Source organism: Anaerovibrio sp. RM50, from assembly GCF_000622005.1.
Classification (GTDB): domain Bacteria; phylum Bacillota; class Negativicutes; order Selenomonadales; family Selenomonadaceae; genus Anaerovibrio.
In genome coordinates this window covers 1-57,671 of the sequence record NZ_JHWV01000014.1, presented here as the reverse complement: position 1 = coordinate 57,671, position 57,671 = coordinate 1, and the positions used below count along the sequence as shown (strand labels likewise).

The 57,671-nt window shown below is 43.9% G+C and carries 52 protein-coding genes and 1 tRNA gene; 15 read left to right on the top strand and 38 right to left on the bottom strand.

Features of this window, described 5'->3' with window-relative positions:
• Nucleotides 1-190 precede the first annotated feature (190 nt).
• Both T525_RS16535 and T525_RS0108455 read right to left on the bottom strand, forming a co-directional pair.
• Nucleotides 191-1,189, bottom strand: coding sequence for a YgcG family protein (locus T525_RS16535; protein ID WP_051533510.1), 999 nt, complete (start codon nt 1,187-1,189; stop codon nt 191-193).
• Nucleotides 1,189-1,746: a LemA family protein gene (locus T525_RS0108455; protein ID WP_232219206.1), complete on the bottom strand. Its 558-nt coding sequence runs from the start codon at nt 1,744-1,746 to the stop codon at nt 1,189-1,191. The genes T525_RS16535 and T525_RS0108455 overlap by 1 nt, the downstream gene beginning before the upstream one ends.
• Before the next feature lie 214 nt (nt 1,747-1,960).
• Between T525_RS0108455 and T525_RS0108450 the strand changes: the two genes are divergently transcribed.
• On the top strand, nt 1,961-2,746 hold the full coding sequence (locus T525_RS0108450) for a hypothetical protein (RefSeq protein ID WP_027406845.1): 786 nt from the start codon (nt 1,961-1,963) through the stop codon (nt 2,744-2,746).
• Nucleotides 2,747-2,887: 141 nt separating this feature from the next.
• On the opposite strand, the gene T525_RS0108445 is transcribed toward T525_RS0108450, so the two are convergent.
• Nucleotides 2,888-2,964, bottom strand: a tRNA-Pro gene (locus T525_RS0108445).
• An 86-nt stretch (nt 2,965-3,050) separates the two neighbouring features.
• A complete protein-coding gene (locus T525_RS0108440; protein ID WP_027406844.1) occupies nt 3,051-4,394 on the bottom strand; it encodes a GGDEF domain-containing protein in 1,344 nt (447 codons plus the stop codon).
• A gap of 242 nt (nt 4,395-4,636) precedes the next feature.
• Between T525_RS0108440 and T525_RS0108435 the strand changes: the two genes are divergently transcribed.
• Nucleotides 4,637-5,950, top strand: coding sequence for a Na+/H+ antiporter NhaC family protein (locus T525_RS0108435; RefSeq protein ID WP_232219205.1), 1,314 nt, complete (start codon nt 4,637-4,639; stop codon nt 5,948-5,950).
• 123 nt (nt 5,951-6,073) lie between these two features.
• Here T525_RS0108435 and T525_RS0108430 read toward each other — a convergent pair whose 3' ends face one another.
• From T525_RS0108430 to mqnE (T525_RS0108410), 5 genes are read right to left on the bottom strand one after another with little or no spacing between them, the layout of a single operon-like run.
• Entirely contained in the window at nt 6,074-8,197 is a 2,124-nt protein-coding gene (locus T525_RS0108430) for a M13 family metallopeptidase (RefSeq protein WP_027406842.1), read from the bottom strand.
• A 29-nt stretch (nt 8,198-8,226) separates the two neighbouring features.
• Complete coding sequence (locus tag T525_RS0108425; protein WP_027406841.1) at nt 8,227-9,075, bottom strand: MTAP family purine nucleoside phosphorylase; 849 nt, start codon at nt 9,073-9,075, stop codon at nt 8,227-8,229.
• A 1-nt stretch (nt 9,076) separates the two neighbouring features.
• Nucleotides 9,077-10,099: a cyclic dehypoxanthinyl futalosine synthase gene (mqnC, locus tag T525_RS0108420; RefSeq protein ID WP_027406840.1), complete on the bottom strand. Its 1,023-nt coding sequence runs from the start codon at nt 10,097-10,099 to the stop codon at nt 9,077-9,079.
• The gene (mqnE, locus tag T525_RS0108415; RefSeq protein WP_027406839.1) at nt 10,100-11,188 is read right to left on the bottom strand and encodes an aminofutalosine synthase MqnE; all 1,089 of its coding nucleotides are present in this window, start codon (nt 11,186-11,188) and stop codon (nt 10,100-10,102) included.
• A 33-nt stretch (nt 11,189-11,221) separates the two neighbouring features.
• Nucleotides 11,222-12,316, bottom strand: coding sequence for an aminofutalosine synthase MqnE (mqnE, locus tag T525_RS0108410; RefSeq protein ID WP_027406838.1), 1,095 nt, complete (start codon nt 12,314-12,316; stop codon nt 11,222-11,224).
• A gap of 297 nt (nt 12,317-12,613) precedes the next feature.
• Between mqnE (T525_RS0108410) and dcuC the strand changes: the two genes are divergently transcribed.
• Both dcuC and T525_RS0108395 read left to right on the top strand, forming a co-directional pair.
• Nucleotides 12,614-13,888, top strand: a complete 1,275-nt coding sequence (gene dcuC / locus T525_RS0108400) for a C4-dicarboxylate transporter DcuC (RefSeq protein ID WP_027406837.1) — start codon at nt 12,614-12,616, stop codon at nt 13,886-13,888.
• A gap of 29 nt (nt 13,889-13,917) precedes the next feature.
• The gene (locus T525_RS0108395) at nt 13,918-15,036 is read left to right on the top strand and encodes a M20/M25/M40 family metallo-hydrolase (RefSeq protein ID WP_027406836.1); all 1,119 of its coding nucleotides are present in this window, start codon (nt 13,918-13,920) and stop codon (nt 15,034-15,036) included.
• A 73-nt stretch (nt 15,037-15,109) separates the two neighbouring features.
• Here the strand turns inward: T525_RS0108395 and T525_RS0108390 are convergent, their stop codons facing one another.
• From T525_RS0108390 to thiT, 9 genes are all read right to left on the bottom strand, one after another.
• A complete protein-coding gene (locus tag T525_RS0108390) occupies nt 15,110-15,751 on the bottom strand; it encodes a Flp family type IVb pilin (protein WP_027406835.1) in 642 nt (213 codons plus the stop codon).
• Nucleotides 15,752-16,082: 331 nt separating this feature from the next.
• Nucleotides 16,083-16,799 (bottom strand): Flp family type IVb pilin, encoded by a 717-nt coding sequence (locus T525_RS0108385; protein ID WP_027406834.1) that lies wholly within the window; start codon nt 16,797-16,799, stop codon nt 16,083-16,085.
• Between the two features lie 192 nt (nt 16,800-16,991).
• Nucleotides 16,992-17,312 carry a type II toxin-antitoxin system RelE/ParE family toxin gene (locus T525_RS0108380; protein ID WP_027406833.1) on the bottom strand — a complete coding sequence of 107 codons (321 nt, stop codon included), beginning with the start codon at nt 17,310-17,312 and terminating at the stop codon, nt 16,992-16,994.
• Entirely contained in the window at nt 17,302-17,568 is a 267-nt protein-coding gene (locus T525_RS0108375; RefSeq protein ID WP_027406832.1) for a type II toxin-antitoxin system Phd/YefM family antitoxin, read from the bottom strand. Before T525_RS0108375 ends, T525_RS0108380 begins: the two co-directional genes overlap by 11 nt.
• A 133-nt stretch (nt 17,569-17,701) precedes the next feature.
• Nucleotides 17,702-19,210: a methyl-accepting chemotaxis protein gene (locus T525_RS14790; RefSeq protein WP_037325531.1), complete on the bottom strand. Its 1,509-nt coding sequence runs from the start codon at nt 19,208-19,210 to the stop codon at nt 17,702-17,704.
• A 622-nt stretch (nt 19,211-19,832) separates the two neighbouring features.
• A complete protein-coding gene (rd, locus tag T525_RS15900; protein ID WP_072031645.1) occupies nt 19,833-19,991 on the bottom strand; it encodes a rubredoxin in 159 nt (52 codons plus the stop codon).
• 89 nt (nt 19,992-20,080) lie between these two features.
• The gene (locus T525_RS15660) at nt 20,081-21,202 is read right to left on the bottom strand and encodes a GTP pyrophosphokinase family protein (protein ID WP_051533509.1); all 1,122 of its coding nucleotides are present in this window, start codon (nt 21,200-21,202) and stop codon (nt 20,081-20,083) included.
• Between the two features lie 161 nt (nt 21,203-21,363).
• Nucleotides 21,364-23,079: a carbon starvation protein A gene (locus T525_RS14780; protein WP_051533508.1), complete on the bottom strand. Its 1,716-nt coding sequence runs from the start codon at nt 23,077-23,079 to the stop codon at nt 21,364-21,366.
• Nucleotides 23,080-23,621: 542 nt separating this feature from the next.
• Nucleotides 23,622-24,161, bottom strand: coding sequence for an energy-coupled thiamine transporter ThiT (thiT, locus tag T525_RS14775; protein WP_051533507.1), 540 nt, complete (start codon nt 24,159-24,161; stop codon nt 23,622-23,624).
• Between the two features lie 225 nt (nt 24,162-24,386).
• Between thiT and T525_RS0108340 the strand changes: the two genes are divergently transcribed.
• Both T525_RS0108340 and T525_RS0108335 read left to right on the top strand, forming a co-directional pair.
• On the top strand, nt 24,387-26,495 hold the full coding sequence (locus T525_RS0108340; RefSeq protein WP_027406831.1) for a Crp/Fnr family transcriptional regulator: 2,109 nt from the start codon (nt 24,387-24,389) through the stop codon (nt 26,493-26,495).
• Between the two features lie 238 nt (nt 26,496-26,733).
• Nucleotides 26,734-29,727 (top strand): transporter substrate-binding domain-containing protein, encoded by a 2,994-nt coding sequence (locus T525_RS0108335; RefSeq protein WP_156945671.1) that lies wholly within the window; start codon nt 26,734-26,736, stop codon nt 29,725-29,727.
• Nucleotides 29,728-29,819: 92 nt separating this feature from the next.
• Here T525_RS0108335 and cdd read toward each other — a convergent pair whose 3' ends face one another.
• Nucleotides 29,820-30,254: a cytidine deaminase gene (cdd, locus tag T525_RS0108330; RefSeq protein ID WP_027406829.1), complete on the bottom strand. Its 435-nt coding sequence runs from the start codon at nt 30,252-30,254 to the stop codon at nt 29,820-29,822.
• A 166-nt stretch (nt 30,255-30,420) separates the two neighbouring features.
• Here cdd and T525_RS0108325 point away from each other — a divergent pair, with 166 nt between their 5' ends.
• Together T525_RS0108325 and T525_RS0108320 are read left to right on the top strand one after the other, a co-directional pair.
• Nucleotides 30,421-30,774, top strand: a complete 354-nt coding sequence (locus tag T525_RS0108325; protein ID WP_037325520.1) for a hypothetical protein — start codon at nt 30,421-30,423, stop codon at nt 30,772-30,774.
• Between the two features lie 2 nt (nt 30,775-30,776).
• The gene (locus T525_RS0108320; protein WP_027406827.1) at nt 30,777-31,088 is read left to right on the top strand and encodes a DNA-binding transcriptional regulator; all 312 of its coding nucleotides are present in this window, start codon (nt 30,777-30,779) and stop codon (nt 31,086-31,088) included.
• A gap of 644 nt (nt 31,089-31,732) precedes the next feature.
• On the opposite strand, the gene T525_RS0108315 is transcribed toward T525_RS0108320, so the two are convergent.
• From T525_RS0108315 to T525_RS0108305, 3 genes are all read right to left on the bottom strand, one after another.
• Nucleotides 31,733-32,320, bottom strand: coding sequence for a helix-turn-helix domain-containing protein (locus tag T525_RS0108315; protein WP_027406826.1), 588 nt, complete (start codon nt 32,318-32,320; stop codon nt 31,733-31,735).
• 416 nt (nt 32,321-32,736) lie between these two features.
• Complete coding sequence (locus T525_RS0108310) at nt 32,737-33,696, bottom strand: gamma-glutamyl-gamma-aminobutyrate hydrolase family protein (RefSeq protein WP_027406825.1); 960 nt, start codon at nt 33,694-33,696, stop codon at nt 32,737-32,739.
• Nucleotides 33,697-33,815: 119 nt separating this feature from the next.
• Entirely contained in the window at nt 33,816-34,340 is a 525-nt protein-coding gene (locus tag T525_RS0108305; protein WP_037325518.1) for a cysteine hydrolase family protein, read from the bottom strand.
• Nucleotides 34,341-34,517: 177 nt separating this feature from the next.
• Here T525_RS0108305 and T525_RS0108300 point away from each other — a divergent pair, with 177 nt between their 5' ends.
• The 4 genes from T525_RS0108300 (at nt 34,518) to T525_RS0108285 (ending at nt 38,497) form a co-directional block, all read left to right on the top strand.
• Nucleotides 34,518-35,081 carry a hypothetical protein gene (locus tag T525_RS0108300; protein WP_027406823.1) on the top strand — a complete coding sequence of 188 codons (564 nt, stop codon included), beginning with the start codon at nt 34,518-34,520 and terminating at the stop codon, nt 35,079-35,081.
• Nucleotides 35,082-35,162: 81 nt separating this feature from the next.
• Nucleotides 35,163-35,591, top strand: a complete 429-nt coding sequence (locus tag T525_RS0108295; RefSeq protein WP_027406822.1) for a MarR family winged helix-turn-helix transcriptional regulator — start codon at nt 35,163-35,165, stop codon at nt 35,589-35,591.
• Nucleotides 35,592-35,713: 122 nt separating this feature from the next.
• The gene (locus tag T525_RS0108290) at nt 35,714-36,892 is read left to right on the top strand and encodes an acyltransferase family protein (protein ID WP_027406821.1); all 1,179 of its coding nucleotides are present in this window, start codon (nt 35,714-35,716) and stop codon (nt 36,890-36,892) included.
• Nucleotides 36,893-37,114: 222 nt separating this feature from the next.
• Nucleotides 37,115-38,497: a diguanylate cyclase domain-containing protein gene (locus T525_RS0108285; protein WP_027406820.1), complete on the top strand. Its 1,383-nt coding sequence runs from the start codon at nt 37,115-37,117 to the stop codon at nt 38,495-38,497.
• A 102-nt stretch (nt 38,498-38,599) separates the two neighbouring features.
• Here T525_RS0108285 and T525_RS0108280 read toward each other — a convergent pair whose 3' ends face one another.
• The 10 genes from T525_RS0108280 to T525_RS14770 form a co-directional block, all read right to left on the bottom strand.
• Nucleotides 38,600-40,156, bottom strand: a complete 1,557-nt coding sequence (locus T525_RS0108280; protein ID WP_027406819.1) for a nitrite/sulfite reductase — start codon at nt 40,154-40,156, stop codon at nt 38,600-38,602.
• Nucleotides 40,157-40,169: 13 nt separating this feature from the next.
• Nucleotides 40,170-41,195 (bottom strand): aliphatic sulfonate ABC transporter substrate-binding protein, encoded by a 1,026-nt coding sequence (locus tag T525_RS0108275; protein WP_051533506.1) that lies wholly within the window; start codon nt 41,193-41,195, stop codon nt 40,170-40,172.
• Between the two features lie 266 nt (nt 41,196-41,461).
• A complete protein-coding gene (locus T525_RS0108270) occupies nt 41,462-42,265 on the bottom strand; it encodes an ABC transporter ATP-binding protein (RefSeq protein ID WP_051533505.1) in 804 nt (267 codons plus the stop codon).
• Between the two features lie 72 nt (nt 42,266-42,337).
• Entirely contained in the window at nt 42,338-43,102 is a 765-nt protein-coding gene (locus T525_RS0108265) for an ABC transporter permease (RefSeq protein WP_027406816.1), read from the bottom strand.
• A 43-nt stretch (nt 43,103-43,145) separates the two neighbouring features.
• Complete coding sequence (locus T525_RS0108260; protein ID WP_051533504.1) at nt 43,146-44,063, bottom strand: glycyl-radical enzyme activating protein; 918 nt, start codon at nt 44,061-44,063, stop codon at nt 43,146-43,148.
• Between the two features lie 34 nt (nt 44,064-44,097).
• Nucleotides 44,098-46,575 carry a pyruvate formate lyase family protein gene (locus T525_RS0108255; protein WP_027406814.1) on the bottom strand — a complete coding sequence of 826 codons (2,478 nt, stop codon included), beginning with the start codon at nt 46,573-46,575 and terminating at the stop codon, nt 44,098-44,100.
• 211 nt (nt 46,576-46,786) lie between these two features.
• Entirely contained in the window at nt 46,787-47,410 is a 624-nt protein-coding gene (locus tag T525_RS0108250) for an esterase (protein WP_027406813.1), read from the bottom strand.
• Between the two features lie 42 nt (nt 47,411-47,452).
• Entirely contained in the window at nt 47,453-48,127 is a 675-nt protein-coding gene (gene sfsA / locus T525_RS0108245; protein ID WP_027406812.1) for a DNA/RNA nuclease SfsA, read from the bottom strand.
• Between the two features lie 103 nt (nt 48,128-48,230).
• Complete coding sequence (locus T525_RS0108240; protein WP_027406811.1) at nt 48,231-49,136, bottom strand: DMT family transporter; 906 nt, start codon at nt 49,134-49,136, stop codon at nt 48,231-48,233.
• 143 nt (nt 49,137-49,279) lie between these two features.
• Nucleotides 49,280-49,924 (bottom strand): hypothetical protein, encoded by a 645-nt coding sequence (locus T525_RS14770; RefSeq protein ID WP_156945668.1) that lies wholly within the window; start codon nt 49,922-49,924, stop codon nt 49,280-49,282.
• Between the two features lie 193 nt (nt 49,925-50,117).
• Here T525_RS14770 and T525_RS0108230 point away from each other — a divergent pair, with 193 nt between their 5' ends.
• Nucleotides 50,118-50,852: a phosphatase gene (locus tag T525_RS0108230; protein ID WP_027406810.1), complete on the top strand. Its 735-nt coding sequence runs from the start codon at nt 50,118-50,120 to the stop codon at nt 50,850-50,852.
• Between the two features lie 143 nt (nt 50,853-50,995).
• On the opposite strand, the gene T525_RS14765 is transcribed toward T525_RS0108230, so the two are convergent.
• Nucleotides 50,996-51,865, bottom strand: coding sequence for a hypothetical protein (locus T525_RS14765; RefSeq protein ID WP_037325517.1), 870 nt, complete (start codon nt 51,863-51,865; stop codon nt 50,996-50,998).
• Nucleotides 51,866-52,182: 317 nt separating this feature from the next.
• Between T525_RS14765 and T525_RS0108220 the strand changes: the two genes are divergently transcribed.
• Nucleotides 52,183-52,989: a hypothetical protein gene (locus tag T525_RS0108220; RefSeq protein WP_027406809.1), complete on the top strand. Its 807-nt coding sequence runs from the start codon at nt 52,183-52,185 to the stop codon at nt 52,987-52,989.
• A 112-nt stretch (nt 52,990-53,101) separates the two neighbouring features.
• Here T525_RS0108220 and T525_RS0108215 read toward each other — a convergent pair whose 3' ends face one another.
• The 5 genes from T525_RS0108215 to T525_RS14760 form a co-directional block, all read right to left on the bottom strand.
• Nucleotides 53,102-53,332 carry a hypothetical protein gene (locus T525_RS0108215; protein WP_037325516.1) on the bottom strand — a complete coding sequence of 77 codons (231 nt, stop codon included), beginning with the start codon at nt 53,330-53,332 and terminating at the stop codon, nt 53,102-53,104.
• 12 nt (nt 53,333-53,344) lie between these two features.
• A complete protein-coding gene (locus tag T525_RS16315; protein WP_156945663.1) occupies nt 53,345-53,506 on the bottom strand; it encodes a hypothetical protein in 162 nt (53 codons plus the stop codon).
• A 1-nt stretch (nt 53,507) separates the two neighbouring features.
• Nucleotides 53,508-54,110: a GIY-YIG nuclease family protein gene (locus T525_RS0108205; protein WP_037325515.1), complete on the bottom strand. Its 603-nt coding sequence runs from the start codon at nt 54,108-54,110 to the stop codon at nt 53,508-53,510.
• A gap of 36 nt (nt 54,111-54,146) precedes the next feature.
• Nucleotides 54,147-54,659 carry an O-acetyl-ADP-ribose deacetylase gene (locus T525_RS0108200; RefSeq protein WP_027406806.1) on the bottom strand — a complete coding sequence of 171 codons (513 nt, stop codon included), beginning with the start codon at nt 54,657-54,659 and terminating at the stop codon, nt 54,147-54,149.
• Nucleotides 54,660-54,992: 333 nt separating this feature from the next.
• Nucleotides 54,993-55,763: an Rpn family recombination-promoting nuclease/putative transposase gene (locus tag T525_RS14760; RefSeq protein WP_037325514.1), complete on the bottom strand. Its 771-nt coding sequence runs from the start codon at nt 55,761-55,763 to the stop codon at nt 54,993-54,995.
• A 447-nt stretch (nt 55,764-56,210) separates the two neighbouring features.
• Here T525_RS14760 and T525_RS16045 point away from each other — a divergent pair.
• A protein-coding gene (locus tag T525_RS16045) for an IS3 family transposase (protein ID WP_156945588.1) occupies nt 56,211-57,610 on the top strand; the annotation gives its coding sequence in 2 pieces (ribosomal slippage) (nt 56,211-56,757 and nt 56,757-57,610; 1,401 coding nt in all).
• Nucleotides 57,611-57,671: the final 61 nt, after the last annotated feature.

Below are 57,671 nucleotides of genomic sequence, written 5' to 3'. Positions count from 1 at the left end.
ACTATTGGTCATTCAGGAACGTTTTCACTTGTATCGTAGTAAAAAAATTTCTGTTTTTTATATTATACCCTATTCGATTTCTTTTTGCTACTTTATTTGCTACTTTATTTGCTACTCTTTTTGCTACTAACCATAATTTTTTCCTACAAGTAAAAAAGCTGCCCTCAGTGAGAGCAGCCAATCATTTGATTTACCAGCCGCCGGATGAACCGCCGCCACCGGAGGAACCACCACCGAAGCCTCCCCCAGATGAACTGCCTCCGCCAAAGCCGCCACCAGAGGAACCGCCGCCGAAGCCTCCGCCTCCGCCGCCTCTGCCACCCCAATGTCCAAATATACCTTTGAACTCAAGGGTTCCCAAATGGCCAAAGGACACTATATACAAAAGGGCCAGAAATGCGAAAATTATTAAATTCAGCATTGGTAAAAAACAATAGAACACCAATAAATACAGAAGTCCCAGACCAATAACAAGGCCCAATGCACCTAAAATAATATCTTCCCACCATGCATCTTCTTCATTATCCTGTGTGGCACCTGTATCTGTTTTATCTACTGCAGCTGCATTATCCTTTCCTGTCGGGGCAGATCCCGTTGCCGAGGAATTTACCGTGCCCAATGTATAATTCACCTCAGCAGTTGCGGCACTCTCCAGGGCAAAGCCCTCGGGAGGGGCCGCTCCATATTCCTCGTAGGTTTTTCCCGCCAGCTTGAAATAGGCATCGACTATACCCTCGGAATATTCGCCCTTTTTAAAGAATGGCACCATGCCGTCCAGAACCTCGCCAGTGTAGCCGTCCGTCAAGGCCCCCTCCAGGCCGTAGCCCACTTCCACGCGAAATCTCCTGTCGTCCTTGGAAATAAGCAGCAGAACGCCATTATTCTTTTTTCTGTCCCCAATACCCCATTTGCGAAACAGCTCATTTGCGTAATCCTCAATAGCCTCGCCCTTTAATGAGACAATGGTTACCACCACCAGCTGGGCCCCGAAACGGTTGTCCAGATCCTGGCCGATGGTCAATATTTGCTTTTTATCCTCTGACATTACCATGCCGGCAAAATCAGCCACATAAATTTCCTGCTTTGGGGGAGCGGGAATTTCAGCCGCCATGGCCCTTCCCCATATCCCCTGCGTCACCAAAAAAGCAAGTGCCAGCACAATATGCCAAAGAATTTGTTTCCCCCACATCAGAATGCCACCTGAGGCACAGCATGGGCCGATTCCTCAGCCGCAAATGGTGTCAGAGGAGAATACCCCATCATGCCGGCAAACATATTGCCAGGGAAGGTGCTGACAATAACGTTATAGTCCTTTATGGCATTATTGTAGTCCTTGCGGGCTACAGCAATACGATTTTCAGAGCCGGAGATTTCCCGCATAAGCTCCGTAAAATGAGCATCAGCCTTTAACTCCGGATAGTTTTCCACCACCGCAAAAAGGTGTCCCAGTGCTCCTGACAGGGCAGCATCAGCAGCTGCCATTTCCTCAGGGGTGCTGGCCCCGGCCACCTGGGCTCTGGCGGCAGTTACTTCCGTAAGAACCTTTTCCTCATACTTCATATACCCCTTCACGGTGTTCACCAGATTTGGGATCAAATCAGCCCGGCGCTGAATCTGATTTTCCACCTGACCATATTGGGCATCAACATTGATCCGTGCTTCCTTTATCCCGTTGTAGGTACCGATACCCCAAAAAATCATAACTCCCAGCAATACAATTGAAAGAATACCACTGACCCTTAGCAAAATAATCCCCCCTGAAAATTATTCAACATTGATAAAATAAAGTCTTTCTTACAATGAACTGTACCATCTGGTAAAGGGAACTGTCAATGTCATAAGCAAAGCAAATCCCTCAAAAAACAGCGAAAAATAAATGCCTCCCAAATTGAAGGATAACCCCATACATGTGTCGAATTTCCCTTAGAGATGGAATTATGTTTTAAGGAGGTTTGAAAAAATGGCGAAAATTGCAGGAAAGACATTAGCCATTTCCATTTTAGCATCATTGGCTGCCACGGTGGCCCTGGCGTCCCCTATGCAGCAGGCACATCAAATCGATATTTTGTCCCAGACGGGACTTGGCACCAGGGGGTGGTTTGTAACCCCCGCCAAGGACAAGGATTGGGAAAAATGGCACTATGCCATAACGGATCTTGACCATGATGGCAATGTGGAAATATTCAAGGCCAAGGAGGCGGGCCTGGACGGTGCACCACAGCTTCAATGTGAAGAAATTGACAATAAGACAATGGAGCGCCGCTGGGGTGTGTATCTCACCGGGGGCTCAGATTATCCTGATATATTCAGTGCCCCGGAAACTGCCGCCAAGCCTCATCTGTATGAAAATCCTGGAGATGGGATTTATTATTACATATTTGACAGCGTTAAGTGGAATACTGAATTTGCCAACACCACCAAAACATACGCCATACGTCTTGTTGGTGATCTGCTCATCGACGAATTTGCCATCAGGGAATGGCAATTATCAGGCTACGATGGCTCGGAAACAAATCACTACTACCTTCCAGGCTGGCTTGACATAGATGCAGAAAGCGATACCCCTAATCCACCGCCTAAGGAAATTGATAAAGCCAAATATGACAATCTCATACGTGAGCACTTAGGCGCAGGCCAGATTCAGCAAGGCTCCATCGGCTGGATGGATACCAAGGAATTGCTGACCCAGCTTCAGGAGAAGAAATCCTTTAATATGTTATGGGATTCCTACAGAACCTTTAAGTGATCCGCAAACCAAAAAATAATCTGCTGAAACAGCAAATCCCCCGCAAGCATCAATTGCTTACGGGGGATTACTATTTCTGATATCACTTTTTTGATATCACTATTTTTGATATTACTATTTTTCTGCTGACAAGCATAAAAATGGTCGGGATGACAGGATTCGAACCTGCGACACCTTCGTCCCGAACGAAGTGCGCTACCAAACTGCGCTACATCCCGACACTATGTGTGGCAAAAACCAACAATATTATTATACATGCCTTGAGGAAAATAAACAACAGCAGACCAAAAATATGGACTGCTGCTTATTTGTGTTTTTTCACAAACAAAAACACTGTCTGGTTATCCTTTGAATAATCGTCGGCCCGCACCATTTCAGTGGTCACAGGAAGGTATTTTTCCCCCACCAGTCGCCGGTAGGAAAAGGAATAATAAGCCTTTTTCCCGGCAAAATAATCCTTCAAAAATTCAGTATCCATAGACTTAAAAAATTTCTCATGGTCATCGTCATGAATGTAGCCGGACTCAGCATAACGCTTAATATCCACAGACAAGGTATAACGGGTGCAGTTAAATTTTTTAAATTCTTCCTCATCAATATGGATAATCTGATAGCTGTTGGTGGTAAGATTCAGCTTCAGCACCTTTTCATACATACAGCTAAGGGCATTGTGGGCACTCTGTCTGCCGGTGCGATCCACACCCTTGAGAGCATAATACTGCTCCTTGTCCCTGTACATGCGCTGGTCGGCAATCTTGGCCATTTCATAGATATTCCTGTCGCTGCACTCAGCCCTGGTCACATACCCCATGGATATGGACAGGCTTTCCACCAGCTTCCCATGCCAGCTTTCAACTACGCCGTTAAACTGACCAATAAGCCGCGGGAGATTGGCAGGTGAAATATAAATTACTGCCGCAAACTCATCGCCACCCAGTCTGTACACCCGGCCATATTGGGCAAAGCATTTTTTGAGGCAATCCGCAACCCCCATAATAAGCTCGTCACCAGCATCATGTCCCAATGAATCATTGACGATTTTAAGGCCGTTAACATCAACGGAGAGAAATACCATATTATTATTGGCGGATTTATCGTACTCCAATATATTTTCATTGTACATTTTACGGTTATACAGTTGGGTCAGATCATCCACATAGGAATTATAAAGGAGCTGTGATTCTTTGTTCTTTTCGTAATTAATATCACGCACCGCAAAAATGGCCTTTGTAAGAACGCCGTTCTCGTCCACAGCCCCGGGAAAAAGAATGGCCTCAAGCCACCCCGTGTTAATCCCCTCATATTGGTAAGTAATATATTTTTTCCCATTAAGCCTGTTCCCCATGGTACTGATATCGGTAAAATCCACCATTCCCGAAATATATTCAGGCTTAAGGAGCATACGGCACATATCCTTGATGGATATACTTATATTACCGGTCTCACCCATAATAGTACGGACATGGGCCCCGTCCACATATATCTCCCTATACATTTCTGTCACCAGATCAAAGGAATATATGTAAATATAAAACTGGGACATGGAATTAATAATCGCCAATTGTTCCTTAAATTCTTCATCCCTGTCCTGGGGCATATTTAAATCAAAGCCTATAAAATTGTCCATTAATCCATGGGAAGCGCTCATTGTAAATACCCCTTGAAATCAGCCAAAAAATTATTCCATAACCTGCTCTCTATTTAACACACACCCTATTTCATACGCTTAATCTATTTCTCCATTCCACCCCATTTTTCCTGCCAAAACAAAGAAAAAGGGACCATTTTATCATCAAAATCTATCCTAATAATTTTACCCATTTAAACACTTTGAACTTTTCGCCCAATAACTGTATAATATTCAAGGACTTTTATTTAGGAGGAACGATTGTGGAAGATAAAAAAAGCTTTGGAGCATTGCTGCCAATTGCAGTGTTTGTGCTCCTTTATCTGGGACTGGGTATTACCCTGGAGTACGTAATGAAGGTGCCTATGGGCTTTTACAACGTCTCAGTTGTTGTAGTATTTATGATTGCCCTGCTGGTGGCCTGCCTTCAGGCCAAGGGCATTGACATGAACGAAAAATTAAAAATCATGGCCAACAGTATGGCAGACCCCAATATTATAACCATGATTATAATATTCCTTATGGCAGGAGTTTTTGTTGGAGTATTGGGAAGAAGCAGTGCGGAAAGCGTGGCGTATTTTCTTCTTTCCCTGATACCGGCGGATTACGCCATTCCTGTGCTCTTTCTTATCAGTGCCTTTGTATCACTGGCCATGGGTACCTCTGTGGGGACCATTACCCTTATTACCCCAATAGCCATCGCCATCGGCGGATGCACCGGCTACCCAATGCCCCTTTGTGTGGGTACTGTAATGGGAGGCGCCATGTTCGGTGACAACCTTTCCTTTATTTCCGACACAACCATTGCGGCCTGCAATGGCCAGGGCTGTAAGATGCAGGATAAATTCAAGGCGAACTTCAAAATCGCCGTCCCAGCTGCACTTCTTACCATTGTGGTTCTGTACTTCCTCACCCTGGAGCAGCCAACGGGGGGACTTAATATAAAGGAATACAATCTTTTGCAGATTATTCCTTATCTTCTTGTTCTCATCGGCGGCATCATGGGCTTCAACGTATTTATGGTGCTTCTGGTGGGCATTGTCAGCGGCTCACTCCTCATGCTGGGCACAGGGGAAGTGATTTTCCTTGATTATCTGGCCAACATCGGCAAAGGAACTGCGGGAATGTTTGAGACCTCTATGGTGGCCATTCTTGTTTCCTGTATTGGCGGCCTCATTGCCTACAATGGCGGCTTTAATGCCCTGCTTTCCACCGTGCACAAGATTTTCAGCACCAAAAAGGGTGGTATGCTGGGTATCGGAATGCTGGTGGGCTTTATGGATATCGCCACTGCAAATAACACCGTGGCTATCGTAATGACCAACCCAATTGCCAAGAAAATTTCCGAGAGCTTCAATATTTCCCCGAAGGAATCCGCTTCCCTTTTGGATACCTTCTCCTGTATTTTCCAGGGCATCCTTCCATACGGTGCCCAGATGCTGGTGGCCCTTTCCATTGCCGCAAGCCTTGGCTGGGAGCTTTCCGCATTCCATGTACTGCCTTATCTTCTTTATCCATATCTGCTTTTGGTAAGCTCCATACTCTTTGTATTCCTGCCAAGCATTGAAGAAGATTAATTATTAAAATTGTTTAATTTTTTAGCATGTTAACTTACTAAAAAAATAACTCTGCTGTTAATCATTTCTGACTGACAGCAGAGTTTTCTTTTGCACTTTTTTGCTCCATCAGAGGGCCATTAGTTACCACACCAGAATCCGCTTTTCCGGCGCCAGATACATCTTATCCCCCGGCACCACGCCGTAGGTATCATTAAATTCATCAAATTGCTGCAAAATTACATTTACCCTGAGATATGGCAACGGGTGAGGATCAGTATTCACCTGCAGCTCGCCAAACTCCTTGGTATATACGCTTTGCCACAGCTTGCCATACTGGTTGAAGAATTGCTTGTAATTAAAATTCGGCACATTTTTGGCAATGGACAAAATGCACTGCATTCCGCCAATATCCGCAATGGTCTCTCCCTTGCCCAGCTCCCCGTTGCAATGGAGGCCCTCATAGATGGTAATACTGTTGAGATAATCAACCACTTTCTTGGCCCTCTCATTGTAGGCCGCCTTATCCTCCGGGGACCACCACTCCTGCAAATTGCCATTTTCGTCAAACTGGGAACCGTTGGTATCAAAGCCGTGGGAAATCTCATGGGCAATAATCATGCCTATGCCCCCCAACTTTTCCTCGTAGGTGTAGTCGCTGTAATAAAATACCCCGTTGAGAATACCCGCAGGAATATTAATGGAGTTATCCGCCATATTATACATGGCATTGACGGTATAAGTTGGAACCCAGTTGATTTCCACTTCCCCGTTCATCTTTTTAATATATTCACCGATTTCCCATTTTAAAAGGGCCTTCTGAACATCAATAAGATTCTTGCATTTATTAAGCTTAATATCGTTCCATTTCTTAGGCTTGTCCGGCATAACGGCACGAATCTTCAGATTATTAAGCTTTGTAATTGCCTTTTGACGTACCTCAGGGGACAAAAAGGCTTCATTTTGAAGCATTGCCTTGTAATAGCCTGTTACGTCGGCAATAATCCCCTCAATATCCCGTTTGGTTTCCTTGCTGCAATATGCCTGGGCGTAAAGATTGGACAATGGCCCCGGCAATACAGCTTTTACGTATTCCACACCACGCACCCAGTCCGGGACACTTCCCTTGTAGCCGCGGACCGCCAGATTGTGCTCCATGGCAATATCATTGGCTGCGGAATTAAGTATTTCCATATTTTCCAGCATGCGGTAAACAATAAGGGTATCCTTCATGTCCTGAAGGTTCTCCTCCTTGTAATAGGCCGCCAAAGCCTTTATATATGCAGGATTTGGCACATTAAAGCGCTCAGCCTGGTCAAGACCGTATTTATTAAGGTAAGCAATAATAGGATAACGGCCTGCCATTTCCTTCAGCTCATCAAGGGTAACAGGATTGTTGGTTCTCTGGAGATAATCCGTCTTTGAAGCATCCTCACGGGTGTACATGGACCCCGCCAAAGCGTATTCCAGACGGTACATGGCCTCAATTTTCGTCTTGGCAGTTTCCTCATCGAACTTGGCCAGCATCATCATCTTTTTGGCCGCCACATCATTGGCATTTTTGATGCGCCTGCCCAGCACTGTGAGCTTTGAATATTCCGCCGCATCCCCAAGTGTTAGCCCCATAGGGACAATGGCCATGGCATAACGCTTGGTATCGTTGAGATCCGGCTGCAAATCCGGCTCACAGAAGGCACTGTTTGGCACCTCATCACCGAGAATATAATTATCCATATCCTCCAGGGTCTCAATGGCCTCAATCTTATGCACGTCATCCATCATGGGCTGGAGGCCGATTTTATCCCGCTTTTTCCAGTTCTTCACCATCTTATATACCTTCTGGCAAATGGATCCGTCATGGGAAAACTGCATAGGAGTTTCCAGCAAAGTGGCAATATTGTAATCCACCTTGCTGTTCACTTCGTTGAAAACATCGTAGGACGAGCTGATGCCGTACTCTCCCATCTGCTCTATCCAGTAATCATTGTTGTAGGAATAGAAATTATCCCTGGCGGAAAAGCTGGGAACCTCATGCTTTTTGTCAATAACGCTTACGTCAATCCATGGGTCGCCCCCATCGGCAATGGGCTTATTGGCGCTGACGTATTTTTGCTCCTCATCCTTACTCTGGGGCTCTTCCTTTTCCAGAATAACCGTGGTCTGCTGGGCATCATTAATCTTTGATGCCTCAGAGGCATTTGGCAAAAAGATAAAACCGCATGCCAGCACCAGAGCCAGCAGCTTTGATTTAAATCTCATAATGGCCATAGATTATCACCTGCAATTCATACAGAATATCAGCCCTTGGCTGACTCCTGATTATATACATCCTTCAACAAGGTCTCCTTGCGAAGCTCAAGGCACTCACACTTTCTGTCCTCAGCCTCCACATTTCTGATGGTTTCCAAAATAATCTCCCCGATCATTGGAGCATCATCATAAAAAATATCCGTCATATCCTGATGGGACCACTTCTTGATGCCCTCACCGTAATTAACGGTAAAATACAGCCCTGCATAGCAGGCTCCGATTTCACGGGCAAGATAAACCTCAGGGCACATGCTCTGGCCCACAATATCCGCATGACCGTTAAGCATAGCCACCTCAGCAGGACTTTCAAAATGGCGGCCATCAGTTACAGCGTATGTTCCTCTGGTGAAAATACGTCCATTAAACCGCTTTTTGGTGGCCTTAATAAGGGCCTCACGCAGCTCCGGGCAAAGGGCATCACGCATAATCAGCAGATATCTGCCATCCAGCATAACGTCCTTTCGCATGGACATATCAAGGTAATCATCGGGAACCATGAAATCACGGATATCCAGAAGCTTGTTCACGGTGCCCACGCCACCCTCGGAAATAATACGCTTTACTCCCGCTTCACGGAATACCCAGAACACCTGGCGGGAGGCATCTGCTCTGGTAACACCGCTGCGCCAGCCGTGCATTCTTACGGTGAGAACGTGCTTTTCACCCACAGTAAAATGGCGAAAAGCCGGGCTTTTTCCATAAGGGGTGTCAAAATAAAGGTTCTCTGCCACTATTTTAACATCTTCATCCTTCACATTGACAGGAAAATTTGACGAAAGGGTTCCGGAGCCCCCCACCACAGCATAATCAGCCTTGGGAATCATGTTATCAGCCATATCAGAACCTCCGTAAAATCTCGTACTTGGTATTTCTCTGGGCCGGCTTCCTGCCTGCCCCCTTAATCATTTCCACCATCTTATTGATGGACATATCGTAGGCCGTTCCCGCAGCCCTTACCACATTTTCCTCCAGCATAATGCTGCCCAGATCGTCGGCGCCAAAGCCAAGGGTAAGCTGACCAATGCGCTCCCCCTGGGTGACCCATGACCCCTGAATGTGCTTGATATTGTCCATATAGAGACGGCTCATGGCCAGATTGCGCATATAATCCCAGCCGGAAACCTTTTCCCCGCCCATTTCTGTATTATGGGGCTGGAAGGTCCAGGAGATAAATGCTCTGAAGCCCCCGGTTTTATCCTGAAGCTGACGGATTCTCTCCATGTGTTCAATGCGCTGGGCCATGGTCTCACCAAGACCAATTACCATGGTGGCCGTGGATTCCATGCCAATGGAATGGGCACACTCCATAACGTGGAGCCAGTCATCAGTCATAATCTTCTTGGGGCTTACACGCTTGCGCACCTCGTCCACAAGAATTTCCGCACCGCCTCCCGGAAGGCTGTCAAGTCCTGCGGCCTGCAATCTCTTGAGGCACTCCAATATGGAAATGCCCTCCTGATAGGCAAAATGCTGAATTTCCGTGGCCGTAAAGGAGTGAATGGTTATATCAAATTTACTTTTAATGGCCCGCAGCATATCCTCATAATATTTAAGGCCCAAATCAGGGTACAGTCCCCCCTGAATCATGAGCTGGGTGCCCCCCGCATCCACAGTCTCCTGCACCTTGGCCAATATTTCCTCATTGGTGAGAAGATAGGCATCCTTGTGATCCTTGCGGCGGAAAAAGGCACAAAAACGGCACTCATTTTTGCACACATTTGTATAATTTATATTTCTGTCCACAATAAAGGTAACGGTATCATCAAACCGTTTGCGGCGTTCTGCATCAGCCGCACGGCCCATCTCAATTGGGTCCCCGTTGGTAAGAAGCTCAACGGCCTCCTTGGATTCCATGCGCATTTATTCCGCCTCCTTTATTGGATTATAGAAGGTATCCCGTTCCACTGGAATCATTCCCGCCTCGGTAATAAGCTTTCTCAGCCGCTCCCTGGTGGTGCCCGTCCCGGTCTTGGCACCGGCCTCATGGATAATCTTCTCCTCGCCGATGGTGCCGTCCAGATCGTCAGCCCCAAAGCCAAGAGCCAGCTGGGCCAAAGGAGTGGTCAGCATAATCCAGAAGGCCTTTACGTGGTCAATATTATCCAAAATCAATCGGGACATGGCAATCATCTTCATATCCTCCCATGAACCAACCCGCTTCAGGTGACTGAGCTGTGTATTGGCAGGATGGAAAGGAAAGGCTATAAAGGCCTGGAAGCCCCCGGTTTCGTCCTGAATGTCACGAAGGGTAAAGAGATGCTGCAGCCGCTCCTCAATTGTCTCAATATGGCCGTACATAATGGAGCAGTTGGTGCGAATCCCCAGCTCATGGGCCGCCTTGATGGTCTCAATCCACTGGGCTGTGGTAGCCTTCTTTGGACAGATTTCCTTGCGAACACGGTCGTTAAGAATTTCTGCACCGCCACCTGGCAAGGAGGACAATCCCGCCTCCTTCAATATCTTCAGTACTTCCTTGACGGATTTGCCCGTCATCTGGCTGAAATGCACAACCTCAACGGGAGTAAAGGCCTTTATATCCACATCTGGCAGGGCCGCCTTCACCTGGCGCACCACATTCAGATAATAATCAAAATCCTTGGTAGGGTGTAAGGCGCTGACAATATGGATTTCCCCAAGATTTCTAACCTTTTTGGCATCCTCCAGAACCCTGGCAACATCCTCAGTTTCCATAACATAGCCCCGCTTGTCCCCCTCCTCACACTGAAAGGCGCAAAGAGGGCAGCCGGAGGTACATATATTTGTCAGATTTATATGTCTGTTTACATTATAAAAAACGTTTTTCCCGCTTTTCTTTTCCTTCATCTTACGGGCACAGGAGGCCAGAAAGAGAAGGTCATTATCCTCATAAAGGGCAAGGGCATCCTGAAGGGAGAGCCGCTCCCCCTGTTCGGCCTTGGCCCGTGCTTTTTTTATTTCTTCTTCAGTCATTATTGGTGAATCTCCTTAAAAATAAACCAATCCTCAATCAAAACGGCGCAATATATTGAAATTGCAGTCACAGGCAGCGGGAATACGGCCCGCATCACGGATAATCTTAATAATATAATCCTCACTGAGGGCTGTTGGGCTGGTTGCTCCCGCATCGTGAAGAATAGTCTCCTTGTGAACGGTACCGTCAATATCATTGGCACCAAAGCCCAGGGCTATCTGGGCCACAGGAACTGTAAGCATTACCCAGTATGCCTTAATATTTTTAATATTATCCAGCATCAGACGGGAAATAGCCATGGTTCTCAGGTCATCCCACATGGAAGTCTGCCTTACGTTCTGCCCCAGCTCGGTGTTCTTTGGCAAAAATGGGAAACAGATAAAGGTCTGCAGGCCTCCCGTTTCATCCTGAAGATTACGTAATTTTATAAGATGGTCAACCCGCTCCTCAATGGTCTCAATATGGCCGTAAAGCATGCTGGCATTTGTCTTGATACCCAGCTTATGGGCAGTTCTTGCCACCTCAATCCACTCATCGGCAGTGGCCTTTTTCGGGCAAAGCTCGGTTCTTACCCTGTCGGAGAGAATCTCCGCGCCGCCACCAGCAATGGCCTGAAGTCCCGCAGCCTTTAATTTCTTAAGCACTTCTTCAATACTAAGGCCGGAAATCTTGGAAAAATGGGTAATCTCCACCCCCGTAAAGCCCTTTAAATAAAGCTCCGGAAATTCATTATGAAGGGCCTGAAGCCGCTCCAGATAATCCTCGAAGCTCCAGTCCGGATGAAGGCCGCTTACCACGTGAAGTCCCGCCAAATTCGGGTCCTTTTTGGCATCACGCACCACATTAATGGCCTCCTCAACAGAAAAGGCATAGGCTCCCTTGCTGTCCTTGTCCTTGCCAAAGGCGCAGAACTTGCAATGTGAAGTACATATATTGGTAAGATTTACGTGACAATTTACATTGTAGTAAACAATATCCCCGCACTTCTTTTTTCTAACTATATCTGCCATATTGCCAAGCCAGGCAATATCGTGGCATTTAAAAAGACGGATACCGTCCTCTCTTGTAAGTCTCTCTTCATTTAATATCTTTTGCTCAATATCTGCATATTCATTGGTTGCGTACAAAACTAATATCCCTCGGTTTCTATTATATGTTTCTAAAATATGTATGATGTATTTGTCTGCATACAGAGGATATTATACCCTAAATGTTCTTTTTTTTCATCCTATTTCCATTTATTATGGGCGTTATTTATGATTTTTCCATGAAAAGATTTCCTAAAAATGCAAATATAGTTTTATTTATTTTTGTTACTAAATTAAAATAGCCCATCAATTTTCAGATTATTTGAAAAATATATAGGTATGCCTTATAATTACAAAGGCGAAAAAATTTATACAGTGAGACTAGGAGGTAGAAAAATGTTACTCGCTGGAATTATTATTGTTATTCTTACATTTGCGCTTATCATCAAAAAGGTTGAGGCGCGCCTGGTACTGTTTTTGGCCGGTATTATCATGTGCCTGATTGGCAACATGCCAGAAGATATTATGCCAGCTTTCATTAAAGCTATGACTAATAATTCTCTCGTACCAACCATCTGTACCGTTATGGGTTTTTCCTATGTTATGAAGCTCACCGAGTGCGACCAGCATTTGGTACAGTCCATTTCTGGTGTTCTTAAGAAGGGCCGCGTTATTCTCGTACCGCTGTCCTTCCTTCTGACCTGGTGGATCAGCTTGGCAATCCCATCTGCATCCGGCTGTTCTGCAGCTGTTGGTAGTATTCTGATCCCAACTCTGATCGCTGCTGGTGTTCATCCTGCCATGGCTGCCGCCACCGTATTGGCGGGTACTTGGGGTAGTGCTATCAGCCCTGGTAATGCTCATAACCCATTCGTTGCTGACTTGGCTGGCACCGATATGATGACTGTTATCATCAACGAGACTCCGGCTTCCATCATTGCATCCATCGCCTGCGTTGCCGTAATGACTGCTTATGCAATTGTTATGAAGGAAGGCGCCAACGAGGAGCGCAGCGAAGCTTATCGTGCATCCCTCACTGAGGAAAATGCTGTTGATCTTGATTCCTTCAAGGTTAATCCTCTCAAGGCCATCGTTCCGCTTGTACCACTGGTACTCTTGATTCTCAGTTCCAAGCAGATTGCCGTTCTTCCTGAGATGAGCGTTGCTCTCTCCATGATTCTTGGTGTTGTTCTCGGTCTTTTGGTTTCCTGGGCCAACGCACAGGAGGTTTGCAAGAATTTCTTCAGAGGCATGGGCGATGCTTACAGCGATGTAATCGGTCTTATCGTCTGCGCCAGCATCTTCACCACTGGTATGTCCGCTGTTGGGCTTACCAATGCCATGACTGAGCTTATGGAAGGCTCCCAGTCCGCAGCAGCAGCTGCTGGTACCTTTGGTCCTTTCCTCATTGCCGTTATTTCCGGCTCCGGAGATGCCGCTGCCTTTGCATTTAATGGTGCAGTAACTCCATTTGCTGAGCAGTTTGGTCTCAGCATTATGAACCTTGGTTCTTTGGCACAGATCGCCGGTGCCATGGGCCGTTCCATGTCCCCAGTGGCTGGTGCTGCTATTATCTGCGCCGGTCTTGCCAAGGTTAACCCTATGGAAGTAACCAAGCGCAATGCTCTGCCTTGTATTGCAGCAGCAATTGCCCTGATGCTTTTCTTGTAATAATGATTTAAATGGAAGAAGGAATATCCATGATTAATGAACAGCGTGTGCTGGATGAGTTTTTGGAATTGGTACAGATTCGCTGTTCCACTCATGACGAGCGGGAGATAGCTGACCTGTTGACAAAGCGTTTGGAGTCCCTTGGGGGCACCGTCAAGGAGGATAATGCCGGCAGCAAAATCGGTGGCAACACCGGCAATCTGGTGGCAGACTTCCCGGGCACCATTGAGGCCCCTACTGTTATGCTCACTGCCCACATGGACTGCGTTGAGCCATGCGAAGGTGTTAAGCCTGTTATAAAGGACGGAATTATCTGTTCTGACGGCACCACTATTCTTGGTGGCGACGACAAGGCCGGTGTGGTGGCAATTTTGGAAACACTTCGTCAGCTTAAGGAGAATAATATTCCTCATGGCCCTATGCAGGTGGTATTCACCGTGGCCGAGGAAAACGGGGTTCACGGTTCCCAGAATCTTGACACCAGTCTCCTCCACTCTGATTTCGGCTTTACCCTTGATACCCACAATCATCCTGGCTCCATGACCTTCATGGCTCCTGGCAAGAATCAGATAAAGATTCACATCGAGGGCAAGGCAAGCCACGCAGGGGTTGACCCTGATGCAGGCATTAATGCTATCTGCGCTGCAGGACTTCTTATCGCTGATGCCCCACAGGGCCGCATTGACGAGGAAACCACCTGCAATCTTGGTAAAATCGTAGGGGGCTCAGTTACAAATATTGTAGCTGAAAGCTGTGACGTATTCTATGAAAGCCGCAGCCGTGACAAGGCCAAGCTGGACAAGATTACCAAGGATATTTGCGATCACTTCGTAAATGGTGCAGCCAAAACCCGTTGCAAGATTACCGCTGAGGTTAGTCCTGATTACGGCCCATACCGTCACGAAAAGGACTCCCCGGCCATCAAGACCGCAGTAAAGGCCGCTGAAAAGCTGGGCCTCCCTGTAAATCTTGAGGAATCCGGCGGTGGCTCCGATGCCAACCATTTCAACACCTACGGTGTCCCTACTGTAGTTCTCTCTGTTGGAATGGAAAAGGCCCACACCAAGGATGAGTACATTGAAATTAAGGATTTGTACGACTCCGCCAGATGGGCCCTGGAAATCGTAAAAACCGTGGCTGAAAAGTAAAAAAAATAGCCCCTGCTGGGGCATAAAAAATTGAGGTTAGCCAATTGGCTAACCTCTTTTGTTTTTATTGGAATCAGTTAGTTGTAAGTCCAGCTGCTCTGCCATTAGGATCAGAATTTGGATTCACCACAATCTCAACATCCGTTAATACTCCATTAGTATATTTTAAATTCTTTGCTTTTACGCCAATATAGCCGGTATCTTTATTATTTGAATTGTCCAAAGCATAATCAGAGAAGAAATATCTTTTAGATGATCCCTCGGCTTCCGTTGAAAAGCCAAAAATACTTAAGTCGTTAGTTACACCGTCATTTACACTACCCCTTCTTCTATAAAATTCAGTAGTTTCATTTGTTACTTTAAATGTTCCTAACAAAATATTATCATTTTTCGTAGTCCCAAGTATTGACTGTATTTCAGCCTGAGTCTTTCCAAGAAGATTGCTTCTTATACTGTTCAAATAATCTTTATCTGCAGCCAAACGTTTTGAACTATCGACTTTTTGCAAATCAGCTGTACTCATGTGTGACCAAGTTTCCCGTTCCGTTTCAACACCCAAAGCCTGAGCCACTTTAGTAAAAGTGCCGGCTATGGCACTGTCAAGGCCGCTGCCCTGTATGGCTATGGCAAGAGCCATAATAAAGGCCAAAAGCAGAGCGTATTCCACAATACCCTGTCCCTTTTGTCTCTTCATATCTCCTATTTTCCTAAACATAATGAATCACCTCTCTAAGTACATTATGCATCTCATTCAATACATTCCTGTTACTGTATTATCGTCAGCTGCTACTTTGTACTTTATACTTTAATTATAAATTAAAAAATTTTATTCATCAAACCAATTTCTAGTATAACATAAAAATTGAGGTTAGCCTATTGGCCAACCTCTTTTTTGCTGAAATTATAACGCCATTGTTCAAATTTTTCTTCTTTAGAAGAAAAATCTTCCAATTAGCGTTTCAACGAGCTGGGAGATATTCTCACCAGCTGTTGTAGTTTGTTTTCCCCCACCTAAAGAGGAAGGGGACATCTTAAAGCTCGTTATATTATTGGTAACCGTTTTTAGTAACCGTCACTTCAAGATGAGGAGTTGTTGGATCTGGATTATTCACTAAAGATAGTGGATTTACGATTAAATGAACACTATTTACTTGGTTATTGTCATCAAAAGTAAAACCCATTATTTTTATACCATTACCGGTAGTTTTACCATTCCCATTATAATCATCCTGAGCATGTTTAAGGGCATAATCGGAATAGAGATAACGCCTTGTGTTATCGTATTCTGAACTCCCCGTTGCCCAAGCATAGAAATCTTTGGTTTTGTTGCTGCCACCATTAGTATCATGGTTTGTGGATATTAAATTTCCGTCGGCATCTCTTTCCTCCGTCAGGTGTCCTACCAATACACCCCCATTTGGTATTTTGTTGGAATTGATATTATACTTACTTTGCAATTCAGATGCGGTCAAACCAAGAAAATGCGTGCCAATATCGGCCAAAAAATCTTTGTCATGTTTCAATCGTGCCTCAGCAGATGCGGTGTCGTTTAGAAGATCATTGGCATTCATAGTTTTCCATTGATCCTCACTTGTTTCAAAACCCAAAGATTGAGCCACTCTATTAAAGGTCCCGGCTATGGCACTGTCAAGGCCGCTGCCCTGTAAGGCTATGGCAATAGCCAAAATAAAGGCCAAAAGCAGAGCATACTCCACTATGCCCTGTCCCTTTTGTCTTTTCATATCTCCTATTTCCCTAAACATAATGATCACCTCTCTAAGTACATTATGCCAATAATTAATCACATTCCTGTTATCATTTTATCGTCAGCGAATACTTTATACTTAATTATAAATTAAAAAATTTTACTTATCCAATCATTTTTCATTATAATCAAAAATTAAATTTTTAAAATAAATTCTACTTTGACTTCTTGAAATCATCCACAGACAATTTCATTCATCTTCAAGTCTTCTAAAAATCTCAGGATAATCCTGCCGCATATCAAAGATATGATATACATAAATCGAATCATCAATAAAGCGATATATCGCAGCATGTTTATCAGCAATAACCATACGGTATCCACGCTGATTTAACCATTCATCCGGTGTCGTTGAACCAGAATTTGGAAACTTTTCTAACCTTGCAATAGCATTCAATATGTTATCAGTCACTTTTAAGGCTGTATCCGCTGTAAACAAAAGCTTATACCAGTCTGCAATATGTGAAAGATCTTCCCATGCCTGTGGTAATATTTTTACTTCATATTTCATTGAGCCGCTCCTGCAACTTTTCCCTGGCCTCAGCCACAGACATAGTTTTAGCTCCACTTATCCGCTCCTGCTCAGCCAACATTACTTTCTCCCGCATATTGATCATAGCTTCCCTGCGTTCAAACGCTTCTATACTCATAAACACGCCATCGCCCTCACCATTTTTAGTTATATAAATTGGTTCCTGACTCTCACGGGCTAACATTGATATTTTTCCATAGTCATTTCGTAAAGATGTTGAAGGTTTAATTAACATTATCGCGCCCTCCTATCATTATTCTATCTTAATTATATAATTATTATACAATAATTATGATTCTTTTTCCACCAAAAGCACTAAATAACTGCAAAATAAAGGCACCTGATAGTCAGGTGCCCAAAACATATCCTCAAACTTTAAATTGTCTTACAGCCTCCTGGAGCAGCTCGGCCTGGGCGCTGAGCTCCACAGATGCGGAGGCGCTTTCTTCCGCGGTGGCGGAATTGGTCTGTACCACGTTGGACACCTGTATTACCCCCTGATTAAGCATTTGCAGGGAAGAATTCTGCTTCACAGAGGCATCTGCAATCTCGCTGACAAGGGAAGCCACCTGGCCCACACCCTCCTTGATGCTCTTTAAGGCCTCGGAGGTTTCATTGGCCAGCTGGGTTCCAAGATTTACCTTGGAAATGGACTCCTCAATAATATCCGTGGTCTCCTTGGCGGCCTTGGCACTTCTGGCGGCCAGATTTCTTACTTCCTCTGCCACCACTGCAAAGCCCTTGCCGTGCTGGCCAGCCCTGGCGGCCTCAACTGCAGCATTCAGTGCCAATATATTGGTCTGGAAGGCTATTTCATCAATAACCTTAATAATCTTGGCTATATTATTGGAGGACTGATTTATATCCTCCATGGCCTTCAACATTTCATTCATGCGCCTGTTGCCCATATCAGCCTTGCCGTTGGCATCGCTGGTAATATTGTTGGCGTGCTCCGCCTTCTGGGCATTCTGGGCTGTCTGGTGGGTAATCTCCTGAATTGTGGTGGACAGCTCCTCCACGGAAGCCGCCTGGGTGGTGGCACCCTGGGCAAGCATGTTGCCGCTGTCGGAAATATTCTTTGATCCTGCTGCCACCTGTGATGCCGAAACACCGATGCTCTTCATAAGCTCGTGCATGGTATTCTTCATCTTATTGGTATTTTCTGCCAGCTGGGCCAGCTCATCATTGCCGACAGCGCTGATATCTCTGGTGGTAAGATCTCCGGCGGCAATTCTGTCCATGGTTTCCGTTACATCATATACTGCATTCATCTTACGGTTGATGATGAAAATGGAAACTGCACCCACTATGAGGAAAAGCACAACAGCCGCCATGGCCATCTTTACCAGAAAATCACGCTGCTGGGCAATAACAGGAGCACTTGGTGCACCCACAAAAAGCATGCCGATCCGCTTGCCGCTGGCATCTTTAATAGGCTGATAGCAGGTATAATAAGGAACCCCGATAACATCGGCCTCCACATTGGCTGTTTCACCCCTGCCCATAACTGCGGCAACTATATCCTCGTTGGCCTTTGTGCCCACTGCCCGCTTACCATCCTTCATAACATTGGTGGATACGCGGGTATCATTGTTAAATATGGTGACGGCTTCCTCGCCGGCCAAAGCATCAAGCTCGCTGGAAAGACCCTCCATCAGGGCAGGCCCCTTGTACATCTTGCCGTCCTTGATACTCCATTCACCGGGATATTTAACTTCAATAAGCTGTGCCACACGCTCAGCCACATCGGCCACCTTGCTGATATAAGCTTCATCAAAGCCCCTTGCAGAATTTATGTAAGCCAGAATCCCCAGCAATACACACGCAATCAGCAAGCAACCGTCCACAAAAATTACTGCCTGTGTTTTTAATTTCATACTCTTCCCTCTTTTCAGCGAATTGAGCTTTAAAATAACAACTTGCATTTCCGTTCATAGCTTCACGTATGTTAAATTCGCTACGGCCTATAAAATATCCTTTATTGATATTAAATTTTTAATAAAAATGCACTATTCCTTTGCAGATTTTTCCAAGTATACCTATTTAAATGATATTTATTCGCATTTTTCTCAGCCCCTTCCCAAAGGGGACGAAAATGAGTATAATAAAGATACAGACAAAATATTCAATATAGTCTGACTCTTTTTTCTAACCAAAAAAGGGGGTGCATAGGTGATATTCAAATCAGATGCTATTGGGTATGAGTTTTGTGGTAGAAGGTGATGTATTATCAGACGACCTTCTGGAAGACGTGGAAGACAACCAGCAGGGATTCGTCGAAAGTTGATGTAATTTGCCGATTATTAATTCCGTGTTATTAATTTCCGTGTTATTAATTTCCGTGTTATTAACTACCGATTTATTAATTCCGTGTTATTAATTGCCGATTTGTTAACTACCGAGTTATTAATTGCCGATTTAAAAACTACCGAATTTTAGATAATGTATTAAAATCAAAAAGCAGGATTCCTGTTACAGGGACCCTGCTTTTCTTATTAATTAAACCTTTTCAAACATGTCCTTGGTTACGCCGCAAACAGGGCAAACCCAATCATCAGGAATGTCCTCAAATGCTGTGCCCGGCTCAATACCACTGTCCGGATCCCCCACCTCAGGATCGTAGATATAACCGCATGGTCCACACTGATACTTGTCCATAATAATTCTCCTCTCTTAAAACACATTGCCAAAAAATATATATAAAATATATTTTGCCTAACATATTTAAGCAATATTAACTTTCATTTTTAAACATCGCCCCAAATACCGGAAATCCACTTGCTCTCATTTACCAGACGCAGCTTGCGGCTGATTTCAAAGAGTTCATCCGTATCATGCTTAATCTTTTCCTCATTGCCGCTGGCAGACAGGGCGTAAAAACGCTTCACCTGCTCCCTTGTATACTTATTTTTTATAAGTATGGCCTGACATAAATTATTAAAGAGCATATTGGTGGTGAAAAAATCCAGATGGGACTCCCGAGCAAAATATCTGGTAAGCTTCAGCATACTGTCACTGTACTCTAGGAATGCCCCGTACAAATCCCCCAGTGTCTTGATCTCAAACCAGAAGAGATGCCGCAGATGATTGTAGGCCGGTGTTGGCAAATATTCCATCTGCAGGGCGTTGCTGTACATTTCGATAAATTCGAAATACTCGTCATTCTTGGAAAGGTACTCGTTAAGGGTAACCTCATCCAAAGGCAGTGTCTGGTATTCCCCGTGGGCAATCTGATGAATAATACCATCCTTGTATCTCTGAATGTTTTCACTGAGCTCCACAAACTGGTTGTCAGCTATTTCCAAAAGACCTGCAATACGGGAAAATTCACGGCGAATAGTACTAGGAACACCAAAGGAGCTCTTGTAACCAAGATCATGCTCTATTTCCGCCCAGGCGTGCTGCAGAACAGTACGGATCTGTATCTCACAGCGAATCTTGCAATACTCCTCTTTATAGCCGTCCTCCGGTTTTAAGGATACTATATTATGGAGGGAAAGATAGCCAAACTGGGTTGCAGTAAGTGCAGCTCTCTTGTCCACGGAATTTTCCTCATCCACCACAAAGGTTTCCCGCAATGCCGCGGAAATCTTGTCCACGGTGTCATTTAAGTAGCAGATAATACGGGCACCGCAAAGGTCCGTTATATCATAAATAGAGGAATATTTGCCGCTCTTTCGCCGCAGCTTGTCCGCCAGACTGTCAACTGTTTTAATGCGGCAGCTGACCTCCATAGTGAAGAAATTATGCTTTTTTATCATCTCCGTCAATTTATTATGAAGGATTTCACCTAATTCATTATAGGTTTCAATGTTTTTTGAGTAAGTCTGAAGTATATCTTTCTCCTTGCTCAGCAAATCACCGTACATAAATTCTCCCCCAGCAACTGTGAAATATCACAAATATTTCCCTACTTACTTTAATTCTCCATTAATAAAAAAAGTCCTGCAAAATAATAAAGGAACACCTGCCAAAAGCAAGTGCTCCTTTTCATTTGATTATGATATTCAATTAACGCCTAATATTCAATTTAAATATTTGCTACAGGCTCCTCATTATCATCATTATCATCATTATTATCACCAAACTCAACCTTGCCGGTGATAAGCTCCCTGCCGCAGTGCTTAACCACCAGAACAGCCAGTGTCATAAGAGCCAGGGCCAAAATAAGCTGGAGGCCATCCACCATAAATACGAAGTCGCCGGTACCAAGCTTGGTGTAGATACCCATTACGCTGAGAACCAGTGCGCTCATGGTAACCAGGAACATAAAGGTCATTGGCACGTAGAGCATCCAGCCCTTGCGGCCGGTGGTACGGAGAAATACAGCCAATGCTATAAGAACAAGGGCGGACAGCAGCTGGTTGGCAGCACCAAAGAGAGGCCAGATGTTCATATAGCCGGCCAGACACAGGAGATAAGCCAACACAAGGGTAATGGAGGTAGCAACGTAGTTATTGCTGAAGAACTGGGCTACAGAACCCTGCTCCTCCCCTTCCTCAGGAGCCAGCAGCTCCTGCAGGGACATACGGCCGATACGGGCAACGGAGTCAATGGTAGTCATGGCCAAAGCAGATACACACATGGTCATGAAGCATACAGCAACATGCTGTGGAAGACCAAACATCATGAAGAAGCCGCCAACAGCACTTGCAAAAATCTGGAAAGGAGTACCCTGAGGCAGTACGCCGCCATTAGCAGCGGAGCAAACAATTACCAGGGCCACAACACCCAGCAGGGCCTCAATAAGCATGGCGCCATAACCAACGGGCAGCATATCCTTCTCGTTGTTTATGGTCTTGGAGGAAGTTCCGGAGGAAACCAGACTGTGGAAGCCGGAAACCGCACCACAGGCGATGGTGATAAACAAAATTGGGAAAAGGCTCAGGCCCTTCACCTCGAAGCCAACGAAGGCCGGCATATTAATAGTAGGATTTGCCACCAGAACACCGATGATTGCCCCTGCCAGCATACCAAGAAGCAGGAAGGAGGACAGATAATCACGTGGCTGCATCAAAAGCCACATAGGAAGTACGGAAGCGATGAAGCAATAGCCAAATACCACATAACGCCATACAGTGGCATCGAAGTACATAGGGAATGCCATGCCGGCGGCCATCATGGCCAGGAACAGTACAAAGCCTACAGCCAGCTTTACGCTCTCCTTAGGCTGGAATTTACGGATAAAGAAACCAAAGCCCATGGCCACGAAGATATACAGCATGGAAATAGATGCAGCGGAGGCATTAGGTACTGCAAGACTGCCGTCCTTGGCAAAGCCATTAAAGGTATTTGCCACAATATCCGCAAAGGCGGCGATTACCAGCAAGGTGAACAGCCAGCAGAACAGCAAAAACAGACGTCGGCCTGTTTTGCCCACGTACTGCTCAATGAGCATGCCCATGGACTTGCCCTGATTCTTTACAGAAGCGTAAAGGGCTGTGAAGTCCTGAACTGCACCGAAGAAAACGCCACCCACCAGCAGCCAGAGAAGTGCAGGGAGCCAGCCAAACATGGCGGCGATGATAGGCCCTGTAATAGGACCTGCCCCGGCGATAGAGGAGAACTGATTTGCAAAAACTGTAAACTTGGAAGCTGGGGAATAATCCTTCCCATCCTCGAATACATGAGCCGGAGTCTTGGCCTCCACGTCAATACCCCAGGTCTTTACCAGCCATCTGCCATAGACAAGATAGGCTGTTGCAAAAAATACAATTGCAAACCCAACCACCATTAATCCATTCATAATAATTCCTTCTTTCCATGAAAAATATTACCTCATCCGTCAGCCTACGGCTGCCACCTTCCCCAGAGGGGAAGGCTTAAACAACACAAATAAAAAATCCTTCGTCCCCATTTCTGAAGACGAAGGATCAACTCCGCGGTACCACTTCTCTTACTGCCTCACAGGCAGTCACTTTGCAACAGACCATCATCTGCCCTTTTTGATAACGGTGAAGACACCGGAGAAACTTACTGCAAGGAAACCTACACTTGGTTCAGTCCTCTGCTGTCAGGTGATAAAATACAGAATCCGCTTTGCCCCACTCACACCACATTGAAGCTCGCTGAAAAGCTTTACATCTGCACTCGCGTCCTGAGTCTTTGCATTTGTGTTGTTTTGTTGTGACATATAGTAACACTATCACCAGTATAGGTCAAGAAAAATATTAAATTTTGTAATATATTTTTATAAAATCCTCAAACTGTCAGACAATTGTGTGCAAATTATCCATATTTGCAGGACTAAAATCCGAGCAGTCCATTACGAATGGACATTGTTGTATTTTAAAACGACTCGTCCATCATGGCCCTGGAAATTCTCCTCACAGGCAAAAAATGAAGTATCAGACAGCAGATAATCAATTCCGGAATTGCGGTGGATCCGTTATATATGGCAGAATACACCACAGGAGATGTTCCCTCCGGGGCGTATGAGCCAAAGAAGGCCACTCCCGAAATAAAATGGAACATGAACTTTAAAATATAAGCAGCTATGGTTCCTAAAATAATTCTCCTTTTAAATAACCCCACCACTGCAATGGCCATATATGGGAAAGGATAATCAAAAAGCACCTGAACGGGGTGGAAAAAATATGGCTTCATCATAAATCCAATAACGCCGCAAATAAACCCCGCCACCAGTGTAATGCGCCAGCCATAGCAATAGGCCAGCAATATGAGGGGTATCATGGCACCGATATGCACATCTCCCCCCTGGGGCATCTGCACAATACGTATCTGGCTGAGCACAATGGTCATAGTGATAACCAGAGACGTGCGGGATAATAACTGGGTTGATATTTGGCTGTCCTTAAGCAAAATCATATCAATTACTCCAAGCTTAAATTTATTAAACAATATTCTTTATTATACAATAATTCATTTGTATTTCAAAATATATTAATAATTTACTTTTCATAACCATTAACCGTCTGTTCTGGGACAAATTCCCCTCAAATAATGGACTCTTTTCCCTTGCCTACATATTGTAATTTAGGTAGAATTGAATTAACGAATAATGTGCGCTTACTACTTATAGGAGGATGCTTCGTGGAGAAGATTACAATCGCAAAGGGACAGACCCTTTATCAGTGTGACGAACCAGTCGAATATTTGGACATCGTCCTCACAGGTGAAATTGCCATGACTGATGGCAACAACATAGAGGTAAGTCTTACCAACGGCTCAGTTATTGGTGCCACCTACCAGCCTGGTGGAGCTTACGCTTTTAACTACGTGGCAAAGGATAACACCGTTATTCTTCGCTTCGATTATGAATCCGAGGATGATCTTGTTGCAGCTGTAACCAGCACCCCTGCCGTGGCTCCCGCCATTGCGGCAGCAAGCATGGAAGCAGCAGCCAACACCCTGACCGCCCTGTCTGAGGCCACAGATGCTGCTGCGGACCTCTGCAAGGAATTAAAGTACAATTACAACGAATACCAGTTTATGTGTGTACAGCTGGGAAAGGCACCTTCAAAATATCCTCTGCTGGATGTTCTGGCTCCCCCTGAGCCTTCAGAGGCACTTTCCGGCTGGCAGGCAGATATTTGCAATGCCTTCTGCGAAAATAAAGAGGAGCTGGAAAAGAGCTTCTACCCACTGAACGTAAATTTCTGCGTTGAAACGGTTCTGCGTGCAGCAGCCCTTGGCCGCTACTTTATTCAGGAGCTTCTGTCTGTTCTCAGTTTCATCGACACCACCAAATCCACCTCTGCGGACTTCACCTCTGAATTTTACGATGTTAAGTCCCGTCTGGGTGGCGACAGTGCAGGTGCCTCCGGAGCTGCTCCAGCCATCAAGAATGCCATTGACATGATTCTGGCCTTCTCCGGGGTAGATTCCGAGGTGGCAGACAACTTCCGCAAGGATGTCAAGGCTTATATCGACGTTGAGGACCGTCATTCCCACTCCGACGAAATGCGCCGTCTCCGCAGAAGCCTCTGCGACGGATTCTACAAGATTTATGAGGAAGCATTCTTCAAGAGTGTTGAAACTGACCACCTCCCTGTGGAGGTTCAGATGTTCTTCTTCTTCGGCTTTGTGGACGAGGTTATGGCCGGGGAAGCCAATACGGAATTCCTTTACAAGACAGTTGTGGGCTGGGAAAAGGATCCAAAGGGACGTATCCTCTCTTTCTACGACTGGCTGGTAAAGATTTACAAGGGCGAGGCCATGCCTTCCAAGAACGAGTTTGACAGCGACTGGCTGGATTATCTCCGTGAAGAGGTCCGCAACAACAGAATGAGCCAGAAGGAGGCCGACAAGCTGAAGCAAGACGGCCGTGCCAAGGTCAACTACGAGATTCACAATATGTTCATGGGGGCCAACAAAACCACCCATGGCCATCTGGCATCCTTTGTGCCAATGTTCAATTCCCAGGATGTTATCCGTCCTCTGGAAAAATGCCTGTTGACTCCTGCTAATGTACGGGAGGCCTTCCGGAAGGTTATGGATATTGACTACAGTCTCTTCTATCGTCCTGCACTTAAATCCTATCCTGAGTTCAAGATTCAGCATTTCATGTACAATACTGAAATCAAGCCATATATTATTCTTATGCCAAATATTGGTACCCGCGGCCTTATGTGGCAGGAGGTTGAAGGTCCACGCAAGGAGACCCCGGCCCACATGATGCTGTCCATTTTCCACACTGAGGATTTGGATGCCACTGTTGTTAAGATGTGCGCCTTCTTCCGTTGGGAAATGTGCCGCCGCATTATGGGTGTGCGCTACTCCGATATTTCTGAGCCATCCCTTACCTCCGAGTACACCAACTATCTCCAGTTCTACCGCAAGAACGGGTATCTTTCCAGCGATGCCAAGGAAAGCATTAAAATGGCCCTGCAGAAGGCCCGTAATGACTACAAGGTGGTATTCGTGGCAGATTATGAGAAGTACATCCTTAATGAGGCCCAGGGCATGTCCCGTCTCAATAAGGAGGCCAGGGAAATTCTCTTTAAATACTGCACCTTCTCCGCCAAATACCGCGGTCTCCGTGGCAGCACACCTCAGTATACACAGCTGTGTGAAGCCTTTAAGCTGTCCCAGGCCAACCGCCTCCACAATCTGGACCTGACTCTCAGAAAGATGAAGAGCATGAAGCCGGACGGAGTACCACCGGAGGTTCCTGCGGAAATCGAATTTGCAAAGCTTTAAAATTTAAAGTTTCATTTTTATTAACTTAAATTTTAAAAGATTAATTCGGCAAGAAAAAATTACAATAAACGCCTATGGATATAACAGTTTCATGCTGTTCATAGCCATAGGCGTATTTTTACATATTATAGTAAAAAAAATCATTTTTTTGCTTTACGAAAAGGATTTAACCATAGATGCAACGAATAATACTTAACCAGAGATACTATGTGATTTTTGCTCTTGGAGGTGCAGAAAGGTGCGTTACATATATAGGAAATTCATGACATATCTTAACCTAAAGACTATATTTTGCCTTACAGCAGTACTGGCCTGTGCTTTTACTTTGGCCAGGATTACGGCGGTATTGCCTGCAGAAGCCAATGACGAAAAAATTATCCGGGTAGGATATTATGAAGAAAACGGCTTCCAGATGGGGGCCAGCAACGATGCCGTAAAGAGCGGCTATGCCTACGATTATTTGCAGCGCATAAAATTATTAAATACATGGAAATACGAATACGTATATGGTACATACGGAGATCTGTATAATAAGCTTCTGAATGGGGAAATTGATTTTTTGGCAGGACTGGCCCATACGCCAGATCGTGAAGCTGTTATTAACTTCCCTGATGCACCTATGGGCTCCATTCAGTATTTGTTCTTCAAGCGTTCTTCCAATGAATCTATTACATCAGATCCCAGCTCCTTTAACGGCAAAAGGATTGCAGCCCTCACTGGGGCCCAGTATCAGCTTGCCGCAAAATTCCTGGCTGATCACAATATTCAGGCAGAAATTATCCAGTTCGATGACCTTAAGGCCCGTGATGAGGCCCTTAAAAAAGGCCATGTGGATTTAATGATTGCCGAGGGATATAATTCCTTCAAAAATATGGGCATCGAGAATTGTCTGGAGGCTGGCACCTCTGATTACTATTTGGCAGTCAGCAAGTCCCGTCCTGATATTTTGGCGGAGGTTAATCAGTCCCAGCATAGACTATATAGGGAAAGCCCTGATTTCATTGCTGACCTTACAAACAAGTGGTTTAAACGCACCTCCTTCTCCACTACTCTTTCCAAAGTTGAGCAAAAATGGCTGGCGGAGCATGACAGCATTACCGTGGGATATTTAAATGATTATCTTCCATACTGTACCACTGACAGCGACGGCAATGTTACAGGTGTTGTAAAGGATATTGTTCCTGAAATATTTAAGACCTTGGGCTTTTTACAAATTAAAATCTCCTACAAGGGCTATGACAATATCACTGACATGAATGAAGCCCTGCAAAAGGGTGATGTGGATCTGATATTCCCAGTGGTTGCCAACTATTGGATTACTGAGGTCCACGATGTTGTTCCAAGTGTTCCGGCTGTAAGCTCATACTTTAATGTTTTATATTCTGGGGAATACCCGAACCTGAACAAAGCCAAAATCGCCGTATCAGAACGCAACGGCATAATGGATGATTACAGAATGGTATATTATCCAAACAGTGAGTTTAGCTACTACAAGAATGCTTATGACTGTCTTGACGCCGTTTTAAAGGGCGACTCCGATGCGGTATTTGTCAGTGACCTCAGAACAGAATATCTCCTGAGAAGCAAAGACAGATATAATGATTTAAACACCGCCCAGCTCTTAAACGAGGCTCCATTGGGCTTTGCAGGACTCAGAAAGAATATTGAGGGAATGCAGGTAATAAATCACGGTCTCAGCCTTATAGACAAGGATTTCGCCCTTTCCCACGCCTACAATTATATGCCAAGGAATGAAGTTTCTGTGGCGGACTTTTTCCGCAATAACATCTGGATTCCTATGGCAATAGTGAGCCTGTTCTTTTTGATGATTATCTTCTTTATTGTCAGAGAAAATAAAAAGCAGCGTGCATATCTCCAGGTCACTGAGGAGCAGCGGCAAAAGCTGGAGGATCAGGTTGAAGAGATTTCTACATTGAATGAAGAGCTCTCTGCCATGAATGAGGAGCTGCAGTCCCGTGAGGCACTTCTTGAGGAGCTTTCAGAAGAAAAAGATTTCCAGCTTGCCAAAACCAAGATTCTCAATCAGCAGCTTCAGGAGGCTAGGGATGCTGCCAACAAGGCAAACGATGCAAAAACTGCCTTCCTGTTTAATATGTCCCACGATATCCGCACTCCGCTCAATGCCATAATCGGTTTTACTGAGCTGGAGGACCGGTCCTCGGAGGCCACCATTAAGGACAAGCAGTACCGCAAGAAAATCAAGATGGCCAGCCACCAGCTGCTGGATATTCTGAACAATGTTCTGGAAATGTCCCGCATTGAAAGCAAAAAGGTGGTTATTGAGGAAGGGCTGACGGATGCTATAGAGCTGTTTGAGTCCTGCCTTGCTATATTTGAAGGACAAATGCAAAACAAGCATCAGCATTTTACCAGCTCCTGTGAGATCAAGCATAGATATCTATATATAGACAGGACCCATGTGGCAGAAATCATAATGAACCTCTTTAGTAATTCCGTAAAATATACCCCAGATGGGGGCGAAATCTTTGCGGGGGTAAGGGAACTGCCGGGAAATAAAGACGGCGAGTGTATTATGGAATTTACCGTGCGGGATAATGGTATCGGTATGTCCGAGGAATTTGTCAGCCAGATCTTTGAGCAGTTCTCCCGTGCCCGCACCACCACCCAGAGCGGTATTCAGGGAACCGGCCTTGGCATGGCTATTGTTAAGAGTATGGTAGACATAATGGGCGGTACCATTGACGTCAAGAGTAAGCTGGGCGAAGGAACGGAAATGACCTTCCGCCTGCCTCACAGAATCGGCGAAGCACCTAAGGAATCTGAAGAAGACAGTGTTCATCCTGAGGTTCTTGATTTCCACGGAAAACGGCTTTTGCTGGCGGAGGATAATGAGCTCAATGCAGAAATTGCCATTACCCTGCTGGAGGACAGCGGCTTTGCCATAGACCGTGCCAAGGACGGTCTGGAATGTATCGAAATGCTGAAAGAGCACGATGCCAATTATTATGACATGATCCTCATGGATGTTCAGATGCCAAATCTCAATGGCTATGACACTACACAGGAAATAAGGAAAATGTCGGATCCGGCCAAGGCCAATATCCCAATAGTAGCCATGACAGCCAACGCCTTCAAGGAAGACCATCAGCGTGCATTGGATATGGGCATGAACGGCCATCTGGCCAAGCCTATTGACGTTAATAAGGTCTTGGGAACCCTGAAGGATATCTTAAAAAAGGACAACGAATAATTTCATAGAAATAGGCAGATAAAAAATAGGCTCCGATTTTTCGGAGCCTTTTCTTTGTGCAAATGACGTGGACTGGACAAGCAGTCCGTTTCTTATGCGAGAAATTCAGGGCCGAAGCTCATGGGAAGAAGCTCCGCCAAGGTCATTTCTTTATAATCCTCAGTGGATTTGGCCATAATAACCGCAATTTCCTCTGGATTGCCAAACTCCCGCATTACCTGCCTGCACACCCCGCAAGGGGCGCAATAATCCTGAATTTTTCCATCAGGCCCCCCCACTATGGCCACTGCCACCAGTTTGGCTGTTTTATCCTGGGCTATGGCATGGAAAATCGCATTTCTCTCTGCACATATCCCCGCCGGATAAGAGGCATTTTCCACATTCACCCCGGTGTATATATTCCCATCAGACATAAGCACCGCCGCTGATACATGAAAATGTGAATAGGGTGCATAGGACTTTGAAATATTATCCAGTGCTTTTTGTATGAGATCCTTGCGGTCAAAATTCGTAATTGAAGCTGTCATAGTGTTTCTCCTTTATTTATAATGAAATATTTCCATTTTTATATATATTTTTAATAGATTTATGGTATAATATTATTATAATAAATCTATTTTTATTATATTATATTTTTTGTTCGCCTTGACTATGCCCGATTAAATAGGGTAAGATATGAAAGAAGGTATCCGAATGCAATTAATCAGGAAATTTATTCATGGAGAATTATTTGAGAAACAATGGAACGAACTTGGTTTAACGGACGATAACCTTCGTAAACTCCAGAATATGTTATTAGAAAATCCAAAATTAGGGCCCGTTATGCCAGGAACTGGCAGACTGAGAAAAATCAGATATAGCTACGGTAACAGAGGAAAATCTCATTGTGCCCGTATATGCTATGTTGATTTTGAAAAAAATGGAACAATCTTCTTAATTATGGTATTTGCCAAAAATGAAATGGACAATCTCTCCCCGGCTGAAAAAAACAAAATCAAAGCCCTTATTGATAAGCTCGAAATCGTATTAAACAGGAAGGATGTGTAATCATGAGCAAGGCATACAATATGATTTCTGCATCGTTGAATGAGATTATTGATGATCTGGAAACCTCAAACGGCAGCAATCTTAAACAGACTGTATTAACCATAGATGTAAACACCGTAAGGACCTTTACCCCTAGTGAAATCAAAAATATCCGTCTTGAAAATAACCTTACCCAAAACTTACTTGCAAAATTTTTGTGTGTCAGCAAAAAAACAGTTGAAGCCTGGGAGGCTGGCAAAAATAAACCAAACGGTCCATCCAGCAGACTTTTGGATTTGCTGTCCAAAAAAGCCATAGCACCACTGCGCTCATAAATAATCTCTCCCCCAAAACTTACTGTTATTCAAAATAATAATTTTACCGCTGACCAATATATGGTATATAAATGGTCGGGGGGAAAACTTGCCCTTTACTTATAGTACGGGGCATTTTTATGAGCATTTTCATAGACTTATGAACCAGCTAACTAAGGTTGTATGGCACTAATTTATCCAGCACAGACGATTGCACAATATTTAGCCTACATTATTCCCTATATTCAGGCCAATATTTTAAAAAATGCTCCTTAAAATGGTTTTTTTCAAAACAATTATAAAATAATTGTCTTATTTCTTCTTTATCTTTTCCATTCAATTCAGCTTCCAAATCATCAATAGAATGAGAATTAACATCAAATAATTTTTTTGCCCCTAGTATCTTCCTCTGTCATCTGGTCAATAGTCAGCACTGTAGTCATAGCCATCCGCTCCAAGATATATATTGTGTACCTTCTATAATTACAATCTTTAACAACTTGACAAATATATTTTACCAATAAAGCTTATACTTGAAAATATTAGGTTGGTATTTTTTTATCCTTTCGCAACGTGTTTTTCTTTTAAAAAAGGTAACACAAATTAAAAAGTCCTATGACTATTGCAATCAACCTTGCATTTATCATAGGGCTTTATTGATTCTATCATTTAATATTATCCATAAACAATCCATCACGATTGCAGTAGTAATATATTCCCCGCAAGCCGCTTATTTTAAATCTGGCCTCTGCTGCTCCCTCCGGATACAGCTTTACCAGCTTTATACCGTCTGTATAAACTCCCGCAATAAAAGAAATATAGTGGACTTTTGTCATTTCGTGGCGAATCTGTACATAATATTCATCCTCTACTTTGTCCACCTGTATGGAGTGTTCTTCATCAGCGGGCTCGGCCTCAAGCTGGGGCAAAGCTATACCACAACAGCTTATAACAGCCTCCCCAATAGTCTGAATCACATTGCCGCAAACAGGGCACACGTAAAGTTTAATCTTTGCCATATTGGCACATCGATTATGATTCGTGATATTCTTCCCGGACAGCAGCTCAATCACTGAAAGATTCAGGGCCGTGGCCAAAGGCTCCAGAAGGGTTATATCCGGGAATCCCTTCCCCGTCTCCCATTTGGAAATAGTCTTGTCCGAAACATTAATTTTTGAAGCCAGCTCAGCCTGAGTAAAATGATTCTTCTCCCTCAGCTTTTTTATAAGACCGCCGGTAACATATTGATTCATCCTCATCACCTCTGGCTTCTATATTAGCCCAGTTATGATTATATATGTACCTACGATACGTAGATATTGCCGCTATCATAGCCCCCTGCACCATCAACAGTAAAAGTACTTTATTACTCATAAAATTCTAAACCCCAATTTAAATACCGCATCTGTCTTTCTCAACTGATTATACAGCCAATAATAAAGAATAGCAAAGACAGCGACCACGTCTACTTTTTTCACAAAACAGAAAAAAATATCCATTTTTGCATAGTTTTTCATTCTACTAAAAAAAGTTTCTATTTTTGCATAGTTTTTTCACTCAACTGAAAAAACTTGTCATTTTACACAAAAAGTCCTATGACTTTTGCAAGCAACCTTGCCATTATCATAGGACTTTTTATAAATCTGCATAATATTGTAGTTTATTTCATTTATCGGATTGCTTTGGAAGAATGTTCTTTCGCCAAATTAACAATGGCCTTGAAATACGCAATGGAATTTTCATCCAAGTGGCGAACCACGGCAATTTCCGGATGGTACTGCAATCCCAAAGCGAATGTTTTATCCGGTCTTTCCACGACCTCGATGATATCTGTTCCGTTCGTTCTGGTAATACCGGTTATTTGCAGACGGGTTCCATCTATACTGTTTACTGCCTGATGATGCCAGCTTGGCACATTTGAAATGAGATTTCTCTTGGTGAGCTGCGCAAGTAACGAATCCTTTTCCGTCACCGTCACATCATGAAAGGCAAAGTCCCTGTATGCCCCCTGCTCCTTAGGTTCATTGCGATGCTCATACTTATAACTTTTCCCAAGACTCGCCATATAATCCGGTATATCTTGTATAAGATCGGCTCCCGAAACAACAGCGAGCATCTGCATCCCACGACATATAGCGAGAATTGGGATATCCTTTTCCAGACAGTAAGACATCAGCAGATAATCCGACACATCCCGCTCGGCATTAAAGCCCTCCTTGCTAAGGACGGGCTGAGGCGTATAATACAATGATGGACTGATATCCTGACCTCCGGGAAAAACGACGGCCCCTATTTTCCCTATGGCCATTTGTACATTGGAATTTTGCCAGGTGTTGCACCTTACCAGCTTTCCGCCTTCCAAAGTCAGAGCACCATTCTCATCCTTGCAGCCGATTATTTTCCCATCCGCCGTATATTCCAAATCCGCCGAGCGAACTTGGTCCAAAACAACTGTGGTGCCACCCGCAGCTTCAATGGCCTGACAGGCTGCCTCAAAAGATTCCGCTGTATCCCCCCGCCATGCCACACCGACTAAGGGCTTGTTTCCAGCGGCTTCTGCCGTTATGTTCAGAAACAGGACAAGAAACATCATCGCCCAAACTATTGTTGCCGAAATAATTCTTCTCATGCTACAGGCCACCTCTTCAATTTTACCGACGTCTGACGCTGTATATTTTATCTATGACTTTTGCAACGTCTCTTGCATTTTTCATAGAACTTTTATTAATTATTCATAGAGCTTTGATTTTACAGTTCAACATTACGTATTTCTATCTGGCACATTTTCATGGCCTCTAGTGCTCCCAGGTGGCTTTCCGGGGTAACTCCCGCACAGCAGGAGGCATCAATGGCAATCTTTTGCTCAGGGCTGGCGGCCTTCAATATCATGGCATTGGAAATAACACAAATGTCAGTGCAAAGCCCCACCAGCTCCACCTCATCATATTCCTTTACCAATGCAGGCAGTTCCATGGAACCAAATGCGGGCTTTTTTATTACGGCTTTTGCCTTGTCAAGATGTGGCTGTAGTGCTGAACAGATCTCCCAGCCCTTTTCTCCTTCGATGCAGTGCTCAACTGGCAGATTCTTCCCCTCCTGGGTGGAAAGATAATCCTTATGATGGGTGTCCTGAGTGAAAATCAGGTCCGCATCCTTTACGGCTCCCAGCTTTTCCACTAGATTTGGCAGCATTTCCTGTGCCTCCTTGGTCCCCAATGCCCCATCAATAAAATCATTCTGCATATCAACAATTACTATACATTTATTTGGCATTTTTATATCCCCCTCCGGCAACAATTGAAACTACGATACGTAGAATACAAATTCTACAACTGATTATACCGCCAAAAATTAAAAGTTTCTATACTTGGATATGTCTTTGTACTTATGATATATTATGGGTAAGAATTTGGCTAAAAATTATACTATTTTAAGGTGGGAGAAATATATATGAAGCGATTTCTCATTATAATATGCGGACTGTTTGCATTAGGTTTATTTCTAATGAACAGCGTGGCCATGGCCTATTCCCTGGAGGACATAAAAAAAGACTATCCAAATAAGGAAATACATTATGAATCCTATCGTTCCGATCTTGGTTATGACGTTAGATACCGTGATATGAATCTCCTGACTTTGGACAATAAAAGCGGACTGAAGGTAGAATTTCATCTGCAGGAATTTCCAAATAATACCAAGGGAGCGTTTGCCTTTGTCACATATTATGGCAATGAATGGATGCTCTGTGACAGTTTAAAAATTGAGGACGGCATCGGGGCATACTCCCTTTATCCTACTATGGAGCCATATCGTAACAAAACCAACTCCGAATCACTGCCGGTATTTGAACAGCTGACTTATTTCATTAAAAATAATGAGGATGTTCTCCAATGGGAAAATGCCCAAAAAATAACTGTTGTGGGTGACCACTGCTTCAGCGACATAAAGGTGAATGATCCAACCTATAATGAATGCATGTCCATTATCCGCCGCTATATAAAAAATACACCATAATTTTAAAATTTTTGTTGCAAAAAGAGAACCTTGTGTTTAGAATGATGTATATACAACAAAAGTCGAAGGGAGGAAAAATGCATGTTATCATTTAAGGATATTCCCTGTTATTATCTTAAGCTGCGTTGGGCTGAGATGCTCAGCAGGGATTTTTATAACAAAAGAATGAAGGATTGCGGCATTACCGGCCGACAGTTCACTTTGCTTTTCTTTATAAAATATAACGGTGGCAGCTCCCTTAGCGAACTAGGAGATATGATGAACCTGGACAGATCCACTGTTAACCGCTCCATCCAGCCGCTGATAAAAAAAGGATTACTGGAAGACCGCAAGCTTGAAGGTCAGCGCAACAGCAGTATCTGGCTCACGGAATACGGCGATGAAGTATTTAACGAATCATCAAAATCCTGGGACAAGGCCCAGAAGGATTTTGAAAACCTCTACTCTAAAGAGGAACTTGAAAGCTTCGACTCTACTCTGGAATTATTAAAGCGCCTGGAAAGTGATTAATTATTTATAAGTATTTTGTTGTATATGCATCAAACGTGTCAAAACATCATATAACAAATACAACAAAATAAACATAAAAAAAACAACCAACTAAACACCTAATTTTAAAAGGAGTGCTCTTTATGCAACGTCTATTTTTCCTGGATAACCTGAAAGCCTTCGTGGTAAATTGGATGATTCTGCTGCACATAGCCCTGTGCTACATTGTTATGCCATTGCCATGGTGGTATGTACTTGATCCCCAGCCAAGCGTGGGCTTTAATTATTTCGTCATGATTACTGACATGGTTATTATGCCGATAATGTTTTTTATCTCGGGATATTTTGCCATCCGCTCACTGGCGAAGAAAACCGGCAAGGATTTCTGGATGCCAAAATGGAAACGCATTGGTATTCCATGGCTTATCGGCATTTTGATTATTGCTCCCCTTACCAGCGTCATCATGCCTTTTAGTCGTGGACTTTGCAATGATATTTGGACTGCCCTTACCACATATTACTGGTATGACGCAGCTGCTGGCGGTGCCGGTGAATTCTTTAATCAGGTGCCATTCTGGTATCTTGGAATGCTGCTGATACTCTATGCAATTGCTTATTTTATCGTTAAGCTTTCCCCATCCTATGCCCAGCAGAAGGCCCCAAGCTCTCCAAAATTTTGGTTATTTATTGGACTGACCCTTTTTACATTTATAAATGGCATGGTTATTGACATGATTACCGGGGATGAATACCTTTGGGTAAATTTTGGCTACATACTTAAAGTTCAGGTCAGCCGTGTATTATTGTATGTCCTTTACTTCTTCCTTGGTATCCATGCCTGGCGCCGTCATTGGTTTGAGGAAGGCTGCTACGTGCCTTCTGCCGCAAAATGGACACCATTGTTCATCGTATCCGCTGCCTTCATTGACTGGTCCTTCATTCACAGCCCGGCCATAGTAACCAGTCCACTGGAATTTCTCTTTTACATTTCCATAAGTCACGCCCTGTTGCTCACTTCCAGCGTCTTTGCCCTTTTAGGCTTATTCTATCGCTTCTGCAATTTCACCAATAACACCCTGGGAAATCTGGCATCCACCTCTTACACCATGTATTTCTGCCATACGATTTTCATTTTCTGGCCATCACTTTACATGATGAATATGAATATTCACGCCTTCTTCAAATTCGTAATTGCGATAATCATTACCTGGCCGCTGACCTATATGTGCGGCAAGCTGCTGCTTCATTCTTCACTTTTCGCCGGCAGCAAAAAGGCAAAAATCAGCAACGATATTTTCAATAACAAGTTATCGCTTAACTAAAGTCGTGCTATTTTTGCAACTATAACACAAAAAGTCCTATGACTTTTGCAAGTAAGCTTGCATTTTTCATAGGACTTTTAAATTGCATTTATCGATTAAAATTCGTATAACAAATTTCTCCTATATTTATTGCTTATTAACTACATTTTGTGCTACAATTCACCTTATGTAATTAGTTTTATGTTTTTGCTGTGCTTAAATAATTGAAGGGTAGTGAATAATATGGCCTATACAGAAGCCATATTGAATGCGGTATCAAAAAAATACATATCAATACACCTTATTGATATAGATAAAGACTGCTATGAGGTTATAAAATCCATTGAAGCCATTGATAATTATTCCCAGGGTGAACCGAGTGCCCAGAAGGCTCTGAACAATGTAATGAACCATTTGACCCAGGGAGAAAACAGAAAAATCATCAATGAGTTCACCACCCTCTCCACCCTGAAGGACCGCCTAAAAGAGAAGGAAATCATAAGATGTTCTTTCCTTTCCGATGCAACAGGATGGTGTGAAGCCACCTTTATTCGTTGTGAACTGGATAAGAAAAATAACACGAAAAAGGCTATTTTTTTGGTGGAAGATATTAACGATCAGGTTCATCGGGAACATATCATGCAGGAACAGATCAGAAAAGCCGAGGAACAGGCTCTGAGGACGGAGGCCCAGGCTGTTCGTGATCCATTGACTAATCTTTTAAATCAGGCTGGTATGGAACGGTCCATCAGCGAATTTTTAAGCATGTGTCCTGCGGCCAGCTGCGTTCTTATGACCCTGGACATTGATAATTTTAAGCTTATAAATGATATATTTGGCCATGGTGTGGGCGACGAGGTGCTCAAAAAGGTGGCTGATATTCTTAGGGAAGAATGTCCGAAGCCTTGTTTCCTTGCCCGCAACGGCGGCGATGAATTTACAGTATTCTTTACCAATACTTCCCTGGAGGAGATTCGCCCCTTCTTTAATTCCTTTGTAAATCAGCATACTTATTTTAAAGCCAATGGAGAGTTCCATGAATTCTCCATGTCCATGGGTGCAGCAGAATACCCTGTTCAGACCAATGACTACAAAAAGCTTAGGGATATGGCAGATGCTGCCCTTTATTCCGTAAAAATGAACCATAAGGATGGCTATCAATTTTACCAAGAAGGTATGGAAATGGGCCATCGTGAACATCTGGGCTTTAATCTTGGGGATGTTGTCCAGGGACTGCCCGGCGCCATAGTGGTTTATAAGGTGGATACCAACGGTCATATTCTCTTCGCCAATGACGATGCCATCAGTTTGTTTGGCTGTGAGGATATGCAGGATCTGATAATGTTTTCCGATGGAAGCTTTGTCAATATGATTCATCCCGACGATATTAACCACGTGCTTCGCACCGTATATGATCAGTACCGAATTCTAAAAAATAACGATGGTTCAAAGGAATATCAGGACGGGTTTGTAAAATTCCGTATCATAGACAAAAAGGGCCAGACAATTAATGTGGAATGCTCTGGCCGCCGTGTTGCCAACAAATTCCACGGCGATGTTGTTTACGTGTACATTCAGGAAAGCAACGTGAAAGAACAATATATAAAAATGGCCGCAAACCTATAAAAAATCGGGCTACTCTGCCAGTCCGATTATCTTTAGCAACAAAAAGCCTGCCGATTTTTTCGGCAGGCTTTTCCTTTGTGTCCACTAAAATGTATGCAATTTTTATGGCAAATACTTGGCGGCCAGCCTAGTAACCCCATCAGGATTAAGGGTCAGCCACTCATTGTAGCTAAGTCCCGTATATGCCACGGCAGAGCCCAGCTCCACCAGAAAATCAGGAATATCCTTTTCAAACAATACTCCCAGCTCCTGGCCGAATACCTCCTTGCCCTCAAGGGACTGGCCGTTAATGGTGAGAATATACGCACTCTGCTTATCCCGCACAGAGCCCCTGAAACCAATGGCCACAAGCTGTGGTGTTGAGCAGGACCCAGGGCAACCGCAGATATGAACCGGTGGCAAAGCCCCGTCTGGAATACCAGCCTTGCGGACAGCCTCCACACTGGCCCGGATAAGGGCCTGTGAATCCCTCACTCCGGCCTGGCAAATGGCGGCACCTATGCAGGCAGAGGCCATTTCAAAGGTGGTGGTGGCAGTATCATTGGCAGTAATATTAATAATCTTTCTGGCTTCAACTCCCGTAAGATTAACAATATAGGCTGTTTCATCAGGAGACAGGCGAAGCTCCGCCTCTCTGATATCAGCCACAGCATCAGCCAGCTTCAGGAATATCTCCGGATCCGGGGTGCCCCCAATAGGATGATAAACCACGCTGTAGAGGCCCTTCTGCTTCTGGGGAATTGCCCTTGGATGATTGATTACGCTTCTGCCAGTTTTCTTAACCCTTGGAATTTCAACGGTGAAATCAAACTCCCTGCTTCCCCCCTTACGCTCCTTTTCCACCTCTGCCAGCTTTTCTCTAAAGGCCTTGCGATATTTCGCAGCTCCCCCAAGGGCCTCAGGGATATAACGTGAACGGGCCCTGGCTCTGTTTTTATAATCACCATAGGCACTGTACACATTTACCATGGCCTTGACATAGAGGAAAATATCTGAAGGAGCAACTCCATCACCTACTTTTATGCCAACCTTTGGATTAGGTCCCACACCGCCGGCACTGTACACGTCAAACTTGCCATCAGCACGGGCCACGAAGCCCAAATCACGGATGGTGGCATGGGAAATGTTCTTCGGAGAGGATGAAAAACCGATTTTCAGCTTGCGTGGCAGCAATCCTGCTTTTATAAACTGCATGGCATACTGACCCACCGCCTCTGCATAGGGCTGTACGTCGAAATACTCAAATCTGTCCAGGCCTGAAAGAGGGGAACAGGTTACATTGCGGGGATTGTCACCGCCGCCTCCCATGGTTACAATGCCCACATCAAGGGCCCCTTCCATAATATCCAGCAATGGTGCCAGCTCCAAATTATGAAGCTGAACCGTCTGGCAGGTGGTAAACTTTATTTTATTAACCTTATGCTTTCTTATGGATTTTGCAATAAAGGCAAGCTTGGGCTTTGTAAGATGGCCCGCAGTCATTCTCAGGCGAATCATGCTGAGCTTTTTCTCATCTCCCCGCTGGGCATAGCTGCCAAAGCCCCCGGAAATCCCCTTATAATCATTCCTTTTTAATTCGCCGCTATAAAAATTTTCTGCAGCAGGACGAAATTCCTCCTGTATTTTTTTGCGCCATACATCTGGGTCAGTAGCTGTCATCTTTAAGCTCTCCTTACTTTAAAAATTGTTCTACGTTGGCAGCCTTTAAATACTCGCGATTAACGAACTTGCTGATATCATATTCTTCCTTAAGGCGGCCAATGCTTACCAGGAACTTGATGGTGTCATTGAGGCCGGCAATATCCTTATCATCAATTATAACAGTATAATCATACTTTTTAATAACCTTTTTTACCTGCTCTGGCTTTAAGGATAAATAAGCAGCCACCTTACTGATGGTTGCATCATCGAGATTTGCCAGTTCCTTTACGCCACGGGCATAATTCTTGATAATTACGGAAATGACCTCCGGATTTGCCTTGGCATATTCAGCTCTTGCCACCAGACCATTTACACCAAGCAGATCTACCTTGGTACCATCACTGATAATACGGCCTGTACCGTTTTCCTCAAGACGGGTTACATTTGGCTCCCAGATGGCCACTGCATCTGCCTCGCCGTTTACAAGTACAGCCTCGGCATCCCCTGCGGAAATATTAACAAGCTTTACATCATCAATAGTCAAACCGCCGGACTTTAAGAATTTCTGGGTAAGGTTATGGCCAGTGGAACCAACTACAGTGGCAATGGTTTTCCCCTTGAAATCAGCAGCATTGTTAAGCTGATTATTCTTTCCTGACAATACAGCATAGGAAGCAGGGCCTTCGCAGGTGATGGCCACCAGCTCGTTCTTCTGTCCCGCAGCAATAGCGGATACTATTGGCACATCGCCGATTACCCCCAAATCAGAGCTGCCGGAGGCCAGAGACTCATTCATTGGTGGGCCGGATTCAAAATTATTCCATTTTACTGTTACCCCCTGGGCCTTTAAATCTTCCTCAATCCAGCCCTTTTCCTTGGCTACAAAAAGCGGAATAAAGGCCGCAGATGGCTGAATTGCAATATTTACCGTCTTTGCCTTGTCACCTGCCCCCTGGTCAGAGCCGCAGCCCCCCAGAATACCGCTTACTACAGTCAGTGAGGCCACCAGGGCCACAGATACCAGCTTATTAACTCTTTTCTTTACATTTAACAACATATAAATCCTTCCCTTCTCCATTATTATTAAATAATTATTTTTGTTTAAAATATTAAGTAATTAACTTGGTAAAATATTAAACATTATAACGCCATTGTTCAAATTTTTCTTCTTTAGAAGAAAAATCTTCCAATTAGCGTTTCCCTTTCAGGACTAGCTTCGCGTCGCAACGAGCTGGGAGATATGCTCGCCAGCTGTTGTAGTTTGTTTTCCCCCACCTAAAGAGGTGGGAGACATCTTAAAGCTCGTTATAATCAGCATAATTATTAAATACTGAAATCCTCAGGAATCTTCTCATCCTCGAAGAATTCCTCATATATACGCTTTTTCACCTGAAGGAACTCGTAGCTGTTACGGTCCCTTGGCACTGGAAGGTCCACATTAACCTCCAGCTTTATTCTGCCCGGCTTGGAATCCAGCACTATTATGTGGTCTGCCAAAAAAACGGCTTCCTCAATATCATGGGTAACCATTACCATGGTGGTTCCGGACTTGCGCTGAATACGCTTTAATTCCTTTTGCAGGGCTATTTTTGTAAAGGCATCCAGAGCACCAAATGGCTCATCAAGGAGCAGTACCTCCGGCTTGTTTACCAAAGCCCTGGCAATGCCCGCTCTTTGGGACATACCGCCGGACAGCTCCTTTGGATATGCCTTTTCAAAGCCCTTCAGCCCCACCAGCTCAACGTATTCCTGAACCAGCTTTTTCTTTTCTTCCTTTGAGATACCGGTCAAAACGTAGCCCACATTCTGTTCCACTGTAAGCCATGGGAAAAGGCGATGCTCCTGAAAAACAATTCCCCTTGATTTTGAAGGGGCCACCACTTCATTCCCCCCAATGAGAATCTGTCCACCATGGTCGCTGTCCAGGCCGGAAATGGCACGGAGCAAGGTGCTTTTTCCGCATCCGCTGGCACCAACAATACAGAGGATTTCTCCCTTGTTCATGGAAAAATTAATATCCTCGAGAACATTAAGCCGCTGCTTCTTCTGTTCAAAATGCTTGCTAACATGATCTATTACCAGATATGGCTCCTGCTTCAGCAGGGCACTTGCTGACAATCCGCCCATATAGAGCACCTCCTTCAAACTTTCATTCCTTCTGCAATTTATCTTCAGCTTATTATTTGATTTATCTTATTTTTAAATCCAACGAAGTGTTTTCTTCTCTGCAAATCTGAGCAATGAATCCATAATCTTGCCCACAATACCGATGGTAAGCATTCCCACAATAACCACATCTGTCTGGCCAAACTGGCGGGCATCCATTATGAGATAACCAAGTCCTGTGGTTGAGGAAACCAGCTCTGCGGCCACCACGCACATCCAGCAGGAGCTGAGACCAGTTCTGAGCCCTGTGAAAATATTTGGAGCCGCCCCGGGAATTACCATGAGACTGATATGCTTCCAGAATGGTGTCTCCATGGAGCGTGATACCTCCACCAGCTTTGGATCCGTCTGATGGATACCATCCACCACATTAATTAGTATGGTGAAGAAGCCACCTAAGAAAATAAGGAACACCTTTCCCGATTCCCCAATGCCAAACCAGAGAATAACCAGGGGAATCCAGGCTATAGGCGGTATTGGCTTTATCATCTGAATAATCAGCTCCGTTACCCTGTCAAGATGCTTGGAAAGACCAATCAGTATTCCCAGGGATATGCCAAGGAAGGCTGCCAGAAAATACCCCTGAAGCACCCTTGATACGCTGATAAACATATTGGTAAACAGTGCCCCGTCAGCCACCAGCTCAACTATGGTCTCCAGAATTGAATTTGGGGCCGGAAGAATAATTGTATTTAAATGTCCTTGATTGGACATGATGGTCCACACCGAAATTATTGAAAAAATAAGTGCCAGATACTCGATAAAGTATCCTGTACTGCGAAATGCCTTACTTACCATTGCCAACACCTCCTGAATTAAATCACACCTCTAAATAACAACTTTAAATCACATTTTCGAAAACAAAGCTTGCCACACTTTTTAATTCATTAAATTTATCCTGGCTCAGCTCCACCAAGCCCATTGGATATTCACGATGCAATGCCTCATATTTGGGAACTCCCAGCCGATGATACTTCAGCAGCTCCCATTCCAGCTCTCCCCTGTTTTCAAAGGGCTTTAAAAACTTTCCTATGGCTATTATGGCCTCGGGATTGTCATTAACCCCGGGTATTACAGGGGTCCTTATTCTGAAATGAACCTTGGGAAATTCCCCCAATAATCTTTCTATATTGCTTAATAACTTTTGGTTGGGTAATCCCGTCCACTTCTCATGAAGACCACTGTCCATAACCTTTATATCCGTCATGTAATAATCTATATGACTGGCTATGTTTTCCACCACATCCCATTGGGCATAGCTGGTGGTTTCTATAGCTGTTCTGATGCCGTTACCCTTGGCTTTTTTCAGCAACGCCTCAGCAAAATTTGGCTGGGCCAGCGGTTCACCTCCACTAAGAGTCAGGCCCCCGGTTTCATCAAAAAATGGCTTTTGTTCGATTAAAATATCAATGAGTTCAGACACTTTATACTTTTTTCCAATGATATGAAGCGACTTGGTGGGACAGGCCAGATCAACTTCCTCCTGGGAAGGTATGGAACCAGCCCGCCCTGTTTTATCACCCCAGTTCACTTCCTCATTTTTTAAAGAAATATTATATTTATAAAGTTTTTTCACACAGCTGCCGCATTGAAGGCAGCTGCCTCTGCTCCAGCCAAGCTCAGGGTGGAATTTCTGGGTTTCCGGATTGGCACACCACTTGCAGCGAAAGGGACATCCCTTAAAAAATATAACTGTCCTTATTCCGGGGCCATCCTCCAGGGAGAAATGCTGAATATTTGTTACTATCCCTTCCTCCATTGAAATCCCCCCTTTCATTTTTTATGACTTTCTTTTATGCTGACAGCTCATGCTCTGTACGCTGTATAATATCCTCCTGTAAATCCGGAGACAGCTCCACAAAATATGCACTGTAGCCTGCCACCCTTACCAGCAAACTGCGATACTGCTCAGGATTCTTCTGGGCCTTCAGCAATGTTTCTCGATTGATAATGTTGAACTGCAAATGCCACAGCTTCAGCTTGCACCATGCCCGAATGAGGGCGATTATCTTGGCATTGCCGTCCCGGCCTGCCACCGTTGACGGGCTCAGCTTAACATTAAGAAGTCTGGAAGCACGGTTTATGTACTCAGTATTCTTGGTATTAAAGTTGGAAAGCAGCACCGCTGTTGGGCCGTTTATATCCGCTCCCTGGGAGGCAGATGAGCCATCAGAGAGGGCTGTTCCGGCCCTGCGGCCATTTGGCAGTGCCCCTACCACCTTGCCGAAAGGCACATTGGCTGACTGGGATACATATCTAAGGTCTATATTTACACCAAGGTACTTGGCGTTTTCCTTGGCAAATTCCACACCCACCCGGTCAATGAGCTTGGCAATTTCGTCCACATAAGGGTCGTTGTTGCCATAGGCTGGTGAATGGAGAAGCCGCTGACGCACATCCTCATAGCCTTCATAATCCGCATCAATGGCGCTGAGCACCTGCTGCCAGTTCAAGGTCTTATCTTCATATACATTCTTCTTGATAGCCGCCAGACTGTCCGCCACGGAGGCCAGACCGATGAAATCAAAGTAGCCTAGGTCAATTCCCCCGGGGATATGCTCGCTATGAAGATCCAGACCGTTTTCCATGCAAAGGGCATGTAAGGCAGATCCCAATGGAGAAGCAAAATGCTTTGGTCTGGTGCGATTTGCAATGTACTGCTGACGGAAGGTCTGCTTCAGCACGAACTTTTCCTGGTCTATAAAGGCTCTTTCAAAATCCTCATAGGAAGCAAAATCAGCAGGGTTGCCTGTCTCTATGGTAAGAAGCTCATCACCGTACTTGGCCATTCGCCCGTTCCTCAGTGTCAGCTCCATTACTGCTCCAAGATTAAGGAAAGCGCATGGTGTGGTGAAGGTGTCAAGATTTGGCATTCTCACCTCGGTGCAGCCGGAAACTGCATAATCCCGGGCGGAAGCTATATCTGCTCCCTTTGCCAACAGCAGGGGAATTATTTCCTCGTCGTTAAGAAGCTTTGGGAACCCTGCGCCATCACTGATGGTGGTTGCCACCTCCTCAAGATATTCCTGGGAGGAACCAACATGGACTCTGGCAGCCAAATCTGGATAATTAAGTGGGAATTCACGCTTGTTTTCCAACAGAATGTAGGTCAGATCATTTACTGCATCATTGCCATTCTTATCCACACCGCCTACAGTGACTGCCTCCCAATGGGCATATCCTTCATTAAACTTTACTCCCGCAGGACTTACATAAAGGTCCTGATACTGGGCCATGCCCAGCCACATGCACTGGAACAGCTCCTTTACGAAGTCTTTGGTAATCTTCCCAGCCTCAATATCCTTCTTATAATATGGATACAAATATTGATCCATGCGTCCGTTGGAAATGGTGGCACCGGTCTTTTGCTCCAAACGGGAGAACAACTGGATAAACCACTGGGACTGCATTGCCTCATAGAAGCTCTCAGCAGGATATCTTGGCACCTTGGCAGCAATTCTGGAAATCTCCAACAGCTCCTGGCGTCTCTTTTCATCCTTGGTGGAGTCTGCCAATCTTCTGGCCTCATCACTGTAACGCTGGGCCCACAAAATAATTGCATCAGATATGATTATTACAGCCTCGTAGAACTCAGCTTTATCAATGCTGTCGTGAGGATCCAGTGGATTAAGCTGTGAAAGCTTCTCCTGTGCCTCAGCCTTGATGGACTCAAAGCCTTCATCTATACCCTTGCCAAAATCATGTACCCACTGCAATGCCGATCTCATGGAGGAGGTTTCATTGGCAATAAAGCGTGAGGTGAAGGTGTCTACAGGATCGTAGGTAATCTTCAGCACGTCCTCTGGAAGGGAACGGGCCAAATCCTCATAGTAGGTTTTTCCATCCCAGTAAGGAGCAATTTCCTTCTGAATAATTCTTATGTCCTCATCGGAAATCTCAAAGGGGGACTCCACTCTGTTGGCCGCCTGCTCCGCAAAGCTCTGTAGGAAGCAGCCGTCCAGCTCAGGATAAATAAGTCCATATTTGCCCTGGCCTCCCACACGGCCCACCAGCAGCTCATCATCATTTATGATGACCTCAATGTTTTCTGCCACATGATAGAGAGCCTTGGCCCAACGCAGTACCAGTGACTGTCCCTCGGTGGTCTTAAAGGACTCGGTAAAATACCTTGCCCTCTGCACATCCACACTGGAGCGGGAGCCCTGGAAGCTGTCATATATCCGCTGCACCCTGCTGCCCTTTGAAAAAATAACCTGTCCTTTATTTGCTTCAATCCTCTTCTCCTGAGGAGATAAAATCTTTTCTGCCATTACCCATCCCTCCAGTAATTTAGCGGGTCTTTTATATTGCCCACCTTTTTGGTATGTTTTATGAGTGAAATTATACAGGATAGATTTTCATAATGCAACTATTTTTCATATAAATCATATATTTTTGGTATGTTTTAGCAAAAATGGGACCAAAAAAACACAAAAAAAGCCGTAATTCCGGCAAAAACGGAACTACGGCTAAAAGCTTACCCTATAATGCCAATGCCCAGGCGAAGGCCTTGGCCGTTCTTATTTCTGTATCTTTAAAATGATTCCCCTGATTCCATTCCAGGGTACAATTTATCCCCCGCCCCTCAAGATAGGAATGGGCTTCCCTGATACAGTCTCCCACCTTTTTCATAATCGGATTCTTTATCTTTTCTTCCTTGTCCCCAAGACTTAAATAAACGCCGGAGCATTTTATTTCGTGAGACTTCATATAGTCAATAAAACCGGGAAACCACATGGAGGGAGATGCCGCCGCAACGGCGGAAAAAAACTTTGTCTCATGGGCTGCCCAAAGGGAAAATAATCCCGCCAGTGAATAGCCGCCAATAATATATCTCTTTCCCTCATCATGGCAAAGCTGCATTATTTCCTCGAGGGTATCCTTTGCCCCCTCCCCAAAAGCATCGTTGCCAAAGGCAGCCGGTGCCGGCCATGGGGACAAATCACGGTTCCAGTTTTTAATATGTACCGCCATTAGCCTGAAATCCATATTAGTCAGCCTTTTAATTTCATGGGTTTCAGCTTCAAGTCCTGCCAGCTCATGATCACCCACAGGCTGAATCAGCACAGCAGCTGCATTTTTATTGCCATATTCATATATTTTCATTAAAACTCACCAGCTTTAATCATTTGCTGAAGGATTGAAATATCATTCCTCTGCCACTATACGTTTTTCATCCACTATTAGTGAATCATTATTAACTTTACAGCCGATAAACCATATCTTAACCCCTGCTGCCAATGCCTCATTCCAGGCATCACCAAAAGCGGGATGAGTAACAATATTTGGGCGAACCTCACTGACAAGGGGCATCTGAATAACAAAAGCCAGACCGCACCAATAGCCTTCCTGTCTTGCCTGGATTAATTCATGAATATGCTTTATGCCCCGCTCTGTAGGAGCATCGGGAAAATAGCCAATGCCCTCCCGTTCCAGGGTACAGCCCTTAACCTCCAAAAGGTATTGCTGATCCCCTCGCTTCATATAAAAGTCTATGCGGGAATTGCCATAGCGAAACTCGGGCTGAACAACATCATATCCGCGGCCTGCAAGGAATTCTGCCATAACCTTATTTGGAGCCTGACTGTCGATATTCACAAGGCCAAGTCCTGATTTTTCCACAGCAATAAGGTCGTAGCGTGTTTTCCGCTTTTCATTATTGGCATCATACAGGATAACCTTTGAATCTGGAAGCAAAAGCTCCTTGCAGCGGCCGGTATTTTTCACATGAACAGTCTCTGTTTTTCCCTCAATATCCACCTGGGCTATAAAGCGGTTGGGACGGGAAACAAATCTTGCGGAAAGGGTTTTATTATAATGCACAGTATTTCTGCTCCTCTAAATCCACATTCTTGTTTAAAATCCACATACTTGTCTTAAATCCACACTTTCGTCTAAAGTCCACATTCTTGCCATTTTACTGTTACTATTTTCTGTGCACAAGTGACAAATACAGCACCGGACACAGAATCATCATGGTCCCCAAAAACTCAGGCATCTGATAGAGTACATCCAGCAGCCACACCGACAGCAAAATTGCGCTGACAGGCTCCACCAGCTCATAGATAGCGGCAATCTGTGGCTTAATGTACTTCAAGCTGGCCAGAAATGTCCAAAAGGCTATGGCCGTGCCGAAAAGGACTGTGTAAACCACATTAAAAATGGTAAACATATCCATTTCCACGCTTTCCGTGATGGTCCAGGGCTGTACTATTGGCAAAAGCACGCATCCAGACAGCAAAAGTCCCCATCCCGTTACATTTGACGGACGGAAGTTCTTCATAAGATAGCCCGGCTGCACGGTATATATTACCCCAAAAAGTGGAAGCATTATTCCATAAATGAAACCTTCCTCAGATATGGAAAGGGTGGTCATATCCCCATGGGTTGCCATCACCACTGCTCCCGTAACCGCAGAAATGCAGCACAATATCTCATAAAATTTCGGCAAAGACCAGCTGCGAAGGGACATCCACATTATAGTGGCAATTGGTGCCAGACTCACAAACACCGTGGCCATGGCTGCATTCATGTGCCGCACTGCGGACAAATACACATACTGCACACAGGTTACGGTTATAAAGCTGAAAATCAGCATCTGAACAATATTCTTTCTGCCCTTCCAGGGGGCAAAAAAATTCTTTTTATATATAATATAATCCGCCCCCAAGAGCACAATGCCGGCAAAAAACACCCGTACCGTCACCACCCAAATGGCGGGCAGGCCCTTGTTTTGCACAAGATACTGACAGGTCACTCCCATTATTCCCCAGAGAATAGACCCGGTAAGGGCCAGCAGTGCCCCCTTCTTGGCGGGGGAAATATCAAGCATTTTACTCCTCCATACATAATAAAAGCATTCTCCCACATTATACGCCCTTATTATGTATTCCTTCAAATGAATTTAATTAGCGCAATGAAAATGGGCTGTATCACTAATTGCTTAGCACTACAGCCCCTTAAAATTTGTGTATTTTACTGCAATCTCTTTATTCCAAACCAGGATGCTTCCTCATCCCAGAAAATATTTGCTTCAAAATCCGTAACGATGCGAAGATCATAGCCGAACTGCCCTTCCGGCGGCATGTATTCGTGACTGCTGTTCAAAATAAAATCACCGTTCTCATTCACATTGGTACCAATTCGGTGCCAGTCATTTATGGTATAGCCATATTCTGCCAGGGTGTCCAGATCAACAAAAGGCACCCATTCCCCCATGTATTTGCCAACTATCCAGTAGCCGGCATTTTTGCCATGAGCCCCCTGGTCAGCATTGATTTCGAAGAAAACCTTATTTGAATTCTTCATGGTTATTCTGGTAACGCTGTAGCCCATGCCAACATTATCACCAAATTTTTCAGAAAATGTCATATATACCTTATAGCCGTCGTCGCGGCACATGCGCAGAACATTATCCTTTCCCATCACAAAGCAGACCCGTTCATCCTCGCCATCCATAATAATCTCCCGGGTATTCATATAGAGAAAGGTTCCCTTCTCCATTGGGGCAAACTGCCCCGCCTCGGATATGGACATATTGGTTGCCGCCCCCATTACCAGCACAGCAGCCGCCATAATCCCCCAAAATATTCCTTTTCGTAAAAAGCTAACCATGTTCATTACCGCCACCCTTCTGTATCAATGTTCCTTTCTTCAATCATTCAGCAAGTTTCTCCGTAAATCGCCCTCCATAATACGTAATATTTCTACACTGCCACTCCAATTCCTTTTTACTACGAAAATAGAAGGAAAATAATGGTCATCCCACGAAATAAAAAGTAAAGCCAATAATACATGAAGGAAGATGAAATATATGCCAGTTAAACTTATCGCTGATTTGCACACCCATACCATTGCCAGTGGCCATGCATACGGCACAATACGGGAAAATGCCCAGGCTGCCTCTGAGAAAAAGCTTAAAATACTTGGTATTACGGAGCATGGTCCCGGTATACCGGGGACATGTGATCCATTCTATTTTTGCAATCTGAAGGTGGTTCCAAAAAAATTATTTGATGTGCAGATTTTATTTGGATGTGAGGTTAATGTTCTTAATGATGGCACCTTGAGCTTGGAGCAAAGGTGGCTTGATAAGCTGGACTATGCCATAGCTGGTATACATGAATTGTGCTACACCAATGCAGGAAAAGAGCAAAACACCAGCAACCTGATAAACTGCATGAAGCATCCAAAAATAAAAATCGTTTCCCATCCAGATGATGACCACACTCCCCTTGATTACAAGCGGCTTGTACCTGCAGCAAAGGAATATGGTGTTGCCCTGGAGCTGAACAACAGCTCCCTCATAAAAAAGGAAAGAAGGCTAAACTGCTATAAAAATTATGCAACAATGTTACAGCTTTGTGAAAGACATAATGTTCCCATAGTAATCGACTCTGATGCCCATGACCCTTCCGGTGTAGGGAATTTTTCCCTGGCAACAAAATTTATTGATGAAACAGGCTTCCCGGAGGACCTTATATTGAATGCAGATGAGAAACGGGTTATTGATTTTTTGCATGCTTCTACGCATTCAAAAAATCAATAAAAGAAATACATACAAAGTTTATGAATGATAAGAGCTAAATCAGCAGTATTCCATTCTAATTACAAAAAACCATCGAAGCAGTAACAACACTGCAACGATGGTTTTATTTTTTCTTCCTATCCGTTTAAATCTTTATTAATTGTTTATTCCATTGGCAAGCCTGCTCCCACAGCAGTGACCTGGGCTGAATCCCCATCCAGGGATATGTCCATCTGAACCTCATTCTGTGGCATTGGGGTTTCCTCTACGCTATAGTCCTTAGGCTCTGCCTCTTTTGCCCTTGCCTCATCATTGGCTTCCGAAATTTTATTGTCTTCTCTTTCTTCTTCCATTTTCCGACGGTGCTTTTCGATGGCAGCTGCGCTTTTGGCCATGGCATAAAGATCCTTATTAAATTCCATCAGTTCCTTCTCGTCAGCCGGTGATACCTTGCGTCCTCGCATAATTCTGGTAGCCGTAGTCATTACCCGTGACATTTTGGCGTTGTATTCTTCCATGGCATCACTGCTCTGACGGGCATTGGCTGCCTCATGGAGCATCATATTGTGCATGGCAACTGCTTCCTTGGCGGCCTTAATCTGCTTGTTGGTGGCCAGAAGCTGCTTCTTGACGTCATCCGACAATTCCACTTTCCTGCCATCAATTTCAATATACCCCTGCTTTACGGCACGTTCCACCATGGCCGAATTGCCAAAGGATATGGAAAATTTGTTGGTATCCCCATGACGGAACATGGAAAAGACAATATTAGGCGTTTCCGTGGTGGCTTCAGTTGCTGTTTTTTGTGCTGCCGTCTGGCTAAGCTCCTGTCCGGCCTTGGAAATATCCACCATATCTACCTGATTGGCTTCCTTTTCCTTATTGCGGCTGTCCACAAATACCGCGGCCGCATCTGCATCCCCGCCCGGAATATACACCGAATCCTTCATCACCCGTTCATGCATAGCTTTGGCTGTTGGCTGGCTGGCGTATAAATCCAACTCCTGCTTGGTAATGTTTTTCAAGATATTCATATTTATCACGCTCCCTGCTCACACCGAATCCTTTCTATACTTCTACATCGAAAAGAAAAGAGGGAGGCTTAAACCAATTTACAGCAATCTCTTTATTTGTCTGTGTTATAATGATAATATCCCACATCAGAAGGAGAACACCATATAATGATTAAGTTTATAACGCCATTGTTCAAATTTTTCTTCTTTAGAAGAAAAATCTTCCAATTAGCGTTTCAACGAGCTGGGAGATATTCTCACCAGCTGTTGTAGTTTGTTTTCCCCCACCTAAAGAGGAAGGGGACATCTTAAAGCTCGTTATAATTGGTTATTTTATAATGATAATAATATTCCTCTTTTTGCGGTTTTTTTATCATATATTGCCGAAAACAAGCTCGCATAATAATCTCATTTGTGAGGTAAAAACCGACTTTATAAATCTTTATGCTTACGCCAAGCAAATTTTTACATCCAATACTAAAAAGGTTAAAATTATACTCACACTTATGGCAGCTCTTCTTGTTTTGGAACTGCTGCCATTTAATTATGTTCTTTTGAATATTTTTGAAGAATTTTTATCTACTGTAATGTTTTTCTTGTTGGTCAACGTTTTTTTGCCAATGAAAAATCCTCCAAGCAAAGGATTTCCTGTTGAAATATTTGGCTTTATCTATTCTGTTATTTTTATGTTTTACAGTACAGGCGCACTGGTTTTTCAGACCTTGGATGAAATTGATTTTTTTAGGGAAGATATATGGATTTACGGCTACTGTGTTACGGTACTATCCTATATTATTTGTATAGCTACTTTGCAAAGGTTTATGGAAAGGGATTTATTGCCCCAGGAAATCATTTTATTGGGAATGATTATGCTGTCAACCCTGGAATTTATAACTTATTACGGAGTAGGCTTTTTCAGTGGACTAAAATGGTATGATCCCAGTGTATTTGAAGCGAATATCTTCGGGGATTTTACCAGTATTATAAATCAGGGCATATTTGTTGCTTCCCAAAGCCAGATTTTGGAAAGAAACCCTATGGAAATATGGGGCTATGTTATCCTGAACGGAACCGACGTCCTGACTGTTACCGTGGTTTTGGGATATGTATTTCAGAAAATTTTTGTTAACTCAACGAATAATTGAATCAAAAAAGAGCCACCACGGGCTCTCTTAATGCTAACTATGCCATTTTATCGCTTCTATGAAAAATCTTTTCCGGAAGCATGGACAATTCCCTTATGTCAAACTAACTTTTCTACTCAACTTCAACTAATTCGTGCTTCTCTCCACCGCCAGTTTCAAGTTCTGCTATGGATTCAGCAAGATACTTCTGGTTCTTTTCACTCCAAAACGGCTCTGCACTATGCTCAACAGGCCTCTCTATCTCAATGGATGCAGTTTCAGATTTTAATATTTTGTTGTGGGATTTTGCATCAAGTATAGCTTCATCAAATGCTGCAGATAAAATGTCAAATTCTTTGCTCATAATACCACCCCGTTAAAAATCTGAAAGATCAATCGGATCAGAAACAATGCCTGATTTAAAATTACTTATTGTCTCATCCATATCCTTCAAGGCTCGCTCAGAAATATCTACAGAAATAGAACGTTCTCTGGACGCCCGAACAGTGCAGCTATTCTCAAAAATCCTGCTTTCCATTTTATTCCCTCCACTGAGTTCTTTCAGCAATCTCAGTCAGCAACTCCCCCTGATAAGTAAAGAATGCGGAGCCCTGTATGGCCTTTATATGCTTCAAAGCACCTGCCACTGCTGACAGTGAGGTTTCTTCTTCATTCCATTGAACCTTGCGATCACTGATAACAGTCACCTTAACAGTTGGATTTTCCGTGAAAACCAGTTCAGCACCTATAGGTATACCGCACTCGAAGAAATTAATTGGCGGCCGCTTAATATGCTGGGCAGGAGCCTGAGAATCATTGTTTCCGATACGTTTCAACTTTTCAATTGTTCCACTGATTGTAGCAATAGCTTCCAGCAAATCATACGCTTCTTTGGGAGTCATCACATAAAACTCACGATTCTTTGAAACCCGAAGGTCAGGATTTAGGTTATCAATCATCTTATGAAGCTTCTTATCTTCCAGATTTCCAGCAGTCTCATAAGTCGCATACACTTCATAATCATAAGGGAGGGCCGTTGTGGAAAGTTGTTTACGGCGTGCTTCCACGTCCGTTGCATATCCAATTTTCACCATATCCTTTAACGCAGGATTGGTCATAATATAAATAAAACCTTTAGCCATTATATTCACTTCCTCGTAATCAACGTCAAATATGTGTCATTCCTGCAATGCCCTTTCATACGCTCTTTGAGTCCGCTCATCAAATAGCATCCACACTATATCATCAAAAGCATCAGGAATTTCCCTAATCACAGTCTTTACGGTCTTAACGGCCACCTTTGCTGCTTTATCCACTGGGTATGAATACACACCCGTAGAAATGGATGGGAAGGCTACACTGCGAATACCATTCTTCAAGGCAATCTTCAAAGAGTGACGATAGCACCCTGTCAGAAGTTCTTCTTCTCCTTTATTTCCCCCATACCATATCGGTCCCACTGTATGAATAACGTAGTCACATGGTAACCTATATGCTTTGGTAATCTTCGCCTGGCCTGTTTTACAGCCATTTAAAGACCTGCATTCTTCCAACAGTTCAGGGCCGGCCGCCCTATGTATGGCACCATCCACACCGCCACCCCCAAGCAGACTTTCATTAGCAGCATTAACTATTGCTGTAGCATAGTGCTTTGCCGTAATATCGCCTAATATGGTCGTAATGCTCGTCATACGTATTCTCCTCTAAATAATCCCTGTCCATAAGCAAACTCCACAATACTTATCCTCGTTCTTTAACTTTTCCTTGTTATAAGCGCTACGTTTTCTACATGTGGAGCAAAGGTTCAAGCGACATAAAGTTACCTTTCATCATAGGCTAGTTGAGCTGAACAACGCAATTAAATCTGGCCACTCAATAGTTGAGATTATAGCCACGATAGCATTATTTCAGTCCAGAGCTCCAAGTATTCTTTCCTGCTACAAAATAAAATAATGTTATTCGCTAATTATTATATATACCCAAAAACTCCCAGCCGAAGCCGGGAGTCATTTAAAATTAAAATACTAAATTAGAGCATTTTTCTTGCCAATCTCTTTTACCTGGTCAACGGTGAGCTTGGTAGCACGGGCAATCATCTCTATAGATAATTTTTCCTTGAGTAACTCAATTGCTACTTCAACTTTGGCTTCAGCTCTATTTCTCTCAATTACCTCACACATTTCGCTCACTCCTTCCTCAGTAGTCTTAAACCTACGCTTGCAACTTGATGTTGCCGGGAAACGGGCATCATCATAAGCATTATCCTCTGTAAAAATATCCATCAGTAATGCGACATCAGAACCATCATCCACTTCAGCATTTACATAAATCTCAGCAAAACCATTATCTGCCAACCTGCCTGTCTCTCTGACTATTCTATCTACATGATACAACGCCTTGCCGGATTTGAAAACATCAAATCTTGATATAAATACAACAATTACATCAGGTACATCCTTAAACTTGTCACCCGGGTCAGTCACATTGGTGGTGAGCAATGCCCCGTTATAACGCACACGCCTCTGATGGTCGTCATCATCGGCCTTTTGCACCTCAATATTCACGATACGCCCATCACCCAATGAACACTTAACATCTAATGTACAAGACCGTCCCTGGAGATTTTTGGCAACAAATTGAGGTACATTATCCAATACTCTCAATCCTTTATCTCCCAAGATTACCTGCAATATTTCTTGACAAAAGCTAATATCCTCTGCCATCTTCTGAAACAAAGCATCATCTATTGGATTAAGGCTCATTGCATCCTCACGGATCTTGGCTTTATTACTCATTAAAATAAACACCTCTTGAGTAAATTTTACCATAAATAGGATTTTATATCAAAAATAGGTTCGTATAACTAATACTTCATCACTAAAAACAGTATAGTCACATTCTAGCATTTTACTTTTCCAAGTTGAGATTATAGCCATGTTGCCATATACAATCCTCTTCTATAATTTTTGTTTTGAGATGCCAATTTGGCATCTCAAAAATCATTCTTTTCGCTTCACATAGTACAGTTCAATGTAATAGCTCAAATTTTCAAGCATGTTGACAAAAATATTATATACCCTGCCTTGCCTCACTAGAATAATCAATATAAAAAACTCATTTCCTTAGATTTCTCTTAAGCTCGATACGCGGTTCTTGTACAAAAACAGTTTAAAATAAGTGCCCTGACTATGTAGAGACCCCCATAAGTTAGACTAAGTAATCTAACTTATGGGGGTCTTTTTATGGCAAAATACAGTGTTGAATTCAAATTGAAGATAGTTCAGGAATATTTGAAAGGGGATATCGGATACCATGCTTTAGCCCACAAATATGGTATACCTGACAAAAAACGTATTCAATTTTGGGTTGCAAAATATCGGGTAATGGGGGAAAAAGGACTTCAACGGTCAAGAAAAAATGAAACATATTCTTTCCAATTCAAGTTACATGCTGTAGAGTTATATTTAAGTACAGAGATGTCTTACCAAGATTTAGCACTTCAACTTAAATTAAAATCTGACGGGATTTTAGTAAACTGGGTTCGACGCTATCGTGCTGTTGGTATAGAAGGTCTCAAACCGCAACGGAAAGGCAGGCGGCCAAAGGTGCCAGACAAAACCAGCATTACACCTGAATGTAATATTAATCAAGATGAGAGACTTAAGCAGCTAGAAGAAGAAAATCTCAAGCTACGCATTGAGGTAGCCTATTTAAAAGAACTGAGGAGATTGCGCCTGGAGCAAGAGGCGCAGAAGCGCAAGCAAGGATCGCCCACAGTCTCCGAGGATCATTCAAATTAAAAGATATCCTTGCAGCTATTAAACTTCCAAAAGCCACCTATATGTATTGGCAGAAGCGATTTGACCGGGAAAATCCGGATGCCGAATTAGAGGCAAAAATCAAAGCAATTCGGCAGAGCGACAAGGACTTCGGTTATCGTCGAATTTATGGCAAGCTCCGCCAAGAGGGCTTTTTAGTCAATCATAAGAAGGTCCAACGTCTTGTTCAGAAATTGGGATTACAGGTAAAATCATTTGCCCACAAAAGCCGCAAATATAATTCTTACAAAGGAACTATTGGGCACGTTGCACCAAATCGGCTACGTCGCCGCTTTGATACATGTATTCCACATCAGAAAATCACCACAGATACCACTGAATTCAAGTATTATGAGATTGACAGCAAAGGGAATATTATCACTCGCAGAGCATATTTAGATCCGTTTCTTGACCTTTATAATCGTGAAATCATTAGTTTTAGTATCACGAAACGACCATCATCACAAGGTATTATGTCTGCTTTAGAGAAAGCAATTGACATTACCAGTGACTGCCCTTACCGTCGGACATTCCATTCAGACCAGGGCTGGCCCTATCAAATGAGAAATTATATAGACCGATTAAGAGAAGAACGTATCTTTCAAAGCATGTCTCGCAAGGGAAACTGTCTGGATAATAGCGTGATGGAAAATTTCTTTGGCCTACTAAAACAGGAAATCTATTATGGACATACCTATCACAGCTTTGACGAACTGGAACGAGCAATCCGACATTACATCACATACTACAATAAACAAAGAATCAAAGCTAAGCTGGGATGGCTCAGCCCAGTCGACTACCGTTTACGTCATGCCGCAGCATAAAAAACGGTAGCAGCAAATAATTGCTACTACCGTTAAGGTCTAACTTTATGGGGTCACTACA

Excerpts from the sequence above, each read along its gene's own strand:
- rd (WP_072031645.1), bottom strand. The coding sequence starts at position 19,991 with ATGGACAAGTATCAGTGTGGACCATGCGGTTATATCTACGATCCTGAG.
- T525_RS0108325 (WP_037325520.1), top strand. The coding sequence starts at position 30,421 with ATGCAATTAATCAGGAAATTTATTCATGGAGAATTATTTGAGAAACAA.
- T525_RS0108275 (WP_051533506.1), bottom strand. The coding sequence starts at position 41,195 with ATGTTGTTAAATGTAAAGAAAAGAGTTAATAAGCTGGTATCTGTGGCC.
- T525_RS0108385 (WP_027406834.1), bottom strand. The coding sequence starts at position 16,799 with ATGTTTAGGGAAATAGGAGATATGAAAAGACAAAAGGGACAGGGCATA.
- T525_RS0108240 (WP_027406811.1), bottom strand. The coding sequence starts at position 49,136 with ATGCTTGATATTTCCCCCGCCAAGAAGGGGGCACTGCTGGCCCTTACC.
- T525_RS0108450 (WP_027406845.1), top strand. The coding sequence starts at position 1,961 with ATGGCGAAAATTGCAGGAAAGACATTAGCCATTTCCATTTTAGCATCA.
- mqnC (WP_027406840.1), bottom strand. The coding sequence starts at position 10,099 with ATGCGCATGGAATCCAAGGAGGCCGTTGAGCTTCTTACCAACGGGGAC.
- T525_RS0108395 (WP_027406836.1), top strand. The coding sequence starts at position 13,918 with ATGATTAATGAACAGCGTGTGCTGGATGAGTTTTTGGAATTGGTACAG.
- T525_RS14765 (WP_037325517.1), bottom strand. The coding sequence starts at position 51,865 with ATGAATATCTTGAAAAACATTACCAAGCAGGAGTTGGATTTATACGCC.
- T525_RS15660 (WP_051533509.1), bottom strand. The coding sequence starts at position 21,202 with ATGTACGGTGATTTGCTGAGCAAGGAGAAAGATATACTTCAGACTTAC.
- T525_RS14770 (WP_156945668.1), bottom strand. The coding sequence starts at position 49,924 with ATGAACATGGTTAGCTTTTTACGAAAAGGAATATTTTGGGGGATTATG.
- cdd (WP_027406829.1), bottom strand. The coding sequence starts at position 30,254 with ATGACAGCTTCAATTACGAATTTTGACCGCAAGGATCTCATACAAAAA.
- T525_RS0108230 (WP_027406810.1), top strand. The coding sequence starts at position 50,118 with ATGCCAGTTAAACTTATCGCTGATTTGCACACCCATACCATTGCCAGT.
- T525_RS14780 (WP_051533508.1), bottom strand. The coding sequence starts at position 23,079 with ATGAATGGATTAATGGTGGTTGGGTTTGCAATTGTATTTTTTGCAACA.
- T525_RS0108260 (WP_051533504.1), bottom strand. The coding sequence starts at position 44,063 with ATGGAGGAAGGGATAGTAACAAATATTCAGCATTTCTCCCTGGAGGAT.
- mqnE (WP_027406839.1), bottom strand. The coding sequence starts at position 11,188 with ATGACTGAAGAAGAAATAAAAAAAGCACGGGCCAAGGCCGAACAGGGG.
- T525_RS16535 (WP_051533510.1), bottom strand. The coding sequence starts at position 1,189 with ATGTGGGGGAAACAAATTCTTTGGCATATTGTGCTGGCACTTGCTTTT.
- T525_RS0108430 (WP_027406842.1), bottom strand. The coding sequence starts at position 8,197 with ATGGCCATTATGAGATTTAAATCAAAGCTGCTGGCTCTGGTGCTGGCA.
- T525_RS0108380 (WP_027406833.1), bottom strand. The coding sequence starts at position 17,312 with ATGAAATATGAAGTAAAAATATTACCACAGGCATGGGAAGATCTTTCA.
- T525_RS0108295 (WP_027406822.1), top strand. The coding sequence starts at position 35,163 with ATGTTATCATTTAAGGATATTCCCTGTTATTATCTTAAGCTGCGTTGG.
- T525_RS0108270 (WP_051533505.1), bottom strand. The coding sequence starts at position 42,265 with ATGGGCGGATTGTCAGCAAGTGCCCTGCTGAAGCAGGAGCCATATCTG.
- T525_RS0108220 (WP_027406809.1), top strand. The coding sequence starts at position 52,183 with ATGATAATAATATTCCTCTTTTTGCGGTTTTTTTATCATATATTGCCG.
- T525_RS0108305 (WP_037325518.1), bottom strand. The coding sequence starts at position 34,340 with ATGCCAAATAAATGTATAGTAATTGTTGATATGCAGAATGATTTTATT.
- T525_RS0108440 (WP_027406844.1), bottom strand. The coding sequence starts at position 4,394 with ATGAGCGCTTCCCATGGATTAATGGACAATTTTATAGGCTTTGATTTA.
- T525_RS0108285 (WP_027406820.1), top strand. The coding sequence starts at position 37,115 with ATGGCCTATACAGAAGCCATATTGAATGCGGTATCAAAAAAATACATA.
- T525_RS0108215 (WP_037325516.1), bottom strand. The coding sequence starts at position 53,332 with ATGAGCAAAGAATTTGACATTTTATCTGCAGCATTTGATGAAGCTATA.
- T525_RS0108265 (WP_027406816.1), bottom strand. The coding sequence starts at position 43,102 with ATGGTAAGTAAGGCATTTCGCAGTACAGGATACTTTATCGAGTATCTG.
- T525_RS0108320 (WP_027406827.1), top strand. The coding sequence starts at position 30,777 with ATGAGCAAGGCATACAATATGATTTCTGCATCGTTGAATGAGATTATT.
- T525_RS16315 (WP_156945663.1), bottom strand. The coding sequence starts at position 53,506 with ATGGAAAGCAGGATTTTTGAGAATAGCTGCACTGTTCGGGCGTCCAGA.
- T525_RS0108205 (WP_037325515.1), bottom strand. The coding sequence starts at position 54,110 with ATGGCTAAAGGTTTTATTTATATTATGACCAATCCTGCGTTAAAGGAT.
- T525_RS14790 (WP_037325531.1), bottom strand. The coding sequence starts at position 19,210 with ATGAAATTAAAAACACAGGCAGTAATTTTTGTGGACGGTTGCTTGCTG.
- T525_RS0108280 (WP_027406819.1), bottom strand. The coding sequence starts at position 40,156 with ATGACAGCTACTGACCCAGATGTATGGCGCAAAAAAATACAGGAGGAA.
- thiT (WP_051533507.1), bottom strand. The coding sequence starts at position 24,161 with ATGATTTTGCTTAAGGACAGCCAAATATCAACCCAGTTATTATCCCGC.
- T525_RS0108375 (WP_027406832.1), bottom strand. The coding sequence starts at position 17,568 with ATGTTAATTAAACCTTCAACATCTTTACGAAATGACTATGGAAAAATA.
- T525_RS14760 (WP_037325514.1), bottom strand. The coding sequence starts at position 55,763 with ATGAGTAATAAAGCCAAGATCCGTGAGGATGCAATGAGCCTTAATCCA.
- T525_RS0108200 (WP_027406806.1), bottom strand. The coding sequence starts at position 54,659 with ATGACGAGCATTACGACCATATTAGGCGATATTACGGCAAAGCACTAT.
- T525_RS0108290 (WP_027406821.1), top strand. The coding sequence starts at position 35,714 with ATGCAACGTCTATTTTTCCTGGATAACCTGAAAGCCTTCGTGGTAAAT.
- dcuC (WP_027406837.1), top strand. The coding sequence starts at position 12,614 with ATGTTACTCGCTGGAATTATTATTGTTATTCTTACATTTGCGCTTATC.
- T525_RS0108315 (WP_027406826.1), bottom strand. The coding sequence starts at position 32,320 with ATGAATCAATATGTTACCGGCGGTCTTATAAAAAAGCTGAGGGAGAAG.
- T525_RS0108310 (WP_027406825.1), bottom strand. The coding sequence starts at position 33,696 with ATGAGAAGAATTATTTCGGCAACAATAGTTTGGGCGATGATGTTTCTT.
- T525_RS0108300 (WP_027406823.1), top strand. The coding sequence starts at position 34,518 with ATGAAGCGATTTCTCATTATAATATGCGGACTGTTTGCATTAGGTTTA.
- T525_RS0108425 (WP_027406841.1), bottom strand. The coding sequence starts at position 9,075 with ATGGCTGATAACATGATTCCCAAGGCTGATTATGCTGTGGTGGGGGGC.
- T525_RS0108390 (WP_027406835.1), bottom strand. The coding sequence starts at position 15,751 with ATGTTTAGGAAAATAGGAGATATGAAGAGACAAAAGGGACAGGGTATT.
- T525_RS0108255 (WP_027406814.1), bottom strand. The coding sequence starts at position 46,575 with ATGGCAGAAAAGATTTTATCTCCTCAGGAGAAGAGGATTGAAGCAAAT.
- T525_RS0108250 (WP_027406813.1), bottom strand. The coding sequence starts at position 47,410 with ATGAAAATATATGAATATGGCAATAAAAATGCAGCTGCTGTGCTGATT.